Origin of the sequence: Tunturiibacter gelidiferens, assembly GCF_051013345.1 — a bacterium.
GTDB classification, from domain to species: Bacteria; Acidobacteriota; Terriglobia; order Terriglobales; family Acidobacteriaceae; genus Edaphobacter; species Edaphobacter gelidiferens_A.
This window is the reverse complement of record NZ_CP132939.1, coordinates 402,330-460,000: the sequence shown is the minus strand read 5'-3', so window position 1 is coordinate 460,000 and position 57,671 is coordinate 402,330. Positions and strand designations below refer to the sequence as shown.

At 57.4% G+C, this 57,671-nt stretch carries 47 protein-coding genes and 7 pseudogenes (1 of these 54 only partly in view); 37 read left to right on the top strand and 17 right to left on the bottom strand.

What is annotated here, in order from left to right; genetic code table 11:
• The 14 genes and pseudogenes from RBB80_RS02275 to RBB80_RS02210 all read left to right on the top strand — a co-directional run.
• Positions 1–654, top strand: partial view of a penicillin acylase family protein gene (locus tag RBB80_RS02275; protein WP_433966719.1) — the final stretch only. It extends 1,038 nt beyond the left edge of the window; only the last 654 of its 1,692 coding nucleotides appear in the window; the start codon falls outside the window, past its left edge; its stop codon occupies positions 652–654.
• A gap of 162 nt (positions 655–816) precedes the next feature.
• On the top strand, positions 817–1,464 hold the full coding sequence (locus tag RBB80_RS02270; protein WP_433966718.1) for a GntR family transcriptional regulator: 648 nt from the start codon (positions 817–819) through the stop codon (positions 1,462–1,464).
• 659 nt (positions 1,465–2,123) lie between these two features.
• A complete protein-coding gene (locus RBB80_RS02265) occupies positions 2,124–3,545 on the top strand; it encodes a carboxypeptidase regulatory-like domain-containing protein (RefSeq protein ID WP_433966717.1) in 1,422 nt (473 codons plus the stop codon).
• Entirely contained in the window at positions 3,542–5,365 is a 1,824-nt protein-coding gene (locus RBB80_RS02260) for a hypothetical protein (protein WP_433966716.1), read from the top strand. The genes RBB80_RS02265 and RBB80_RS02260 overlap by 4 nt, the downstream gene beginning before the upstream one ends.
• Positions 5,366–6,131: 766 nt before the next feature.
• On the top strand, positions 6,132–9,677 hold the full coding sequence (locus tag RBB80_RS02255; protein WP_433966715.1) for a TonB-dependent receptor domain-containing protein: 3,546 nt from the start codon (positions 6,132–6,134) through the stop codon (positions 9,675–9,677).
• Between the two features lie 352 nt (positions 9,678–10,029).
• Positions 10,030–11,489 (top strand): annotated as a pseudogene (locus RBB80_RS02250) (GH1 family beta-glucosidase).
• A gap of 43 nt (positions 11,490–11,532) precedes the next feature.
• Complete coding sequence (locus RBB80_RS02245) at positions 11,533–13,341, top strand: MutS-related protein (RefSeq protein ID WP_433966714.1); 1,809 nt, start codon at positions 11,533–11,535, stop codon at positions 13,339–13,341.
• Between the two features lie 252 nt (positions 13,342–13,593).
• A complete protein-coding gene (locus RBB80_RS02240) occupies positions 13,594–14,214 on the top strand; it encodes an electron transfer flavoprotein subunit beta/FixA family protein (RefSeq protein ID WP_433966713.1) in 621 nt (206 codons plus the stop codon).
• Complete coding sequence (locus tag RBB80_RS02235; RefSeq protein ID WP_433966712.1) at positions 14,181–14,351, top strand: hypothetical protein; 171 nt, start codon at positions 14,181–14,183, stop codon at positions 14,349–14,351. Before RBB80_RS02240 ends, RBB80_RS02235 begins: the two co-directional genes overlap by 34 nt.
• Positions 14,348–15,298 carry an electron transfer flavoprotein subunit alpha/FixB family protein gene (locus tag RBB80_RS02230; RefSeq protein ID WP_433966711.1) on the top strand — a complete coding sequence of 317 codons (951 nt, stop codon included), beginning with the start codon at positions 14,348–14,350 and terminating at the stop codon, positions 15,296–15,298. The genes RBB80_RS02235 and RBB80_RS02230 overlap by 4 nt, the downstream gene beginning before the upstream one ends.
• 157 nt (positions 15,299–15,455) lie before the next feature.
• Positions 15,456–16,640, top strand: a complete 1,185-nt coding sequence (locus tag RBB80_RS02225; RefSeq protein WP_433966710.1) for a hypothetical protein — start codon at positions 15,456–15,458, stop codon at positions 16,638–16,640.
• Positions 16,641–16,883: 243 nt separating this feature from the next.
• Positions 16,884–16,982, top strand: a pseudogene (locus RBB80_RS02220) (hypothetical protein); the annotation flags it as partial.
• A gap of 48 nt (positions 16,983–17,030) precedes the next feature.
• Positions 17,031–17,498: a hypothetical protein gene (locus RBB80_RS02215; protein ID WP_433970126.1), complete on the top strand. Its 468-nt coding sequence runs from the start codon at positions 17,031–17,033 to the stop codon at positions 17,496–17,498.
• Positions 17,425–18,015 (top strand): hypothetical protein, encoded by a 591-nt coding sequence (locus RBB80_RS02210; RefSeq protein WP_433966709.1) that lies wholly within the window; start codon positions 17,425–17,427, stop codon positions 18,013–18,015. The genes RBB80_RS02215 and RBB80_RS02210 overlap by 74 nt, the downstream gene beginning before the upstream one ends.
• Positions 18,016–18,094: 79 nt before the next feature.
• On the opposite strand, the gene RBB80_RS02205 is transcribed toward RBB80_RS02210, so the two are convergent.
• The 4 genes from RBB80_RS02205 to RBB80_RS02190 form a co-directional block, all read right to left on the bottom strand.
• A complete protein-coding gene (locus RBB80_RS02205) occupies positions 18,095–18,547 on the bottom strand; it encodes an alpha/beta hydrolase fold domain-containing protein (RefSeq protein ID WP_433966708.1) in 453 nt (150 codons plus the stop codon).
• Complete coding sequence (locus RBB80_RS02200; RefSeq protein WP_433966707.1) at positions 18,547–19,044, bottom strand: alpha/beta hydrolase; 498 nt, start codon at positions 19,042–19,044, stop codon at positions 18,547–18,549. Before RBB80_RS02200 ends, RBB80_RS02205 begins: the two co-directional genes overlap by 1 nt.
• Before the next feature lie 130 nt (positions 19,045–19,174).
• On the bottom strand, positions 19,175–19,615 hold the full coding sequence (locus tag RBB80_RS02195) for a septal ring lytic transglycosylase RlpA family protein (RefSeq protein ID WP_433966706.1): 441 nt from the start codon (positions 19,613–19,615) through the stop codon (positions 19,175–19,177).
• Between the two features lie 680 nt (positions 19,616–20,295).
• Positions 20,296–21,498 (bottom strand): lactonase family protein, encoded by a 1,203-nt coding sequence (locus RBB80_RS02190; RefSeq protein WP_433966705.1) that lies wholly within the window; start codon positions 21,496–21,498, stop codon positions 20,296–20,298.
• A gap of 108 nt (positions 21,499–21,606) precedes the next feature.
• On the opposite strand from RBB80_RS02190, the gene RBB80_RS02185 reads away from it, so the two are divergent.
• On the top strand, positions 21,607–22,353 hold the full coding sequence (locus tag RBB80_RS02185; RefSeq protein ID WP_433966704.1) for an N-acetylmannosamine-6-phosphate 2-epimerase: 747 nt from the start codon (positions 21,607–21,609) through the stop codon (positions 22,351–22,353).
• Positions 22,354–22,398: 45 nt separating this feature from the next.
• Positions 22,399–23,631, top strand: a complete 1,233-nt coding sequence (locus RBB80_RS02180; RefSeq protein WP_433966703.1) for a sugar MFS transporter — start codon at positions 22,399–22,401, stop codon at positions 23,629–23,631.
• Positions 23,632–23,667: 36 nt separating this feature from the next.
• On the opposite strand, the gene RBB80_RS02175 is transcribed toward RBB80_RS02180, so the two are convergent.
• From RBB80_RS02175 to nagA, 3 genes are all read right to left on the bottom strand, one after another.
• Positions 23,668–24,132, bottom strand: a complete 465-nt coding sequence (locus tag RBB80_RS02175) for a GntR family transcriptional regulator (RefSeq protein WP_433966702.1) — start codon at positions 24,130–24,132, stop codon at positions 23,668–23,670.
• Positions 24,129–24,443: a GntR family transcriptional regulator gene (locus RBB80_RS02170; RefSeq protein WP_433966701.1), complete on the bottom strand. Its 315-nt coding sequence runs from the start codon at positions 24,441–24,443 to the stop codon at positions 24,129–24,131. Before RBB80_RS02170 ends, RBB80_RS02175 begins: the two co-directional genes overlap by 4 nt.
• 230 nt (positions 24,444–24,673) lie before the next feature.
• Complete coding sequence (gene nagA, locus RBB80_RS02165; protein ID WP_433966700.1) at positions 24,674–25,840, bottom strand: N-acetylglucosamine-6-phosphate deacetylase; 1,167 nt, start codon at positions 25,838–25,840, stop codon at positions 24,674–24,676.
• A 577-nt stretch (positions 25,841–26,417) separates the two neighbouring features.
• On the opposite strand from nagA, the gene RBB80_RS02160 reads away from it, so the two are divergent.
• The 9 genes and pseudogenes from RBB80_RS02160 to RBB80_RS02120 form a co-directional block, all read left to right on the top strand.
• The gene (locus RBB80_RS02160; protein WP_433966699.1) at positions 26,418–27,332 is read left to right on the top strand and encodes an SIS domain-containing protein; all 915 of its coding nucleotides are present in this window, start codon (positions 26,418–26,420) and stop codon (positions 27,330–27,332) included.
• 334 nt (positions 27,333–27,666) lie between these two features.
• Positions 27,667–28,542: pseudogene (locus tag RBB80_RS02155) on the top strand (Ig-like domain repeat protein); the annotation flags it as partial.
• Positions 28,543–28,658: 116 nt separating this feature from the next.
• Positions 28,659–28,793, top strand: a pseudogene (locus tag RBB80_RS02150) (FG-GAP repeat domain-containing protein); the annotation flags it as partial.
• A gap of 36 nt (positions 28,794–28,829) precedes the next feature.
• Positions 28,830–29,156, top strand: coding sequence for an FG-GAP-like repeat-containing protein (locus RBB80_RS02145; RefSeq protein ID WP_433966698.1), 327 nt, complete (start codon positions 28,830–28,832; stop codon positions 29,154–29,156).
• A complete protein-coding gene (locus RBB80_RS02140) occupies positions 29,153–30,082 on the top strand; it encodes an Ig-like domain repeat protein (protein ID WP_433966697.1) in 930 nt (309 codons plus the stop codon). Before RBB80_RS02145 ends, RBB80_RS02140 begins: the two co-directional genes overlap by 4 nt.
• Positions 30,046–31,245 (top strand): beta strand repeat-containing protein, encoded by a 1,200-nt coding sequence (locus RBB80_RS02135; RefSeq protein WP_433966696.1) that lies wholly within the window; start codon positions 30,046–30,048, stop codon positions 31,243–31,245. Before RBB80_RS02140 ends, RBB80_RS02135 begins: the two co-directional genes overlap by 37 nt.
• Positions 31,245–32,915 carry a beta strand repeat-containing protein gene (locus tag RBB80_RS02130; RefSeq protein WP_433966695.1) on the top strand — a complete coding sequence of 557 codons (1,671 nt, stop codon included), beginning with the start codon at positions 31,245–31,247 and terminating at the stop codon, positions 32,913–32,915. Before RBB80_RS02135 ends, RBB80_RS02130 begins: the two co-directional genes overlap by 1 nt.
• A complete protein-coding gene (locus RBB80_RS02125; RefSeq protein ID WP_433966694.1) occupies positions 32,912–34,702 on the top strand; it encodes an Ig-like domain repeat protein in 1,791 nt (596 codons plus the stop codon). Before RBB80_RS02130 ends, RBB80_RS02125 begins: the two co-directional genes overlap by 4 nt.
• Before the next feature lie 198 nt (positions 34,703–34,900).
• Positions 34,901–35,296, top strand: a pseudogene (locus RBB80_RS02120) (outer membrane beta-barrel protein); the annotation flags it as partial.
• A gap of 240 nt (positions 35,297–35,536) precedes the next feature.
• Here the strand turns inward: RBB80_RS02120 and RBB80_RS02115 are convergent.
• From RBB80_RS02115 to RBB80_RS02105, 3 genes are all read right to left on the bottom strand, one after another.
• On the bottom strand, positions 35,537–35,866 hold the full coding sequence (locus RBB80_RS02115; RefSeq protein WP_433966693.1) for a hypothetical protein: 330 nt from the start codon (positions 35,864–35,866) through the stop codon (positions 35,537–35,539).
• Positions 35,851–36,810 carry an APC family permease gene (locus RBB80_RS02110; RefSeq protein WP_433966692.1) on the bottom strand — a complete coding sequence of 320 codons (960 nt, stop codon included), beginning with the start codon at positions 36,808–36,810 and terminating at the stop codon, positions 35,851–35,853. The genes RBB80_RS02115 and RBB80_RS02110 overlap by 16 nt, the downstream gene beginning before the upstream one ends.
• 121 nt (positions 36,811–36,931) lie before the next feature.
• Positions 36,932–37,627: a YggS family pyridoxal phosphate-dependent enzyme gene (locus RBB80_RS02105; RefSeq protein WP_433966691.1), complete on the bottom strand. Its 696-nt coding sequence runs from the start codon at positions 37,625–37,627 to the stop codon at positions 36,932–36,934.
• Positions 37,628–37,685: 58 nt separating this feature from the next.
• On the opposite strand from RBB80_RS02105, the gene RBB80_RS02100 reads away from it, so the two are divergent.
• Complete coding sequence (locus RBB80_RS02100) at positions 37,686–38,015, top strand: DMT family protein (protein WP_433966690.1); 330 nt, start codon at positions 37,686–37,688, stop codon at positions 38,013–38,015.
• Between the two features lie 600 nt (positions 38,016–38,615).
• Here the strand turns inward: RBB80_RS02100 and RBB80_RS02095 are convergent.
• The gene (locus RBB80_RS02095) at positions 38,616–39,185 is read right to left on the bottom strand and encodes a TetR/AcrR family transcriptional regulator (RefSeq protein ID WP_433966689.1); all 570 of its coding nucleotides are present in this window, start codon (positions 39,183–39,185) and stop codon (positions 38,616–38,618) included.
• Between the two features lie 81 nt (positions 39,186–39,266).
• On the opposite strand from RBB80_RS02095, the gene RBB80_RS02090 reads away from it, so the two are divergent.
• Positions 39,267–39,656, top strand: coding sequence for a DUF5367 family protein (locus RBB80_RS02090; RefSeq protein ID WP_433966688.1), 390 nt, complete (start codon positions 39,267–39,269; stop codon positions 39,654–39,656).
• Between the two features lie 69 nt (positions 39,657–39,725).
• Positions 39,726–40,517 (top strand): hypothetical protein, encoded by a 792-nt coding sequence (locus tag RBB80_RS02085; protein WP_433966687.1) that lies wholly within the window; start codon positions 39,726–39,728, stop codon positions 40,515–40,517.
• 89 nt (positions 40,518–40,606) lie between these two features.
• Here RBB80_RS02085 and RBB80_RS02080 read toward each other — a convergent pair whose 3' ends face one another.
• From RBB80_RS02080 to trxB, 3 genes are all read right to left on the bottom strand, one after another.
• A complete protein-coding gene (locus tag RBB80_RS02080) occupies positions 40,607–41,317 on the bottom strand; it encodes a hypothetical protein (protein WP_433966686.1) in 711 nt (236 codons plus the stop codon).
• Between the two features lie 97 nt (positions 41,318–41,414).
• Positions 41,415–42,326: a DUF3592 domain-containing protein gene (locus tag RBB80_RS02075; RefSeq protein WP_433966685.1), complete on the bottom strand. Its 912-nt coding sequence runs from the start codon at positions 42,324–42,326 to the stop codon at positions 41,415–41,417.
• Between the two features lie 46 nt (positions 42,327–42,372).
• Positions 42,373–43,326, bottom strand: coding sequence for a thioredoxin-disulfide reductase (trxB, locus tag RBB80_RS02070; RefSeq protein ID WP_433966684.1), 954 nt, complete (start codon positions 43,324–43,326; stop codon positions 42,373–42,375).
• 39 nt (positions 43,327–43,365) lie between these two features.
• Here trxB and RBB80_RS02065 point away from each other — a divergent pair, with 39 nt between their 5' ends.
• From RBB80_RS02065 to RBB80_RS02045, 5 genes are all read left to right on the top strand, one after another.
• Entirely contained in the window at positions 43,366–43,611 is a 246-nt protein-coding gene (locus RBB80_RS02065; RefSeq protein WP_433966683.1) for an allantoinase, read from the top strand.
• 90 nt (positions 43,612–43,701) lie between these two features.
• Positions 43,702–44,478 (top strand): hypothetical protein, encoded by a 777-nt coding sequence (locus RBB80_RS02060; RefSeq protein ID WP_433966682.1) that lies wholly within the window; start codon positions 43,702–43,704, stop codon positions 44,476–44,478.
• A 102-nt stretch (positions 44,479–44,580) separates the two neighbouring features.
• Positions 44,581–46,272 (top strand): hypothetical protein, encoded by a 1,692-nt coding sequence (locus tag RBB80_RS02055; RefSeq protein WP_433966681.1) that lies wholly within the window; start codon positions 44,581–44,583, stop codon positions 46,270–46,272.
• A complete protein-coding gene (locus tag RBB80_RS02050) occupies positions 46,245–47,402 on the top strand; it encodes a hypothetical protein (RefSeq protein ID WP_433966680.1) in 1,158 nt (385 codons plus the stop codon). Before RBB80_RS02055 ends, RBB80_RS02050 begins: the two co-directional genes overlap by 28 nt.
• A 151-nt stretch (positions 47,403–47,553) precedes the next feature.
• Positions 47,554–48,936, top strand: a complete 1,383-nt coding sequence (locus tag RBB80_RS02045) for an NAD(P)/FAD-dependent oxidoreductase (RefSeq protein WP_433970060.1) — start codon at positions 47,554–47,556, stop codon at positions 48,934–48,936.
• A gap of 96 nt (positions 48,937–49,032) precedes the next feature.
• On the opposite strand, the pseudogene RBB80_RS02040 reads toward RBB80_RS02045, so the two are convergent.
• Together RBB80_RS02040 and RBB80_RS02035 are read right to left on the bottom strand one after the other, a co-directional pair.
• Positions 49,033–49,901 (bottom strand): annotated as a pseudogene (locus tag RBB80_RS02040) (aldo/keto reductase).
• Positions 49,902–50,112: 211 nt separating this feature from the next.
• Positions 50,113–50,736 (bottom strand): annotated as a pseudogene (locus tag RBB80_RS02035) (MBL fold metallo-hydrolase); the annotation flags it as partial.
• Between the two features lie 376 nt (positions 50,737–51,112).
• Here RBB80_RS02035 and RBB80_RS02030 point away from each other — a divergent pair.
• Together RBB80_RS02030 and RBB80_RS02025 are read left to right on the top strand one after the other, a co-directional pair.
• Positions 51,113–51,505 carry a hypothetical protein gene (locus RBB80_RS02030; protein ID WP_433966679.1) on the top strand — a complete coding sequence of 131 codons (393 nt, stop codon included), beginning with the start codon at positions 51,113–51,115 and terminating at the stop codon, positions 51,503–51,505.
• A complete protein-coding gene (locus tag RBB80_RS02025; protein ID WP_433970058.1) occupies positions 51,424–52,041 on the top strand; it encodes a YihY/virulence factor BrkB family protein in 618 nt (205 codons plus the stop codon). Before RBB80_RS02030 ends, RBB80_RS02025 begins: the two co-directional genes overlap by 82 nt.
• A 2-nt stretch (positions 52,042–52,043) precedes the next feature.
• Here the strand turns inward: RBB80_RS02025 and RBB80_RS02020 are convergent, their stop codons facing one another.
• Positions 52,044–53,927 carry a M61 family metallopeptidase gene (locus RBB80_RS02020; RefSeq protein ID WP_433966678.1) on the bottom strand — a complete coding sequence of 628 codons (1,884 nt, stop codon included), beginning with the start codon at positions 53,925–53,927 and terminating at the stop codon, positions 52,044–52,046.
• Positions 53,928–54,052: 125 nt separating this feature from the next.
• Here RBB80_RS02020 and RBB80_RS02015 point away from each other — a divergent pair, with 125 nt between their 5' ends.
• Positions 54,053–56,104, top strand: coding sequence for a M13 family metallopeptidase (locus tag RBB80_RS02015; protein ID WP_433966677.1), 2,052 nt, complete (start codon positions 54,053–54,055; stop codon positions 56,102–56,104).
• A gap of 97 nt (positions 56,105–56,201) precedes the next feature.
• A complete protein-coding gene (locus RBB80_RS02010; protein ID WP_433966676.1) occupies positions 56,202–57,650 on the top strand; it encodes a sodium:solute symporter family protein in 1,449 nt (482 codons plus the stop codon).
• Positions 57,651–57,671 lie beyond the last annotated feature (21 nt).

The window sequence follows — 57,671 nt, the reverse complement described above, 5'->3', positions numbered from 1 at the left end:
CGAACCAATCTCCTCCGCGCCCGACTGACCGAGCAGATCGCAGCCCTGCGCACATGGGACCACCGCTGGGCCGTCGACTCAGTCCCCACCTCGCTCGCCATCTTCTGGGGCGAAGACATTCGTCGCCTCACAATCGCCGACGCCAAAAAAGCAGGCATCCCCGTCGAAGAGTACGTAGCCACCCAGGTCCCCAGCGATCAACTGCTCCAATCCCTCTCCAACGCCTCCGACAGGCTCACGTCCGACTTCGCAACCTGGAAGACTCCGTGGGGCGACATCAATCGCTTCCAGCGCCTCACCGGCGATGGCGTTGCGACTGGGAAAATCGTTCAGCCCTTCAACGACGCCCAGCCAAGCATCCCAGTCGGATTCACCTCCTCGCTCTGGGGCTCTCTCGCCTCCTTCGGCGCCCGCCCTTACCCAGGAACAAAAAAGTGGTACGGAAGCGTTGGCAACAGCTTCGTAGCCGTAGTCGAGTTCGGAGACAGGGTCCGCGCAAAGGCCGTCACTGCCGGCGGAGAGAGCGGCGACCCCGCCTCCCGTCACTTCAACGACCAGGCAAAGCGCTACACCATTGGCGACCTCCGCGATGTTTACTTTTATCCTTCAGATCTAAAAGGACACATCGAGCGCCAGTACAATCCCGGAAATTAATATTCGAATCTCTAACTCTGGTCTCAGTCCTACTTAATCGAATCAATGTCGATCGGCAGGGAAGTAAGTCAGAAAATTGACCAAAAATGAAAGAAGTCTCGATTTCAAGCCACTCATACGAGCTCCAACCTTCGGTCGTGTAGAATCCTCCAAACCACCATCATGATTAAGCTGGCTAAAATCCCAAACCTCACAGAGCTTACCTACCGGAGCATTAAGCAGAGCGTGCTGAATGGGACCTTAGGCGAACTGTCGCGGCTCACCGAAGAGTCCCTCGCCACTCAACTCGGAATCAGCAAGTCCCCGGTCCGCGAAGCGCTCAATCGATTGGAAGCAGAAGGGCTTGTTCGCATTGAAGCCCGCCGCGGGGCCTACGTCCGCCAGTTCTCCGCAAAAGAGATCCGGGATCTCTACGAACTCCGCGAGGTTCTCGAGGTCCATGCAATCGATGCAGCGACCATCACCCCGAAGTTGCTCAACGATCTGTCAGCCAGCATCAACCGGACCAAAAAGTTTCTCAAGAACGGCAACAAGCTCGAACACATCGAAGAGGACATGCGATTTCACGGCCTCATCACCGCAGCCACAGGCAACCAGGAGCTCTGCCGCGTCCTCGAAAACGTGCAGCAAAAAGCTCTTCTCTGCCGTTCCAAGTCGTACGAACTCTCAGCGACTACCGCTCCCGTAGCTCATACGAAGATCTACCAGGCCCTGAAAAAAGACTCCAAACGCGAGGCGCGACTTGCCATGCGGGACCATATTGTCTTTGTTCGCGAGCGCTTGCTCGCTACCTTCAAGACGCCGAGCTGAGCTCTCAACCCGCACATTCCAGGCCCCACTTTTCGGGGCATAAGCTCTGGGACCAACCCTCAGCGGAACGATCTCGAAATGAGCTATAAGGTCTAGCTCGCCTCCCCGTAACTTCGACGTTGTTCTGAAAATCCAGCAACTCGAACGTTTACGGCGGTGAAGAATTCCCTGTTTCCGTACTCTCAATCCCCATCTTTTTCTTCTTGAAATTCTGATTTAATCACCCCACCCTCGATCTCCCCTTCTTCACTAAGTCACTGATTCGAAAACCGTGCTGCGTGAATCTCCACTGCCCATAGGCATTTGGACAGACACCGGTCGGCCCTCGTGCTCAACTTTCTTCTTGCATGTCAGTACAGTTGTCTATACTATTTGGCCCTCAAAAGAAATGATGATTTTTCCGGTCTCAGAATCGGCCCCCGAAAGTTCTGTTTTCTCGGTATTTCGGAAGGTTCTACGACACAGCTTCATCCGAGGATGTTTACAACACAAGACGCGAAAGGTCTGAATTCGCTGCACGAAGCTGGACAACTGCAGTGACTCAACCCTAAAGCGCAAACACCAGACAGAAATCTAAGCGGACAGTCAGAGTCGCTCGAACAACACGTTCCACGGACTTCGCAACAGTCTTGAGAAAGAAATGGAATTGGAGGCCACCAATGAGAGCACGCATCGCACTATTCAGTTTCTTCATGTTTCTGGTTTGTTCCTTCGCGCACGGGCAGGACATCAGCGCTAAGATCACCGGAACCGTAACCGACGCCTCAGGCGCCGTCGTCGCCGGAGCAACCGTCACAGCTAGCGAGAGCTCTCGCGGCACCATCTATCCCACCAAAACCAACGCCGCCGGTGTCTACTACCTGTCTCCACTGCCTGTTGGGCAGTATGTGCTCAAGGTGGCAGCTTCCGGCTTTTCCTCTTCAGAGCACCAGGCCATCTCTCTCGACATAGCCCAGACAGTTCGCATCGACGTCGCACTGACCGTCGGTCAGGCCTCGCAGACCGTCGAAGTCACCAGTGCGCCACCTCTGCTGCAGACCGATGACAGCTACCTTGGGACCGTTCTTGATGCGCGCGCCAACGTCACACTGCCGCTCGCAACTCGCAACTACAACCAGCTCACCCTGCTCTCTCCCGGTGCCGTCAGTCTCAACCCCGGCTCCTTCACCGGCTCTCAGGCCAGCTTCCAGGTCGGCCGTCCCTACATCAACGGCAATCGCGAGCAGACCAACAACTACATCCTCGACGGCATGGACAACAACCAGATCGACAACAACGATGTAGCCTTCGCGCCCAGTGTCGACGCCATCCAGGAGTTCAACCTCATCTCCCAGAACGCGCCCTCGTCCTACGGCAACTACCTCGGCGGCATCATCAACGTCACTTTGAAATCCGGAACCAACCAGTTCCACGGCGACGTCTTCGAGTTCATCCGCAACGACGCCCTCAACGCCAACCAGTGGGCCAACGGCTTTACCAAAGGAAGCCCCTACGTCCCCGGTCAAAACAACAAAGACGGCTCGGGCCTCAAGCCTCTCCTGCGCTGGAACGAGTTCGGTGGAACCATCGGCGGGCCCATCGTCAAAGACAAGCTCTTCTTCTTCGTCGACTATCAGGGATCGCGCTACGATCAGCCCGCGACCTCCAATCGCTTCACCGTCATCACAGCGGCAGAGCGTCAGGGAGACTTCTCGGCACTATGCTCTGCAGGCTTCAACAGCGCCGGCATCTGCAACAATATCTCGCAGCAGCTCTACGACCCCTACTCGTCTTCGACCCCAGGCATGCGCCTGCCCTTCCTCAACAACCGCATCACCGGCCACATCAGCCCTGCTTCCGCAAAGATTCTCGCCTCTCCGCTCTATCCCGAGCCTATCTATAACTCGAGCACACTCAACCAGACCAACGTAACCCACTCCTTCACCAACAGCGACCAGGGCGACCTCAAGATCGACTGGGTTGCCAGCCAGAAGGATCACGTCTACGCTCGCTACTCGCAGCAGCACATCACCAACCCCACGACCAACAGCCAGTTGCTTACCGGTGACTCCGACAACGAGTATCCCTCTACAACGGCGTGATCGACTACGCCCACACCTTCAGTTCCACCTTCCTCAACTCCGCACGCATTGGAACCAGCTACTTCCCGGTCACCCAGGGCTTCACCAATCCAACCGGCCAGAATCTCCCCTCCGTCTTTGGCATCGCCGGAACCGCCGCAAACCAGACGTTTCTGCCCCTCATGACCTTCCAGGGCGGCAACAGCAACGGTCCAGCGATAGGAAACAACAATCTCATCTCGCAGTTCCACGACACCGTCATCCAGGCAGAAGACACCGTCACCCTCATCCGCGGCAAGCACTCGGTCAACCTCGGCTTCCAGTTCTACAACTACCGCACCAACGTCCTCTACGTCGGCAACTCCGGCCTCGCCGGCCAATTCATCTACGACGGCTCCTTCACCGGAAACCCCGCAGTTGTCGTGGCCGCACCCACCACCGCGAACCCCACCAACACCATCAGCCCCATCGGCATGGCCGAAGCCGACTTTCTCCTCGGTCTCCCGCAGAACGTCGGCCTCGGTTCCGGCGCCGGCCGCAGCCTGCGCAACAGCATCTACTCCGGATTCGTGCAGGACGACTGGCACGTCAGTTCCAACCTCACCCTCAACCTCGGTCTGCGCTATGAAGTTGTCACCGCACGCGCAGAGGCCCACGATCAGGCGACCAACTACGGCCTCTTCACAGGAGACGTGCAGATCGCCGGTCTCAACGGCAACTCCAAGGCGCTCTACAACCAGTACAACGGCCCCACCAACTACCAGCCCCGCCTGGGCTTCTCCTGGCAGCCTCCCATCGACAAAGCCATGGTCATCCGCGGAGCTTACGGCATCTCCAACTTCACCGAGAGCACCGGCACCGGCAATCTGCTGGTCCAGAACCCTCCCTTCGCGATCCCCCACAACGTCACCTACAACGGAAGCTCCGTAGCTCTCTCCGGCACCACGCTCGATCAGGGCTTCTCTACCTTCCCGTCCTCAGGGTGCACCGTCGCCGCGGCGATTGCTCAATCTCCTGCATGCTTCGCAGGCACTGGCATCCACGCCTTCGACCCCAACAACATCCGTCCAGCCGTATCCCAGCAGTACAACCTCACCATCCAGCATCAACTCGGCAACTCCTCCACCGTCCAGGTCAGCTATGTTGGCCAAAAGACCGACCACCTCATGACCATCGCCCTCATCAATCAGCAGGTCCTGCATCCGAACGGCACCACCTCACCAAGCCCCTATCTCAACCCAACCCTTCAGGGAGAGATCGGCCAGGCTCGCCTCACCGCATCCACCGGCTACTCCAACTACAACGCGCTTCAGGCCAGCTTCCAGAAGCGTCTCAGCCACGGCTTGGAGTTTCAGGCCAACTACACCTGGTCGAAGTGCCTAGGCAACTCCTCCGGCTTCTTCGCCCAATACGGCGACACCAACGCCTCGCTCACCCAGGCCGGCAACAATCACTTCTTCTTCCAGGACACCTACAACCCCGCAGCCGACTACGGCCGTTGCGATCAGAACGTCACCAACTCCTTCAACGGCTTCACCACCTATGACCTTCCCTTCGGTCGCGGCCGCACCTTCGGATCCAACCTCAACCGTGCCGCGGACCTCATCGTTGGCGGCTGGCAGGCCAACTCCATCCTTCAGTTCCACACCGGCTTCCCCATCACCGCTCAGGCGGCCAACAACTCCGGCGTCATCACCGGCTTCCCCGTGCCAACTGCGACGGCTCCCCAGTCGAAACTCCCGGCAAACGGTCGACCGATCCCCTTCATCCCGGCTACATCTGGTTTGATTCCGGGTCGGTCTCTCAACCCGGTCTGGGAACCTTCGGCAACTGTCAGGTAGGCAGCTTCACCGGCCCCGGCCTCCAGGCAGTCGACTTCAGCGTCTCCAAGACCTTTCACATCGTCGAGAGCCAGAGCCTTCAGTTCCGCGCCGAAGCCGTCAACGCACTCAACCACCCCATACTCGTCGCACCCAACTCGAGCATCGGCAGCACCTTCGGTCTCGTCAACAACGCGCAGGGAGAGCGGCAACTTCAATTCGCCTTGAAGTACATGTTCTAACCCTTTCTTCAAATTTTCCCTTGGGGAGAGCGCATCGGTACTTTGCGCTCTCCCCTCCTTTAAGGAGTAACCAGCCAGATTAACGAGTAACCAGCCAGAGTCCCGCAAAGCTCCGAAACGTCCGACCATTGTCCCCGTAAATCCGACGCGGGCCAGAAGTTGTACCCCACCGAAGAGCCAGTAAAGCCCTGTGTTTATCGAATGATCCTCATCGGCCGAGAAACTGGTACGACCAGTAACGCTGAAAAGCGTCATCAGGCTCTACAGAATCACCTCCGGTCCAAAAACTTTCTTGACAAGCAATACCCCGATCCCGCAAAATCCTCAGCCGGGGAAGATTGACGACATTTCCTCTACTCAAACGTTTGAAGTAACTGCAGTGCGAGCAGCATTTGCCCGGATACGGCGACTTCCATCAGACAAAAACGGTAAGCAGCGCGTTTTCATTGTGTTGAAGCAGTTTCAAAAGAACTCTGCCAACACAAGCAGCAGAACGTTAGGTCGACTTAAACGTTTTACAAACTCAGTACGAAGGGCAGGACAACATGATTAACGATTCAAATACCCAGATGACCCGCCTCGGCCAGTGCGGACGCAGACTATCTCGGGGATGGAGCAAGCCGGCATATCTCCTGGCACTCCTGGTCCTCTTCACCTCAGCAGCCTTCGCGCAGCTGACCACAGCCGACATCCTCGGCACCGTAACCGATGCCACCGGCGCCGTCGTTCCCAACGCCACCGTCGTCCTCACCAACAACGGGACAAACGAGAAGCGCACCACAACCTCCAACAGCTCGGGCGACTATAACTTCACGCTCCTGCCAGTAGGACACTACTCCGTCTCGGTCAAAGCCAGCGGCTTCCAGGCTGCTATCGTCAACGATCTCTCCGTAGAAGCCGGTGACCGTGCCCGTAACGACGTTCACCTCCAGGCCGGCGCAGAATCGCAAACCGTCGAAGTGACCGCAAGCACCCCTCTCCTCCAGGCTGATAGCGCCACCGTTAGCTCCACCGTGACCGCAAAGGCTGTTCAGGATCTACCCTTGAACGGCCGTAACTTCGTTCAGCTTGTGGGCCTCGTCCCCGGCGCCAACGAAGGAGCAGGCAACGGCCTCTCGAGCGGTGGCCGTCCCGACGATCGTCGTACCAACGCAGCCGGCCTCTCCGTCAACGGACAGGACGACTCCCTAAACAACTGGGTCGTTGACGGTATCGACGACAACGAACGCATCATCGGCACCATCGGTATCAAGCCGAACGTCGAAGGTATTCAGGAAATCACCGTCCAGACCAACAGCTACTCACCAGAGGCTGGTCGTACCGCCGGCGGCGTCATCAACCTCATCACCCGCTCTGGAACAAACGCATTCCACGGTTCCGTCTACGAGTACTTCCGCAACGACGTCACCGACGCCCGTAACGTCTTCGCAACCAGCGGCAAGAAACCCGAGCTCCGTCAGAATCAGTACGGCGTCAGCATCGGCGGACCGATCTTCCGAGACAGAACCTTCTTCTACTTTGACTGGGAAGGCCTCCGGAACGTCCAGGGCGTTACCGACACCGGCACGGTACCGACAATCGACGAATACAACAACATCAACAGCCTCAACGGTGGATCGCCTCAGGCTCTTTTCACCACGAACAACGGAACACTTCAGGCACATCAAGGATTGGTTACCGGCACGCCAGTGCCCATCAATCCGATTGCACTCGCCTACCTGAAGCTGTACCCGGCACCGACCAACAGCAATCTCTCAAACAACTACATCATCAGCCCGAGCAAAACCCAGGACTACAACCTTTATGACGCTCGCGTAGACCACAGGTTCAACGACAAAAACCTGTTCTTCGGTCGTTGGTCCTACAACAAGGTCACCAGCTTCACTCCTCCCAACTTTGGCACTGTAAACGGTGTCCAGGTCTCGGGCGGAAGATACAACTTCGACGGTCCTGCATCCGACTTCGCAACACAGTTTGCATTCGGCTTCACGCACATCTTCAACCCCAACCTGCTGGTCGACCTGCGGTTGGGCTACACCCGCATCAACAACCTCTCTCTTCCTCTCAACTACGGCATCGGGATCGACCAGAAACTCGGCTTCCCGGCGAGCATGACCAGCTTCAGCCCCTTTGCTGACTCTCTCACGCCCTTCGCGACTGGCCCCTTCGGCGACATCGGCGATGGTGCGTACGTTCCCCTGCAGGACATCGACAACACCTTCCAGTACTCCGGTACGCTTAGCTGGACCAAGGGCAATCACAACATTAAGGCGGGCCTCAGCCTCATTCGCCGCCAGGCTCGTAACGTCCAAAGCGCCTCCGCGGTCGGTGCGTATCAGTTCAACCTTCAGAGCGACACCTTAAACGCCAATAAAGACCAGAAAACAATTCAGGACAACCAACTGGCCTCAACTCTCCTCGGCGGCTTCAACAACCAGCAGCGTAATTTCAACATCAACGCGCCGGACTATCGCAGCTGGGAGCCAGGCGGGTTCGTTCAGGACAGCTGGAAGGTCAACCCCAAGCTGACCCTGGTCTATGGCCTTCGCTACGATGTATTCACCCCGTTCACCGAAGCTCATGACCATATCTCGAATTACGACTTCCTTGACGCGCTCAGCAACCCAGCCGCCGCCACAAGCAGCGCGTTGAAGATTGCTGGTGTCAATGGCGTCAACTCGCAGGTCAACCTCCCAACCGACCACGGTGATGTTGCTCCGCGCGTTGGTTTCTCCGCGCAGCTCACACCCCAAACCGTCCTCCGCGGTGGCTACGGAATCAGCTACTTCCCCGGCAACTACACCTCCAATGCCGACCTGAAGAACGCACCGTTTACCTCCGTATATAACCCCTCCTGCCAATCCACCATCGCAGTCCAACTCATTCAGTATGAGAATGGGGGCACGCTGCCCAAGGGCCAAAACGGGGACTGCGTCGCTCAGGGACAACCCGGGGACTTGAGCCTGGGAATACCACAACCCGCTGCACCCACAACAGCACAACTCGCCAATCTTGCTACGATCCCCGGCATCGGGTTCGTCGCGGAAGCGCCGAAGTTCAAGAACGCCATGATCCAGCAGTACAACCTGCAGGTTCAGCAGCAGTTCGGCGCCAACGTCTTCACCATCGGCTATGTCGGCAACATCGGCCAGCATCTGCCGGAATCGATCAACAACATCAACCAGGCGCTGCCATACAACCCCTTCGCTCCGTTAGGAAGCGCAACCAACCCGGTAGGCGGAGCCCGTCCGCTCGATGCAGTCTTCCATGCTGCCGGAAAGTACGCACCTGGCGGTATCAGCTATATCAACAGCGGCGGCATATCCAACTACAACGCTCTTCAAACCTCCTACCAGCGTCGCTTTACCAAGGGGCTGGCCTTTGATGCGAACTACACTTGGGGCAAAGCTCTGAGCGACATCACTGGCTTCTCCCAGCAGGGAGGCAATCAGGGATGGAGCAACGCAAATCCGTTCAATATCAGGGCCACGGAGTACGGAATTGCAGAGCTTGATATCCAAAACCGCTTCGCCCTCGGTCTCAACTACGAAGTGCAGTACGGCAAGAACTTCACAGGTGCTAAGAAAGTCGCTCTTGGCGGATGGTCGTTCAATACCATCACCGTCTGGCAGAGTGGTAAACCGTTCACGATCACAAACACAGGCTCCGGCATCGACAATCCTGATGGAAATGGTTTCAACAACCGTGCTGTTCCACAAAATAGTGGTGGCCAGGATCGCCCAAACCAGATCGGCGATGCGCGCGGCTCGAAGTCGATCCATCACTTCTTCAATACCGCAGCCTTTGTCCCTCAGCCCCTTGGAACCATTGGAACCGCGCAGCGCAATTCGCTGTTTGGTCCCAACTTCCGTCACGTAGACCTCTCGGTCTTCAAAACCTTCACCATCACCGAACGGTTTGGACTGCAGTTCCGCGCAGAGAGCTACAACATCTCGAACACGCCGAACTTCTATCTGAACAACGGACAACCGGGCGATCAGCTAGGCAACGCTAGTTTCGGATCCATCTCGCAGACGGATCCAAACTACACCGCACGGCAATACCAGTTTGCCCTCAAGGTGCTGTTCTAAACCAACGCAACACAAACACCCGTCGGCGAAGAAAAACGTCTTCGCCGGCGGGTAATTTTTGCCCTCCTGTAGCCGGCCCGAAGTCGCGCCTCGAATCATCCAAAAAATAAATCTCAAAAAGCTGTCACATTCTTCGGCCCTCAAAACACACCATCCAAAACACCACGTTCACCACGCATCGCACCACAAATTCACCATCAAAACATCTCGTCTCCGACCAGGTTTTTCCCCAACCCCCTCTAAATCCGAGTTTTTCGCCCTCCCATTTCTTTTTCGCGAACTTCGTCCACAAACGACCCGCCCGGAGACCACCTGACATGAATCGCCGAAGTTTTCTCGCCCAAACCTCTGCGTGGGCCGCAGCCGCCGCGCTCCCCAGGCTCTCTGGAGCCTCCATCCTCCCTCTCTCGACGCCTCCGCAGAGCAAAGCCCAGCCGTCGGCGAAGTCAAGTTCCCCAAAGACTTCCTCTGGGGCACAGCCACCGCCGCCTATCAGGTCGAAGGTGCCTGGAATGTCGATGGTAGAGGCGAAACCGTCTGGGACCGCTTCAGCCACTCCCTCGGCAACGTCAAGGGCGCCTACACCGGCGACGTCGCCTGCGACGACTACCATCGCTACCCCGAAGACATCGCCCTCATGAAGCAGATGAACATGCGCAGCTATCGCTACTCCATCGCATGGTCCCGCATTCAACCCACCGGCGAAGGCGCCGTGAATCAGAAGGGAATCGACTACTACAAGCGCCTCACCGACACCGTTCTCAAGGCAGGTCTCCGCCCCCTCGTCACCCTCTACCACTGGGATCTCCCCCAGCCCCTCGAAGACAAAGGCGGTTGGCCCAACCGCGACACCGCCGCCCGTTTCGCCGACTACGCAGAGCTCGCCGTCAAAGCCCTCGGCGACCGCATTCAAACCTGGGCAATCTTCAACGAGCCCTGGGTCTTCACCTATCTCGGCTACGGAAGTGGCGTCCACGCACCAGGAAAACAAGACTTCGACCTCTTCCTCAAGGCTTCACACACGGTGAACCTCGCACAAGGCGACGCCTTCCGCGCCATCAAGGCCATCGCACCAAAATCAAAGGTCGGCTCTGCCTTCAGCATGTCATCCACCACCCCGGCGACCTCCTCCCCGAAGACGCAGCCGCAGCGAAACGGTTCGACGCCTTCAACAACGTCTGGTTCCTCGAAACCGCATTGCGAGGCCGCTATCCCGAAGCCTTCGTCAACGGTGTTCCTCTCGAAACCATGGGCTTCCAAAGCGGCGACGACAAGCGTATGACCGCACCGCTCGACTACATCGGAGTCAACTATTACTTCCGCCAAATAGTCGCCAATCTCAAGACCCCAGCCCCCACCAAACCCTCCTACGATGCCATGGGCTTCGACCACTTCAACGGAAAGGAAGGCCCGCTCACCGAGATCGGTTGGGAGGTCTATCCGCGCGGCATGTATGAGATCGTGCAGCGCGTCTCGCAGGACTACAAACTCCCCATCGAGATCACCGAAAACGGCTGCTCCTACGGCGACTATCCCGACGCCTCCGGTCGCGTCGCCGACGTCCGCCGCATTCACTACTATCGCGAACACCTTCGCGAACTCGCCCGCGCGATCCACGACGGAGCCGATGTTCGCGGCTACCACTCCTGGTCCATCCTCGACAACTTCGAGTGGTCCGAGGGGTACACGCAACGCTTCGGCATGGTCTTCGTGGACTTCCCCACGCAGCGCCGCTTCATGAAGGATTCCGCAAAGTGGTACTCGCGCGTCGCCGCCACCAACACCATCGAGGCCACCCCGGCCACAACATAAACCAACCAAAAGACGGAGCGCAGAGGTAAGCGATAATACCTCTGTGCCTCCGTCCGATCTTTCTCCCTCCGAAGAGTACAAGCAGCGCCAGCAAGCCCGCGAGCAACTGGTCGCGCACTTCGAGAACCTGCATCGACGCTTCGGAAATCTCCGCCTCCTCGTAGTCGTTGCAACCCTCTTCGCCTCCTGGTTCTCTCTCCACAACGATGCCTTTTCACCATGGTGGCTTCTCGCCGGCCCCATAGCATTTATCGCAATCGCCGCCTTCCACGCAAAGACCCTACGCAGTCGCGCCTGCGCAGAACGAGCCGCAGACTTCTATCGCAAGGGTCTTGCTCGCATCGAAGACCGCTGGAACTCCTCCAGCCAGATCGGCACTGGCCAAACCGGCGAGCGTATCGACACCAGGGCGAGTCTCTACGCCACCGACCTCGACCTCTTCGGCCCTGGCAGCCTCTTCGAACTGCTCTCGTTAGCTCGCACGCGCATGGGCGAAGACACCCTCGCCACCTGGCTCCTCTCTCCAACCCCAGTCGCCGACCTAAAGCAACGCCAAGCCGCAGTCTCCGAACTTCGTACCCGCCTCGATCTTCGTGAAGAAGTAGCTATCCTTGGAGAAGATCTCAAAGTCGGTATCCACGCAGAAGCTCTCACGCGTTGGGCCGAGGCTCCCAATCAGCTAAAGCATCAGGCTCTCCGCTGGCTCTCCCTACTCCTCTCTCTCGCATCAATAGCTTCTGTCGTCTTCTGGGCGCAACGCGGAGAAAAGACTCCTTTCTTCCTCATCCTCATCCTCGCAAGCGTCATCACCGCTTCTCTTCGCAAGCAAACCGCCGAAGTCCTTCAGTCCACCGAGCACGCCCTCAAGGATCTGCAACTCCTCTCCTCCTTGTTGGCCCGTCTCGAACGCGAACAGTTCGAATCGCCGCGCCTGCAGACTCTCAGCAAGCAACTCTCCTCTCATCACCTCGCAGGCTCTCAAGCCATCGCCTGCCTCCGCACCATCGTGGAGTACATCAACGCACTCGAAAACCCAATCCTGCGCGCCCTCAACGTCCCCCTGCTCTACGGAGTCCAGGTTGCCTATGCAGCCGAAGCCTGGCGCAGCGCCCACGGAACCGCAGTGCGCTCCTGGCTGGCCACAATCGGCGAAGCCGAAGCGCTCCTCTCCCTCTCTGCCTACACCTTCGAGCATCCCGCCGACCCCTTCCCCGAGTTCGTCCAGGGCCCACCCTGCTTCAATGCCGAACAACTCGGCCACCCCCTCATCCCCGCCGCAAAGTGCGTCCGCAACAATGTCAGCGTCTGCGGCGAAACCCGCGTCCTGCTCATCAGCGGCTCCAACATGTCCGGCAAAAGCACCCTCATGCGCGCTGTCGGCATCAACACAGTCCTCGCCATGGCTGGCGCTCCCGTCCGTGCGGCGAAATTGCAACTCACTCCGCTACAAATAGGCGCAAGCATCCTCATCAACGACTCCCTCCAGGAAGGAAGCTCCCGCTTCTATGCCGAGATCACACGTCTCCGCCAGATCTGCGACCTCGCCGAAAGAAATCCCCCCGTCCTCTTCCTCCTCGACGAACTCCTCCAGGGCACAAACTCGAAAGACCGACTCATAGGAGCCGAAGGCGTCGTCCGCGGGCTGCTCGACAGCGGAGCCATCGGCCTCATCAGCACTCACGATCTAGCCCTCACCAACATCGGCGAACAGCGCGACACTCGCCTTTACAACGTGCATCTCCAGGACGAAATCAAGAACGGAAAGATGAGCTTCGACTTCAAGTTGCACGAGGGCGTCGTCACCAAAAGCAACGGCATCGAACTCATGCGCCTCATCGGACTAAAAGTTTGACTCCCATCTTCCACCGACCGAAGGGAGGACCCAAGCAGTCAACCCACCAAGACCGGTATAAAAGTCACGAAGTGACCGCCTCCCGCGCAGGGAGCCCCGTCCGGCAGGACATCGTCTTAGGGAGCGTCCCCGTACCGCGTTGACGAACTGAACACCCATTCAGTATCCTTCTCGCGTCGAACCAACGCTCTTTTCCCGAAGCGATCCTTCAAAGAGTCAACCGAACGATGCACAGGATAAGGTAGAGAACACATGCGCATACTGACATACATTCGGCAGGTCCTCGACGCCGAAGAGAGCGTGCACATCGCCAACAACGCCGTCGCGCTTGAAAATAGCAAACTCGTCATGGACACCATGGACGAGTACGGTGTCGAAGAGGCGCTGCGCCTCCGTGAGAGCGGAATCGAAGCTGAGATTATCGCCGTTGCAGTAGGCCCAGCCCGCGTGCAGGACGCCCTCCGCACCGCCCTCGCCATGGGTGCCGACCGCGCCATTCACGTCGAGACCGACGTCCGCCTCGACCCTATCGCGCTCAGCAAAGTCCTCGCCCAAATCGCCACACAAGAGCAAGCGACCCTCGTTCTCTCCGGCGGCCAGCAAGCCGACTGGGACTCGCACGCTCTCGCCGCAGCCACCGCCGAGCGCCTCAACTGGCCGCAGGTCACCTGGACCAGCGCCCTCGAACTCAAAGACACAACCCTTACCGGCAAGCACGACGCCGACGAAGGCAGCGAATCCTTCACGCTTGAACTCCCCGCCGTCGTCACCACCCAGCAGGGCCTGAATGAGCCACGCTATCCCACGCTCCCCAACATCATGAAATCGAAGAAAAAGAGATGCGCAAAGAGTCTCTCGACCAGTTCAACGTAACGCCCAAGCTGAAGTTCGTCAGCGCCGAGATTCAGGTCAAGAACCGCCTCAACAAGATCCTCGATGGCAAAGACGTCCCCGCTGCCGCCGCGCAACTCGTGGATCTTCTTCGCAACGAAGCAAGGGTGATCGCATGATTCTCGTCGTGGTCGAGTACGCCAACGGAAGAGTCAGCAAGAGCACCTGGGAGATGATCACCGCCGCCCGCGAGTCAGGCCGCGAAGCCCCCATCACCGCATTCGTTATTGGCAGCAACATAGCAGCCGTCGCCGCTGAAGTGGCAAAAGCCGTAGACCAGGTTTTAGTCGCCGACCTCCCCGCACTCGCCCAGTACGACCCCGAGTTGTGGTCGGCCGCCGTCGCCCAGATCGCCACCGAAGGCGAAGCTTCCCTGGTTCTCATCGGGGGTAGCCGCAGCGGTCGCGAGTATAGCCCGCGCGTCGCCATCAAACTCGACGCCCCGTTACTCGAAGACATCATCACCCTCAAAACCACCGGCGACACCATCACCGCACAGCGCTACACCTTCCTCGCCCGTGTCACCGAGACCATCGAGTCGACCGCGCCCATCGCCGTCGTCACCGTCAAACCCGGCGTCTTCAACCCAGCATCGCCACTCGCCCAAGCCGCTGAGCAGTTCGACGTCGACCTCAACCTTCCTGCACCGCGCCTCAAGGTCACCGACAAGACCGTCGAGCGTAGCTCTCGCGTCGGGCTCACCGAAGCCGAGATCGTCGTCTCCGGCGGCCGCGGCGTAGGCAGTGCCGAAGGCTTCACCCAGTACGTCGAAGCCCTCGCCGATCAACTCGGTGCCGCAGTCGGAGCCACCCGCGCCATCGTCGATGCAGGCTGGCGCCCCTACTCCGAGCAAGTCGGCCAGACTGGAAAAACCGTGCAGCCAAAGACCTACATCGCCATCGGCATCTCCGGCGCAGTCCAGCATCTCTCCGGCATGAACAAGAGCAAAACCATCGTCGCCATCAACCGCGACGCCGAAGCCCCCATCTTCAAAATCGCCGACTACGGCATCATCGGCGACGTGACCCAACTGGTCCCCGCCATCCTCACCGAACTGAAAAAGTAGTCACCGCGCAGTGCGTTCAACAAAAGTATTGTCCATTCTGATCGAGGCGAAGAGCCTCATTTGGCTATTGACGTTGCTGTTTTTTCCTAAGCAGCAAGTCCAGATGTAAAGTAATCACGAATCACCGAACAAAACGAACGCAAGCGGTGCCGGCCCAATGCTTCCACTCTCCCAGAAGATCGCCTTCCTTCTCTTCGCCGTCTTCACCCTCGCACTCGGCCTGCAAGGCTTCTACCGTCTCTACCTCCGCATACGTCGTGGCGCCCCGGACCCCGAAGCCCGCTTCAACAATCTCCCCCGCCGCCTCGTCTACGCCCTCACCACCACCCTCACCCAGCAGCGCACCTTCAAGAAGCGCCCAACCATCGGCCTCTTCCACTCCTTCATCTTTTACGGCTTCATCTTCTACGGACTCGTCAACTTAGTCGACGCCGCTGAAGGTTATCTTCCCCTCATCATCTCGTCGTCAAATCCCATCGGCGCAGCATACAGCTTCCTCGCCGACATCCTCAGCTTCCTCGTCCTCCTCGGCGTAGTCGCGCTGGTCATCCGCCGCTTCGCCCTCCCCAGCCGCACCGACTTCCGCTTCAACCCGCGCACCCTCCTCCACAAAGACGTCAAGCATCAAAAGATCACTCGCGACTCGCTCATCGTCTCCACCTTTATCCTCTTCCACGTCGGCAGCCGTGCCATCGGAGCCGGAGCCAAGATCGCCGCCGAAGGCCCCGACCCGCTCCAACCCTTCGCCACCCTGCTCTCCCACCTCTTCACTCTCGCCAACGCCGAAGCCTTCCGCATCTTCGGCTACTGGGGAGCACTCGCCTCCGTCCTGGCCTTCCTCGCCTACTTCCCCTACACCAAACACGTCCACATCTTCATGGCCCCGGCCAAGTACTTCGTTGCCCGCGAACCCACCTCCGGGGTCCTCCCTCTCGCAGCCCTCAACCTCGACACCGAAGACGAAACCAATCCTCAAACCATCGGCGCCGCCAAGCTCGAAGACCTCGCCTGGCCCCGCCTCCTCGACGCCTACGCCTGCATCCAGTGCAACCGCTGTCAGGACGTCTGCCCCGCCACCGCCACCGGCAAATCCCTCTCCCCCGCCGCGCTCGAGATCAACAAGCGCATGGAGCTCAACGACCTCGCCGCCCAGCAAAACCCCTTCGCCTTCACCGCCGCCCCCTTCGAAAAGAACGCCCCTAGCCGCCGCCCGCTTCTCCAATTAGCCCTCTCCCCGAAGCCGCCTGGGCCTGCACCACCTGCGGAGCCTGCATGGAGGTCTGCCCCACCCAGAACGAGCAGATGCTCGACATCATCGACATTCGCCGCAACCAGGTCATGATCGAAGGCGAGTTCCCCAGCCAACTCCAATCCGCCTTCCGCGGCATGGAGCGCGCCCAAAACCCCTGGGGGATCAACCACGAGCAGCGCCTCGCCTGGGCCGACGGCCTCAACGTCAAAACCACCGACGAAAACCCCACCCCCGACGTCCTCTACTGGGTAGGCTGCGCCGCCGGCTACGACCCCCAGGCCCAGAAGACGGCCCGCGCCTTCGTCGAGCTCCTCAATCACGCCGAGGTCAACTTTGCCGTCCTCGGAAAAAGAGTGCTGCACCGGAGACAGCGCCCGCCGCGCCGGCAACGAGTACCTCTACCGCCAGCTGGCCGACAAGAACGTCTCCACCCTAAACACCGTCCGGCCCAAGCTCATCGTAGCCAGCTGTCCCCACTGCATGAACTCCATCGGCCACGAGTACAAGCAGATCGGAGGCGACTACAAGGTGATGCACCACACTGAGTACCTCGAAACCCTCGTCTCCACCAAAAAACTCACCGCCGCGCCCAGCGAAGCGACCATCACCTACCACGACCCCTGCTACCTCGGCCGCCACAACGGAGTCTACGAAGCTCCCCGCAACCTCCTCAACATCCTCTCGAACTCCACCCCGAACTCCCCCGCAACAAGGAAAACTCCTTCTGCTGCGGAGCCGGCGGAGCCCAGTTCTGGAAAGAGGAGGAAGAAGGGAATGAGCGCATCTCCGACAACCGCTTCCGCGAAGCCCAGGAGACCCTCGCCCCCGCGGCCGGGGAAAAGTCCTCGCCGTAGGGTGCCCCTTCTGCAAGAGCATGCTCGGAAGCACACCCAACAAAGCCGACTCCGAAGACATCGCGATCAAAGACGTAGCCGAACTCCTCCTTGAAGGGGTCCGCCGCAGCAAAGGTCTCAGTATCGTCACGCCGGCAAGCGAACCCGCCACATCGGTCAACTCACAATCCACCCCCGAACCTGCGATCGCCATTCCCATCGCAGTGCCGCCTCCTGCAGTCGAAATCCATCGCGCGGAGATTCCTCCAGCCGCCACTCCATCCGTCGAGCGCAAAAAATGGCAACCGAAATCCGCCGCACCAACTCAGCCCGCGCAGAATCCCCCCATCGCGACTCCGCTCGCTAGCCAGGCTCCAATGGCCGACGCCGTTCAAACGCAGCCCACTCTCGAGCGCAAAAAGTGGCAGCCCAAAACGACAACAACTCCTCTACCGGAACCAGTACGCGACCAAACTCCCATCCCTGCGATCGCGCCAATCCAACCATCAACCGCCGCGCCTGAATCCGAATCCGCCTCTATTCAGGACGTTCAACCCCATCGTCCGAACGCAAAAAGTGGCAACCAAAATCCGCCGCCTCCATCGCCGTCCCTGAATCTGCACCCACCCTAACCGCGGAATCAGAATCTCCCCCGACTCCCACCGACGCCGCCCCGGCACGCAAAAAGTGGATCCCCAAGAAACCAACAACCTAGCCTAGCGACCCCGCCTTCACCCACTCCCCAACCCGTCGCAGCATCTCTTTCGCCTGCGGCAAAAGCGGAAACTCATTCGGCGAAGCCGCGAACCCATGGTTCATCCCCTCGGCAAACACCTCCGTCACCTCCACGCCGGCGTCTGCCATCCTCTTCGCATAGGCCTGCCCCTCATCCCGCAGCACGTCATACTCTGCCGTCACTACAAACGTCCTCGGCAGCCCAGCCAGCGAAGGAGCCAGCAACGGCGCAACCCGAAAGTCCGCCCCCTCACTCTTATCGTTCAGGTAATGATCCCAAAACCAGATCATCCCCTTCCGCGTCAGACCATACCCCTCAGCATTCTCAAGGTAGGAGGCTGTAGGCGGATCATAGTAAGCGGCAGCCGGGTAGAGCAGAATCTGGCCCGCCACTCCGTCCCTCGCCCGATCGCGCAGCAGCAAAGCCACTACCGTAGCCAGCGTCCCCCCGGCGCTGTCGCCCCCACTATCACCCTGGAACCATCCCCACCCAACTCCCCGGCATGCGCCATCACCCACTCCGTAGCAGCGATGCAATCCTCCAGCCCCGCCGGAAACTTATGCTCCGGAGCCAGCCTGAAGTCCACCGAGACCACCACCACTCCAGCCTCTTTCGCCAGCGCCCGGCAGTACGGATCATGCGTCTCCAGCGTCCCGGCCACCCATCCCCCGCCATGGAAGAACACCACCACCGGAGCCGGTTCCTCGCTGCCGGCCGAATAGATCCACACCCTCATCCGTCGCCCATCGGCTGCGATCATTCCTTCGTCCACCTGCACGGAGGCATACTCCGGCATCGGCACAAACCGCGCCATCATCTCCACCCGATGAAGTCTTGCCAACTCCGGCGTCAGTTCATGGGCCGGCGGCAGGCCCAACGCCTTCGCCTCATCCAGAAGTGTCTGCAGTACGGGATCAACCGGCATAAAGCAATACTACCCGCGCGGGCCGTTGCGAAGACACAGCCGCGCGCCCGTAAAAATCCCGCAGGAACTCTCAAGTTGAGTCAGGACCCGCCGATAATAGGGTCAGGATCGGCCGATAGGCCAAACAGCCTTAGTTTTGATAGGTCAGCAGCTCAAGCTTTACTGGGTCGATGCCCGTGCTCACCATCCGCAGCTGTCTCGCCGCAGCAAGCGACAGGTCGATCACCCGCCCAGGGAACAACGCCCCTCGGTCGGTAATCGTCACAATGACTGACCTTTGGTTCCGCAGATCGGTCACCTTGACCTTGCTACCGAACGGAAGGGTCCTGTGCGCCGCCGTCAGCTCGTTCATATCGAAGATTCGGCCGCTCGCCGTCCGCCGCCCCTGCCACATCTCGCCATACCAGCTGGCAAAACCGCTCTTTATCCTGGTTAACACCGTGGCCTTTGGTGGTCGCACCGTGGTCACGATCTCGGCCGGGGTGACATCATGCATCACCGTAGCCGGTTCCGCCGCCCTCGCCGATGCCGGGCTGGCGTTGTCCGTCGCAAAGACTGACAAAACGACCATCGCCGCCAAAGTAAAAGCGGTCCGGGCCCTTCCTAAGGTGATTGCGCTACGTTCGATTCCAGGTGTGGTTTCCATCCCTTAAGTATAAGAAATTCAAGGCTTAAAGGGTATTTTTAATGCACAAAAATGACCCTCGGTTCACCACACCCAAGCCTCCTTGTCAACCATTTTCGGGGTTGCCCGAAGGCCGAAAAAAGATGTTGAGTTTTCCCGTTTTGACAACTCCACCTTACAAAAGGGTTACACCCTCAAAATGAGGGGTAGAGCTACCCTCCCGTTTGCTCACATCGCTTTTTATTTCTTCCACCTCAAAACAGGCCCACATAACCACCTGCCAGAAGATCAAGGACATCCGGCACCCCAGATACAGTCTCCGCCAACGAAAAAAATCGATCCGTTCGAAGGCTCACCCAAAGTTCAAATAGCAGGAAGGATCTACAACTCCCCTTCACCAATAAATTCTGTCAAGCCCCGAAACGTAGAAAACCCGCGCCAATCCAGCGATTTCGCGTGGCGTATCAGTTATGCGCCAACCGTTATACTGGATATAGAGAAAGAGAAAGCCCCGGCTTCCGAGCCGGGCTCTCCTGTCTGCAACCCGTAACCCCTTTGATTGGAAATATTTGCGCGTAACCCATTTGTTATGACTATTTTACAAAAAGGATAAATCCGTAAATCATTCAAAACAAAATAGTTACGGAAAAATACCCCCGGGGGTGCCACACGGAGAGACTAGGCAAAGACCAGGCACTGCGGTCGAGAAAGAGGAAAGCTCTTCCCCCGTCCGTCAGCTTACCCGTCTTCACATCGCGAGCCAGCACCGATATATTGTCCGACTCCTGATTCGCGATCAACAGCCACCGGCCACTCGGGTCAAGCGTCAGATGGCGTGGAACCTTACCCCCGCACGGCATCCGGTCCACCAGCGTAAGCTTCCCGTCGGTCGGCGAGATCGCGAACGTGACCACAATGTCGTCAGAGCGATCGGTCGCGTACGCAAACCGCGCCTCCCGGTCGATCACGATGTCGTTTCCGGTGGTCACACCTGAAAATCCATCGGGCCTCATCACGACCTCCTGGACCGTCTCGAGCGCCCCGCGCTGCGAGTCCCAGCGCAGCACCACCACCGAAGAAGTCATCTCGGTGACGCAGTACGCCACCTTGCCGTTCGGATGAAAGCGCAGCGCCCGAGGCCCGGCCCCCGGAGCCGACTTCCAAGCCGCCGGATCATTCAGCGTGAGCTTCGCCGTCGCAGCATCCAGCCGATAGATGTGAATCTCGTCGATCCCCAGGTCGTTGACCAGCAGAAACCGGTTATCCGGCGACACCGTCACGCGATGAGCGTGCGGAGCCTCCTGGCGCCCCTTATCCGGCCCGTGCCCGCTGTACTGAAAGAACGAAACCGCGGGACTCAACTCACGACCCGCTCCAACCGCGAACGAAGCTGCGCTACCCCCGCCATAGTTCGCCGCAAACGCCGCCTTCCCAGTACGATCGAAGGCGACGTGGCAAGTGCCTCCGCCCCCCGACGCAACCTGATTGACCTTGGACAACCGCGTCTTGGTGCGGTCCAGAGTAAAAGTCGACACCGCACCGCTGTCCTTGCCCCCGAACTTATCCTGTTCATTGGCCACAAGGACGGTCTTCGCATCAGGAGCCAGCGCCAGAAACGTAGGATTCTCCGCCTCAGCCGCAAGACCAAGCGCCGCCAAATCCCCGGTCGACGCCGCAAAGGAGTACGCATAGATGCCCTTGCTGGAACCCGAGGTCTGTGTCCCAACCAGCAGCCGGGCCCCATCCTTTGCCGCCGCAAACCCCGCCCTACCCATCACCGATAACGCTGCCGAACCGGAAATAAATCCCCGCCGATTAATCTGTCTCAACCTCAGCTCCTTTTCCCTCATCCACAATAACGCGATTTGCAGATAGTCTGTTTCCTACAGCGGTTGAGAGTAACTCTCCTCTCAAAAGCTGCCTCCAAGGAAGCCAAAGTGTCTCAAGGTTCGAACTCCTCCTTCAACTCGCCATTCCATCGACTCCGCGGACGCATCATCGTCTCCTGTCAGGCCGCGGAAGGCGATCCGTTGGACGATCTCGACACGCTCACCCGCATCACGACCTCGGTCCTGCGCGGCGGAGCAGGCGGTCTCCGCGCCGAAGGCGCAGCGCGTATTGCAGCCTTCCGTGCCCTCACACAACTTCCCATCATAGGCATCATCAAGACCTACGACGCCAGCGGAGACGTCTACATAACCCCCGACTTCCACTCCGCCAAAGTCGTCAACGACGCTGGAGCCGACATCATCGCCCTCGACTGCACCGCTCGCCGCCTAACCGCCCCCGAACCCTGGCCCAAACTCATCTCTCGTATCCACTCCGAGCTCAACCGCCCTGTACTCGCAGACATCGCTTCCTTGGATGATGCTCTCGCCGCCGAGCGGGCCGGCGCCGACGCCGTCGCGACCACCCTCTACGGCTACACGGCCGAGACCGTAGGCATCCGCACTCCTTCCTGGCCCTTGCTCCAATCCCTGGTCGCACACCTGACAATACCCGTCCTCATGGAAGGCCACATAACCCACCCACCGGAGGCCCTTGAGGCCCTGAACATGGGTGCTACCGCCGTCGTCATCGGCTCCGCAATCACCCGTCCAGAGACTATTACCAATCGGTTCGTGCAGGTGACTCGACCGGCAGACGCTCAATTTTCCGACGAACAGCTTCGTAACGCAGTATAGTCATCTAGACAATGACGGACGTGTGTGTACGAACAGGGGACTAAGATGGCACTTGGAGTCGCGGGAGAGAGCTCAATCACAACGGTCGAAACTAGCAGCAAGAATTACACTGTTCCACTAATGCTGATGGTCTCTTTGTACTTTGGCATCGGTTTCATCACCGCTCTGAACGACATCCTGGTTCCACACTTCAAGGATCTCTTTCATCTCACCAACGTCACTGCACTGCTGGTCCAGTTCTGCTTCTTCGGAGCATATTTTGTCATGTCGTTGCCTTCTGGATGGATCGTCGGCAAGATCGGCTACAAATCGGGAATTGTTGTCGCACTGTCGGTGATGGGGCTCGGCCTGCTCCTCTTCCTTCCGGCCTCTGTCATCATCTTCTATCCACTCTTTCTCTTCGCTCTGTTTGTCGTGGGCAGCGGACTCGCGCTTCTCCAGGTAGCCATTAATCCTTACGTGGGTGCGTTGGGCCCTTCGGAGACCGCGTCCTCGCGGCTTAATCTGGCCGGGTTCTTCAACTCAATTGCGACCACCTCCGCGCCCCGAATTGGCGCCGCCTTCATCTTCATAGCCGCCGGCGCCTCCGCGGCGCAACTCGCCCACTCTGTGCGGAAGCCGTACCTCATCCTCTCCGCGTGCGCTTTTATGATGGCTATCATCACAGCCTTGGTGCAACTTCCCGACGTCATTGAAAAAGGCGGTTCCAAATCTGATTCTGACGGCAGCGCGTGGAGCTTCAGTCACCTGCGACTGGGTGCACTTGCCATCTTCTTCTACGTCGGAGCGGAGGTGGCGATCGGGAGCATCATGATTACCTATCTTGGACAGGCATCGATGGGGGGCTTGAGCCATGAGGTCGCCGCGCGATACGTCTCCTATTATTGGGGTCTGTCCTTGATCGGCCGCTTTGTCGGTTTCTTCGCGCTGCGCTGGATCCGAGCTCAGCGGGCGCTTGCTGTCGTCTCGCTGATTGCTGCCGCCCTGATTGCTCTCACCGTCGCAGCCCACGGACACATCGCAATGTGGGCGGTAGTCTTTTGCGGCCTTTGTAACTCGGTCATGTGGCCCTGTATCTTCCCGCTGTCCGTCAAGGGCCTGGGAAGACTCACGAGCCAGGGGTCTGGAATTCTCATCACGATGGTCGTCGGTGGGGCAGTCATCCCGGAGATTCAGGGTTTTCTCGCCGATACGCTTGGCTACCAGCACAGCTTCGCGATTGTTCTGCTTTGTTACGCTTACATTTTCTTCTTTGCAATCAGGGGCATCGCAATTTGAGCTCAGCCGATGCATCGCTCGCTCCGAGCAGCGCCGTTATTCAATAGTCGTGGTTGGTACGCGGATCGAAGCACGATACCTGTCGCCGCGATAACGGGAGCAGGCGACCTCGATTGGTGTCTCTTCGGTGGTCATGATGGTCCGCGAGATAGAAAGGATACTCGCCTTCTTTGGGATTGTCAGCAACTCGGATTCTTCGCGAGTCGCGGGCAGCGCCTCGATGACCTCATCGGCCCAGGCCACGCGCACACCGAATGTTTCGCGAAGGACGAAGTAGAGGGATTGCTTCGCGAAACTGATCTTCTCAAGACCTGGAAATTGTTTTAACAGGATATGAGATAGTTCGAGCGCCATCGGAATTCCGTCAGCGAGCCGTAGTCGACGCAACCGCATCACAGCCTCTCCCGTCTCAACCTTCAACTGCTCCGCGAGTTCTGCCGTAGCTTTTATCGCCGTTTGCTCGATTAGTTTTGAGCTGGGGGCCATACCGAGATGCTTCATATCTTCGGTAAACCCCGCAGATGCATGATGTTCTTCTCAAGTTTTGGTCGGGTGACAAACGTGCCACGCCCCTTTTGGCTAATGGCGAAGCCGCTAGTCTTTAACCCGTGTAGCGCTTGTCGGGCCGTCATTCGGCTCACCTGATAGATCCGCGCCAGTTCCTCCTCAGAAGCCAGAGGGTCCCCTGTCGAAACCTCCCCCGATTGAATCTTTTCCATCAGAGCCCGCTGGATCTGGTAGTACAACGGTATGAAGCCGCTCTTATCCAGAGGACGTACTACTGAAACAGTTTGATTTTGTGGCTTCGGCACTCTATCTCCTGAGACGTTCCGATATTATTTGTGTCTGCATGGCCACAACGACACCGGATAGGCAGGTTCAGCCGGCGTCTGAACACACGACATGTCGAACTGATTGACGTCCTTTGTCTTTTTAGTCTTATCGCGGTTCAGTTGTCTATACACACCTGTCAAACGTGTGTAACAACACATAGCGGATTCAGCGAGATATTACCTGCACCCAAGATATGAACGACTCCCCCTCATACGATCATTGATCTTCCCGACAAGAAGGTCTGTATGACCTCCGCAGAAGGCGATAGCACGGTGATGTTGGCAGCGTGACCCTCTTCGAGACTGCCCCAGCTGTCATCGATGCCCATCAGTCGAGAAGGATTTCGCGATGCGGCAGCGACAGCCGTATCCAGGCTCGCGTCGGTAAACTTGATGAAGTTCTGCACTCCGCGGTCCAGAGTCAAGACGCTGCCTGCAAGAGTGCCGTTTGAGGTGCAACGCCCGTCACGCACCTCAACCTTCATATCACCAAGCATGTATGTCCCGTCAGGCATTCCGGTGGCGCTCATCCCATCGGTCACCAGAATGATGCGGTCCTTATCCTTGGCTTTGAAGAAGAGCCTCACCATCAAGGGGTCCACATGAATGCCGTCGCATATGATCTCGGCAAACAGAGAATGCTTATCGAGTACATAGGCCGCTAGTCCTGGCTCCCGATGATCAATGGCCCGCATTGCATTGAACGTATGGGTCGCGGAACGCGCTCCAGCCACAAAGCCCGCTTCCGCTTCGCATACCCTGGCGTCGCTGTGTCCCATACTGCAACGAACGCCCAGCGCACATGCATGCGCGATCAGTTCAGTGGCTCCGGGCAACTCGGGAGCAACCGTCATAAGGCGAATCTGGCCTTCTGCTGCCTGCCAGAAACGGTCGAACAATGGGACAGTGGGCACTTGCAGCAGAGCATCCGTATGTACGCCACGTTTCAAATGAGAGAGAAACGGCCCTTCGAGATGTATTCCCAGCGGTGTAGCACCATAGTCGGCAGCCGCCGCTCTCCGCCTGATCTCAGTCGCGAGTCCCGTCAAAGAGCGTAGAGTCTCGTCTGTGGGAGACGTAACCGTGGTTGGAAAATATGCTCCCACACCGCGGCTGGAGAGATAGGCCCCAATCGCGTCTAGCGCCTCTGAGTCGGCTTCCATGACGTCGTGTCCAGCGCAACCATGAATGTGTATGTCGACATAAGCCGGAACCAGGCTGGCCTCAGGAAATGTATATGTTGCCTCCGCCAATTCATGGTCAGCTGCTGTCAGGCTCTCTATTTGGCTGATGCGCCCATCTTCTACTCTTACTAGCGGGTATTCGACCACCGCGTCTGAACTTATGAGTCTCCGCGCCGCTATCGTACTAATCATTGCCGCCCTTTCGTTGACGCCGCGCTGAACGCAAGCTCTAGTTAACCATGTTTCTGAATCTTCGAGCGGGCGTCGTGAAACCTATGAGCCGTCGATACCACGTTTCGTAAACAAACCTATCCTTGATATCGCAAATCCAGTATAGTCGTACATACAAGTTTGGCGAAGCAAAGATTCATCTTTCAACACTAGTCATCCTCGATGATGCGTCGTCAAAATAAACTTAATTCAAGCTACCGCTTCCCTCTAGCTCGCCGGTAGTGCTGAACATCTTCAACGGGTCAATCGCTCCTCAGCGCTGCCCGCCATCCCCTAACGCAGTTAACAGCAATCGGATGCCAAAGCAAATGACAGAACCGACGCTCACTCCGCAGGAGCCTGTAACATTTCCTCACGCCATGCTGCGTGAGATCTACGAGCAACCCCAAGCTCTCGCCGCGACTATTGAGCAATACGTCCCGGGCGGCGTTTCAACAGCAGAGACGTTTCAACCCGTTGTGGATGCCCTTGGGGGCGGGAGCGGCTCGTTATTGCCGCCAGCGGTTCTAGTCGACATGCGGGTCTTGCTGGTGAAATCATGCTTGAAGATCTGGCTGGAATCTCTGTCGATGTCGAATACGCGAGTGAATACACCTATCGCTCAACCCATACGCTGCATAACCCTGGCGTTGTCGTTATCTCCCAGTCCGGGGAAACGGCCGATACGCTAGCCGCTCTCCGAGAGGCCCAGGCCCGGGGACTGGCCACCGTCGCAATCACCAATAACGCTCGTTCCAGCATGGCAACGGAGGCGAGCGCCTCGATGCCAACTTTCGCCGGAGTTGAGAAGGCCATCCCCGCAACAAAAAGTTTTACCACGCAGCTCGCCGTACTCTACTCTCTCGCTCTTCACCTGGCTCGCGTTCGCGGTCGGATGACGCTCCAGACTGCTGAGGCGCACGGTCGCCAACTTCAGGAGATCCCCGGTCTTCTGCAGACCGCATTGCCGGAATGGCAGAAACAGATTGAAGCGCTGACACCTCAGCTGGCAAGCTCTCGCACGCTGCTTTACCTCGGTCGCGGCGCTCATTATGCGATCGCCAGGGAAGGAGCGCTTAAGCTTAAGGAATCCGCATATTTGAATGCCGAAGGATATCCTTCGGGCGAACTGAAACACGGTCCCAACGCTCTCGTCAGCAAGGACTCTCCGCTAATTATGATAGCCACGGCCGACGCTGGTGATCCCGATTCACTATTGCGTTACTCCAAGGTTCTTCAGTTAATGAAGGACATGCGGGCGCAGGGTGCAACAATTATCGCCCTGGCGACGAAAGGAGATCGGGAGGTCCCTCAGTGCAGCGACTCCTGCCTCTTTATTCCTGCTAGCAACGATCTGCTCTCGACCATTCTAGAGGTCGTGCCATTTCAACTGCTCGCCTACTCTCTGGCGATCAGTCGCGGCATCGATGTCGATCGGCCCAGAAATCTGGTCAAGGCTGTTATAGAGGAGTAGTTCCGGACAAGCTTCCATTGCTAATCCGACCCTTAGTCTTACACATCGGGTATAACTTCTGGCTCTAGCGTGTCTACCTTTGTCCCACTTGGGCGGAGGCGAGTCGCGTCTCATTTCATTTGGAAATTCATCCCAACCACAATTACAGCCAGAGTTAGCTTGTGCACAGGCAAACCTGCGCCGTTCCATCCGTTGATCCTCCTGACTGTACCAAGCGAGACAAGGACCAAACGAGCCAAAGCTACAGTGCAACTTTCGTGTAATAGGTAGTGCTCACTCAGGAGGTTACGGTGGGTACTAAAGTTTGGTCGAAGTAACGAGCCAAGGGGACCCTATGAAGCGCTTGTCTCACCGTTCGCCTTGTTTTTCTGTCTCGGTATTCATAAGCATCTGCCGAACACGAGCTCTTTTCCCCCTCGTGCTAATGTCAATTCTTTCCTCAGCGGCTTTTGGAACAACGCCTAACCTAACGCCAACTGTCACGACATTGGCAATCTCAGCGACTTCTGTCGCCTATCAAACACCAATTATTCTGACGGCAACCGTTACAGCAGGAAATTCGCCAATCAGTGCCGGTTTGGTGCTTTTTTGTGAGGCGACCGCAAAGTTTTGCGAAAATAACTCGGCTTTGGGGATTGCGCAACTGACCTCCCCTGCAGCAACCGCGTCCGTAAAAATCGGCAGCGGACCGATTGGAAATCACAGCTATAAAGCGGTCTTTAGAGCTAATAATATCTATGCCACTAGTGAGTCCAATACAGTCACCTACGCAGTCACAGGCACCTATGCTTCGACCCTCACTTTGGCATCTACAGGTCCCATCGGCAACTACAGTCTCACAGGAACGGTCGCTGGCTTTGGCTCGCTTAATACGGGACCCACCGGTAGTATTTCGTTTCTAGACACCAGCACAGGTAACAGTTTGCTTGGTACTGAGAACCTGGATGTATCTACGCTTTCGACAACCTTTCTTCAAAACCAGCCATTCGCCATAGGAGGCAATGGTACCACTCTGAGATCCGTGGCAATTGCGTCGGCCTATCTCGACACCGACAACAACCTAGACGTCGTCACCGGAGACGCTGCCCAAACGATCTCTGTACTTCTTGGTAATGGAAATGGAACCTTCAAGCCAAAGGTAAACTACGCCGGATGCGTCGTTGGTAAAGCGCTCCAGATTGTCCTCTCCGATTTCAACCGAGACGGCGTCACTGACATTGCCCTCGGCTGCTCCGATGGCACAAACGGTGGTCTAGTGATCATCCTCGGCAGTGGAGATGGTAAGTTTCAGACCCCCGTTTATTATCCGACGGGGATGTCGCAAGCATTGCCGTTGGAGATTTCAATGGTGATGGTCTTCTGGATATTGCGCTCTCTAATAGATCACAGCAGAATGTCACAATTTTTATTGGCGATGGGAACGGCAAGTTTCTCCCTGAGGCAGTACCTCTTCTCACTCCCGCTCTTGTCCATGGCTTGGTGGTAGCAGATTTTAACTTGGACGGTAAGGACGACGTAGCCTATGCCGTCGATACCGCAACACCCAATAGTTCGTTATCAGATCTTTACCTTGCCCTTGGAAACGGAGACGGCACATTCCAGGTCCCTACTTCTCCTATGGCGACACAGATAGGCGAATTCCTTACTGCTGGCGATACAAACGCCGACGATTTCCCAGATATTGTCTCAAGTTCGATCACGCGGCCAGGTAATGGGAACCTCATTGGCAACAGTCTCTTCGTTCTTCTGGGAGACGGGAAGGGAAACTTTCAGACCACCACTTATGTCTCTGACATTCCATCGGACCCCACCTTGCGGACGTGAATGGCGATGGAATCCCTGACATCATTGCAGGAGGCAGTACCGGCGCTCTGGTTTATCAGGGCAATGGCGATGGAACTTTTCAGAACTATCAAGAGCCCAGCATAGGTGGCTTCGCCCTCACGTACGCCGTAAATGCCGGAGACTATAACAACGACGGCAACGCTGATCTCATCGGAACAGATGCAGACACGCCCCGCGCGGCGGTTTCTCTAAGTCAAGTCCAACAAACATCTATCGCCTCTGCCCTCACCCATGTCGCGGTGTTTCCTCTCGGAAGTGGCGTTCATAACGTGGATGCGAGTTATTCTGGTGACTCCATTTACATAGGCAGCCTCTCCGCGACAGTCCCACTTACTGCCGCGCCGGTAAATACGACACTCACTTTGACGGCATCTTCAACCTCAGCTATTTTGCCTGGTCAGTCTGTAGTGTTGACCGCTGTCCTGTCTCCCTACACAGTCGGACCACCGACTACAACAACTAATACCGAGCCTATTAAGTTCTTCACCGGAACTACCTTGCTTGGTTCCGGAAAGCTTGTGAACGGAGTAGCCACCCTGACGACAACTGCGTTGCCCGTAGGAGCCGACGCCCTCACTGCCGCATTCGCTGGAGACTCAAACTACAACCCCAGTAATTCGAACACGGTAACTGCGACAGTTTCTAATGTCCTGCTGAGTTCTTCGCCAAATCCATCAACTTATTTACAATCTGTCACCTTCACCGGAACCGTAACTATTGGAAAGACCGGGACAATAACCTTCTTCGATGGCACGAAGAACATTGGCAGCGGCATTATATCGGGAGGCACCGCAACACTCACAACTTCTAGTCTTTCGGGGGTGCGCATAGCATCACAGCACAATATATTTCCAACAAATCCCCTGTCGTGGTTCAGGTCGTCAATAAGGCGACACCAACTGTAAGTGTCACAACCTCCGGGCCCAGCAACTACGGCGACACTGTTACGATCACAGCTTCGGTCCCCGCTGACGCGACTGGCACGATTGTCTTTACGAGCGGCAGTATCTCCGTTGGCTCGGGAACCATCGCCGGTGGCACAGTATCAGTAACTACGAAGCTGCTGACACCGCCAAGCGATCTCATCACCGCCACTTACAGTGGTGATGGCAACTACAACTCTGCTGTGGGAACTACTCTGCAGACTGTGGCTAAAGACAGCCCCACATCGACTCTGACTTCCTCAGTAAATCCTTCCCTACCCGGAGGTCCAGTCACATTCACAGATACGTTGTCGGCAAACCTGGCTGGTACGGTCTCATTTGCGAGCGGTTCGACCCCTCTTGGGAGTGCAACACTGGCGAACGGTGTCGCCACATTTACGACCTCGACGCTTCCTCTTGGTAATAATCTCATCACTGCGACATACGGTGGAGACGGAAATGATAATGCTTCCACCTCTACCTTGACTCAAGTCGTTGCGAAGCTGAGTCCTGCGGTGACAGTTACTACATCCGGGTCTAGCATCTACGGCCATTCCGTCGCGATCACTGCGTCCGTGCCGCTCGGTCCGACCGGCACGATCACGCTCACCAGTGGCGGCGTCACCCTGGGATCAGGCGCAGTCACCTCAACTTCCGGAACAGTGACGATATCGACCACGATATTGCCGGTAGGAAGTGATCCGATCACGGCAAACTACAGCGGAGACAATGTTAATAATCCGGCGACAGGATCGACGACGCAGACGGTAACGAAGGCAACTCCTATCGAGATGCTCTCTTCTTCGATGAATCCGTCTGCTGCAAACCAGTCAGTGGTCTTTACCGCGTCTGTTCCTTCCAATGCAACCGGTACAGTGACCTTCACTAACGGGTCGACTGTTTTGGGCACCTCAACCTTGATCAGCGGGATAGCGACGGTAAGCAGTACATCTTTGCCAATCGGTTCCAATACGATCACCGCGACCTACAACGGCGATACGAACAACAACACCGCGACGGCAACTCTGACCCAGATAGTCAATAAGGCGACTCCGACAGTGGTTGTTACTACCTCCGGATCGAGCACGTATGGAAGTCCTGTGACGATCACGGCGACAGTCCCCCTGGTACCACTGGCACGATAATGATCACCAGCGGAGGAACGACCCTGGGCTCTGGAACAGTGAATCCGACAACCGGAACTGTAACCGTCACCACAACAACTCTGCCTGTTGGCAGCGATCCCATTACTGCTTCCTATGGGGGTGATACGAATGACAACCCAGCCACTGGCAGCACCACGCAAACCGTGACCAGGGCTACTCCGACGGTAACTCTAACCTCCTCCGCCAACCCATCTGCGGTGAATCAGTCTGTGACCTTTACCGCCTCGCTTCCGTCTGGCGCAACCGGTACTGTGACCTTCACAAGTGGTTCGACTCTCCTCGGAGCCTCAACGATAACGGGCGGAGCAGCAACCATCTCTACTTCCACCCTGCCAACAGGAACCGACCCCATCACTGCCACCTACAACGGCGATATCAATTACAACTCCGCAACAGCTACCCTAAATCAGTCGGTCGGAAAAAATACACCGCCCGTGACGGTGACAACCTCTGGATCCAGCACCTACGGTGGTTCAGTCTCGATTACGACGACCGTTCCACCTGGCACAACCGGCACAATCACGATTACTAGCGGCGGCTCAACTCTTGGTTCAGGAACGGTGAATCCCACAACCGGAACGGTGACGATTACTACGACCACGCTCCCAGTAGGCAACGATCCAATTACGGCTTCCTACGGGGGCGATACAAACAACAACCCCGCCACCGGCACCACCACCCAGATTGTGACCAAGGCCTCCCCTCAAGAGACCCTTTCTTCGTCGATCAACCCATCTGCCGCTAATCAGTCCGTTGTCTTCACCGCATCTCTTCCGTCGAGCGCGGCCGGAACAGTAACCTTCACCAGCGGATCGACCGTCCTGGGCACATCCTTATTGGCGAATGGCATAGCTACAGTAAGCACTTCGACGCTTCCAATCGGTTCTGATCCGATCACTGCTACGTACAATGGCGATGCAAACAATAACTCTGCAGCCGCAACTCTGACCCAGACAGTTAACAAAGCTACTCCAACCGTCATTGTCACTACCTCTGGTTCGAGCAGCTATGGCAACCCGGTTACTATTACGACGACCGTGCCTCCTGGCACAACTGGCACAATAACGGTTACCAGTGGCGGCACGACGTTGGGGTCCGGCACAATAAATCCCACGACCGGAACCGTAACAATCACCACAACGACGCTCCCGGTAGGCAGTGATCCGATCACAGCCTCCTACGGTGGCGATACGAACGACAATCCCGCAAACGGCTCAACTACCCAAATTGTGGCAAAAGCAACTCCTACAATAAACCTCACATCTTCCAGTAACCCGTCTTCTTTGAATCAGTCTGTAACGTTCACAGCCACGCTTCCCACCGGCGTAACTGGCACCGTGATCTTCACGAGCGGGTCGACCATTCTGGGGTCGCCAGGCCTGACCAACGGCGTAGCAACAGTAACTAGTTCCACGCTTCCGAGCGGGAGTGACACAATCACCGCTACTTATGGTGGTGATGTTAGTTACAACAGCGCAGTGGCAACTCTTATTCAGTCAGTCGGTAAGACGACTCCTACGGTTATCGTTACGACTTCCGGATCGAGCACGTATGGAAGTCCCGTCGCGATCACGGCGACGGTCCCCCCTGGTACCACTGGCACGATAACAATCACCAGCGGAGGAACCCCCTGGGTTCTGGAACAGTGAATCCGACAACCGGAACTGTAACCGTCACCACAACAACTCTGCCTGTTGGCAGCGATCCCATTACTGCTTCCTATGGGGGTGATACGAATGACAACCCAGCCACTGGCAGCACCACGCAAACCGTGACCAGGGCTACTCCGACGGTAACTCTAACCTCCTCCGCCAACCCATCTGCGGTGAATCAGTCTGTGACCTTTACCGCCTCGCTTCCGTCTGGCGCAACCGGTACTGTGACCTTCACAAGTGGTTCGACTCTCCTCGGAGCCTCAACGATAACGGGCGGAGCAGCAACCATCTCTACTTCCACCCTGCCAACAGGAACCGACCCCATCACTGCCACCTACAACGGCGATATCAATTACAACTCCGCAACAGCTACCCTAAATCAGTCGGTCGGAAAAAATACACCGATCCTGCCCCCGCCCGTTGTAACGTCGTCTAACCTACCCCTCAATACACCTGAAGCTATTACCGAGACAGTCCCGACAGGTGTTACAGGCACAGTTACTTTTTCCGACGGCACAATTCCATTAGGATCAGCGATCATTGTGAATGGAGTTGCAACTCTTACGGTTCCATCGCTTCCGCTCGGAGTTGATTCCATTACTGCAGCCACCTCTGGAGACGTAAATAATAACCCGGCTACGTCGCCACCTACTCTTGTAATGGTAGGAAAGACGGCCACCGTTATAACCCTAACGTCATCGACTAATCCATCGGCAATTAGTCAAACTATAACCTTCTCGGCGGGAGTACATTCTGGGGCAACTGGTTTAGTAACCTTCTTCGACGGGCCGACCACTTTGGGCACTGGAGTGGTCAATACTTCAGGAGTCGCAACCCTTTCCACATCTACATTGACGATTGGATCTCACCCCATCACTGCGTCTTATGGGGGCGATTCCAGTTATATTCCATCTACCTCCTCGGTGTTAGTACAGGTTATCAGTAAGATCCCAACCGTCGTCACTATTACTGCAAGTACGCCTGCCCAACTTATCAAGACTGGAATTACATTCACCGCCAACGTCACCGCTTCAAGCCCAAATGCTACGGGAACAGTAGCGTTCATGGATGGCACTACCGTACTGGGAACGACTACTCTCTCGTCGAATGGAGGCGTGGCTGTGTCGCTTAGCACTAATGCGAATGCTGCTCTACTTACTTCTAATCTGGCTATGGGCTCTCATCAGATTATAGCGGTCTATTCGGGAGATGGTTCCTTTGCCCCCAGTATGTCGGCTCCCGCGAACGACGTCGTGGAAGATTTCACGAACACAAATAGCGGCCCCGCCAGCCAGAACATCTTCCCAGGTGCGACTTCAAATTATAACTTCAACCTTGCCCCTGTTAGTGTTCCAACCTTTCTCGACGATGTGACACTAACAGTCACAGGCTTACCACCAGGTTCAACCTATACTCTTACTCCATCCACGGTGGCTGCTGGCAGCGGAGTCACCGGAGTTCTTCTGAGCGTTCAAACGAGCAGCTCTCTCAGTGCACAGAACCATCCACTCCGAGACACGCCTAACAAAAGAAACGAGCTGTCGATCGCTGTCGGAATGCTGGGGCTTCTAGGACTCGGAACAATCCGAAAGTTGCGAAACAAGATGCCTCGAACTTTGGCGCTCTCGCTAATAGCACTCGGCTCGCTTCTACCAATCGCTGCACTCAGTGGCTGCGCGGGTGGGTATTTCACTCTTACTCCGACCACCTACACTGTCACCGTTACCGGTATCGAAGGTACCGTCCAACATGCAGCAACCGCCACTTTGATCGTCCAGTAGGAGAGGAATGATGCATCTTCGAAGCGTCCTGCTTCTGACACTTCTATCCGTCTTGTCCGGAGTTCTGCATGCCCAGGCTATATCAATGGGTGGAATCAACGACGAAATACCGCGGTTCGAGGTAGGTGCCAACTATAACTACTTCCACGCGAACGCGCCCCGGGTCAGTGCGGTTGCTTCTCGCTCAATGGAGGGAGTGGAACGATACTCATGAACGTAACCCCAGTGTGGTCGGCAGTGGCCGATATCGCAGTCGCCCACGCTAATAACGTGGACAACACCTCTCAAAACATCACCATAGTAAACTACCTCTTTGGCGGGCGGTACACTCGTCGAAATTCAAGTCGTTTCGTCCCTTACGGTGAAGCACTGTTTGGTGGGGCGAAGGAAGATGTTAACTTTCATTTCACGATCAACCGCAACTCGTTTGGCCTGGCGGTTGGAGGAGGCGTGAGTACCCGACTGAAGCGAAGGTTGGGCTTGACCATCGCTCAAATTGACTACGTCTATACCCAAATCCCCAACGCTAAGAACGATCGCCAAAACAACGTCCGAATCAGTACAGGTATCGTCTATAACTTTGGCTTTAAGTAGCTTGAGTTGAAGAGCATATCGACCTGGTTCCATATGGTGCTGCTTTTTATGGACCGCGAAGCGATCCAATCAATAGCTGTGTTGCCAGCGAGCAGAGCCCCGATCGCCCCTGTCTCCGGCTTATCCGTTTGCTGATAGACAACGTGTTATATCTGCCGGAAACGATTGTTCGTCGGTCAGGTCATGGGACCCATGAGTTGCGAAATATTTCAGTTGATTCAGAGGCTAGCTCTTTTCGGTCTAGTTGCGGACGTTGATGTGGCGGAACGCATACACGACGGAGCCCGCTACCAGTATCAACCCGGCTGTCCGCATCTCTCGCAGGAAGTTCGGTCGTGAGAAGAGAATGAAGACAAATCCACCCAGCGCCAGCACCACAGGCAGCGGATAGAGTGGCATCCGAAACCCTCGCGTCTTGCGCTCGTGGCGATGCTTTGGTAGCAAAGCGGCCGTTCCCTGTAGTAAGAATTGAAACAAAATGCGAATCACTACAAGAGTGGTGATGACTTCCTGCAGCCGGAAGATGCAGCACGTCAGTGTTATGCCGCCAAGGGTCAAAAGGGAATGCATTGGGACTCGATGTTTCGGGTGTACAGCTCCAAACCATGAGGGAAGTTACCATCTCGTGCAGCAGCAAAAGGAATCCGCGAATATCCGAGCAATAACGCAAACACAGATGCAAGTGCTGCCACAGCGATGAGCAGAACGATCGCTCCGGCGGCGGCATGCCCATACAGCTTCTCTATAAAGAAGGCCATAGTAAACGTACGGGCATGGCTGTCGCTGTTCTGTGCCATCTCTCGCCATGGAAGCACGCCGAGAACGCTAATGTTCATCAGCACATATAGAGTTGCGACAACACCGATTGAGCCGAGCACTGTGCGGGGGATGGTTTTTGCAGGGTCGCGGACCTCGGCGCCCAGGAAGCAGACCCCGTAATAACCCCAATAATCGTAGGCTGAGATCAGCATTCCAGCGCCGAGGCCTGCGAAGAATGCATGGTTGATGTGAAAGGCCTCAGGTGGGAAGTCGAAGGCTAGACGAGGGCTGAAGTGCGTAAATCCAACCACGATCACTAACACCAGCGTGAGACCTACAACGACTCCAAGCCAGCGTGCGATTCGACCGATGGCGAAGATGCTGCGGTGCAGAACGACCAGGGCGGCAGTGCACGCACTCATCGCGATCAGCGTCTGTCCGCTTAGTACTACTGGAACCCCAAAAAGCGATGCGGATGCAAAAGGGTGGCTCGCGTTCGGAAGAAAGAACGAGATGTATTGTGCGAATCCGATGCATCCTGAAGCGATCGAGAGTGGCGCACTGATCAGGACTTGCCATGCGTAGAGAAATGAAAACGCCCGCCCCCAGGTCTTCTCTCCGTAGAGGTGTTTCAGGTAGGCGTAGGAGCCGCCGGCCTCTGGGTAGGCGGTGCCGAGTTCGCTCCAGATCAAGCCGTCGCAGAGAGAGAGGAGGGCGCCCATCAGCCAGCCGAGTATTGCCTGCGGTCCACCCATGACTCCGACGATCAGGGGAGAGTGACGAACGGGCCTACTCCGACCATGTCGATGACGTTGAGGCCGAGTGCAGCGCTGGTGGAGAGGCCGCGATGGAGCTCGTTTGCCTTGGGCTCGGAGTTCATCCGCTAGCCACGATCCGTTTGCCGAAGAGGGCGGTTCCCACGCGGACGCAGGTGCTGCCCTCTTCAATGGCTACCTGGAAGTCGTTCGACATTCCCATTGAGAGCTGCGTCAGCTTCGGGAAGCTAGCGAGCGACTGGTCTCTCAGGCTGCGGAGGTCGCGGAAGTATGGTCTCGCCGGCTCTGCGTGCTCGGACCATGGTGGAACCGTCATCAAGCCTACAGCTTCGATCGACTGGAGCGGCGCCATCGCCGCCAGGAGAGCGGGTAATTCTGCCGGAGCGAGTCCGTGTTTCGACTCCTCGTGGCTCAGCTTCACCTCTATCAGGATCGGCAGCTTCTTCCCCACTGCTTTGGCGGCTGCGTCGAGCCGTTGCGCGATCTTCAGCGAGTCGACTGCATCGATGGCGTGGAATAGCTCGGCTGCGCGGGTGGTTTTGTTGGATTGGAGCGGGCCGATGAGGTGGAACTCCGCGTCCTTCAGTGCGGTGAGGTGCTGGGACTTTTCTTGAAACTCCTGCACCCGGTTCTCTCCGAAGAGGCGCTGTCCGGCGGCGTAGGCCTCCAGGATGACCTCGACCGGATGGACCTTGCTGACCGCCATCAGGGCGACTTCGCTGTCGGAGCGATTGGATCGGCGGCAGGCTTCGTGAATCTGTTGCTGGAGGTTTTCGAGGTTCCCGGCGATGGTCATGCTCTTTGCATCTTATCGTTCAGCTTCTGATTTGATTGCATGGAGATTGAAACGAACTATGTGGACCATTTTTTTGCTGATTGGCTCGAATATCTTTATGACCTTTGCCTGGTACGGACACCTGAAGTTCAAAGAGGTGCCGCTGTGGAAGGTGATTGTGGTGAGCTGGGGCATCGCCTTCTTCGAGTACTGCCTGCAGGTGCCGGCCAACCGGATCGGGTCAAAGAGCTTCAGCCCGGATCAGCTAAAGGTGATGCAGGAGGTGATTACGCTGACGGTCTTCGGCGTCTTTTCGACCTTTTACTTCGGCGACAAGCTGCACTGGAACCACGTTGCGGCCTTTGGCTGCCTGATCGCCGGTGCGTTTTTCATGTTCCACAAGTTCTAGTCACTTCGTGACATGTATACCCCTTCGGTTGGTCCTCCCGTTGGTCGGAAAGAAGATGACTCGCGACCATCGGAAAGCGCCTGGGCGAAGCCGGTATACATGTCACGAAGTGACCGCTGCCCGCGCAGGGCGCCCGTCCGGCAGGACACAGCTTCGATCTATGCCGTACCGAGAAGCTGCCAGGTCCGGCCTGACCCCCTCCCCCTATTACCGGGGAGTAACTCCTTTGTATAGAGTCGTTTACGGGAAGTTGTCTCTTGTAAATAATTCCATCCAAAGGACTTGCTTGCAGAATATTGTTTCTAAACGGGTTATACCGAAAAAGACAAATACAGGGATCGTTCCACTTCGGCCGGGCCAGGATGACACCCTTATTTGTCCTCTGTATCCAGTATAGAGAGTTGGGCATAACTGATACGCCACGCGATTGTTCAAGCCTGGCGGGGGTGTTTGCGTTTTGTGGGCTTGACATGGTGTTTTGCTGGCGTTTCAGTGGTGTTGCGTGGTGGGCTTTTTGCACTGGGTAAGAGCTATGGTTTGTCGGGTTCTTCGAAGAGGGATGGGTCTGGCCGAAGAGCTCCTGCAGGATTCAGGGTATTGTTAGCCGAGCTTTGAGATTTGTCGAGATTGTTTCTCAGAATCAAGTCGTTTGCAGAGACGATGGAGCATACGTCTCCCCCGCTTTGCGTCGCCTGTGATGAGATAAGCCAGAACCGCCCCCTGGAATGATTGCAGGACGTCTTCCACTACATCCTTTTCGGGGAGATAGTTCAACAACAGTTCTACCCACAACCGCTGCTGTTCGATATAGAACTCGTAAGCTCGGCTAGATCCATTCCATGCACGTCTTGAGATGTCCATGATTAGCAGCAACACACCCTTTGAGGCCGGGTCGGTCGTTCTCTTCCAGAGTTCGGACAAGACCTGTTGCAGGGAAATACCTGGGGGTAGGTTATTTGGCGCAAACTGCGCGCGAAGCCGATTCTCCAACAGCTCCATTGCACGTTCTTCAATCGAGTCTCGGCCGCCAAAATAATGGATCAGCATACGCTTGCTTACTCCGACGTCAGCGGCGAGCTGGTCCAGACTTAGGTCCAGCGTTCCCGAGCGGATGAATGCGCCAAGGCATTTCAGGATGATCTCACTATGGTCCGACGGGATTGCGCTCATGACCTTCTTTTTCGGCATGAACCATATGGTACATTTGCTGCATGTACCGAATGGTACATAGACGTTCTATGAGGAGGATTCATGAGTTTACGAAGCCGCATCATCCTGTTCGCCCTTGGACTGATCATTTGGATCGTCGGTTCGATCTACTACGCGTACCGGGGTCCTCAAGTTCTAGAGGCAACCAAACTGAATTATTGGGTTAGCTTCTTCGTGTCACCGGTTTTGACTGCAATCCTAGTAGTCTTCATTCTGAAACTCCTTCGGATCGTGCCCTCAGATTGGGCGTCGGCAGCTTTGCTCCTTGCGATTCCAGGCATGGTTGGAGAGGCCGTCGTCCTATCGCATCTTTCAACGTTTATGCCGAGGATTCAGGAATCATCGGGAGGGCGCTATGGAGCTTTTCTGTTTGCTACGTATGCTCTGGTCCTTGGAATCGCCGAGTTCATGACGTTGAAAGCTGCGACATAAGGAATCTTCTCCTGTGAACGCTGGTTTTGATAAACTCCTCGCCCCGAAGTTCGGGGATGGAGGTTTGCGATGAAAAAGCCTTTGTTTGTTTTAGGACTCGCGGCCCTGTTATCTCCTACGCTGATGGCGCAGAGCGCCTTCGATGGTACGTGGAAGGTCGACATGAGCAAAGTCGATTTTTCGAAGAAGCCTGACGTGTTCCTGCTGCAAGGCGGAATGTATGCGTGCAAGACCTGTGTTCCGCCGTTCGAGGTCAAAGCGGATGGCACAGACCAAGCTGTGACCGGGCATCCGTACTTTGACAGCGTCGCGATTAAAGTTGTGAGCGACCACGAGATCGAAGAGACGGACAAGAAAGACGGCAAGGTTGTCGGAACTTCGACCACGACGGTCTCGGCGGACGGCAAGACCGCGAGGTTTAGCTTCAGTGACAGCAGCGATACCAACGGCGGTCCTCCGGTGACGGGCAAGGGCGAAGCAACACTGGTAGCGAAGGGCCCGGCGGGGTCGAATGCGATCTCGGGTTCGTGGCGAACCACGATGATGGAAGGACTGTCGGACAATGCCACGGTCTGGACGTACAAGGTCAGCGGCGAGGAGATCACGATGACCGCTCCTACCGGCCAGAGTTATACCGCCAAGCTGGATGGCACCGAAGCGCCGATGAGCGGCGATCCGGGCGTGACGAGCGTGTCCGTGAAGATGAACGGCAAGAATACGCTGGAGGAGACGGATAAGCGCGACGGCAAGGTGATCTCAGTGTGGACGGTGACGGTGGCGCCGGACGGCAAGACCGCCAAAGCCACCAATGAGGATAAGCTGCAGAATAAGACGACCAAGTACGAAGCAACAAAACAGTAGGCTCCGGGCCGCGACTCAGGCTTCACGGAGAGTTAGAAGATCTGTCGCAGCTGTTGCCATAAGCGACAGGTCTCGGAGCTATGGGACGATCAGTCGGCGACCATGAGTTCGCCTGGCACGATGGGGCGAGTGCGGGGGAGCGTGCCTCGGTAGGCGGCGAGGCCCATGAGGAGGAGGGCAGAGGCGAAGATGGCCAGTTTTGTGAGGCTTGCTGCGCGGGTTTCCGGGAGGGTCTTCCAGAAGGCGAGGAGGAGCGCTTGTGAGATGGTTACGGCCCAGACGGAGCCGTAGAAGTATCGGCGTTCTGTGCCTTCGCCTTGGGTGGACGGCCTTACGCGTGGCAGTAGGCCTGCGGCACCGAGCAGCAGGATCGTTCCGCAGAGAGGGAAGTAGGCATAGCGGTAGATCTGCTGCATGTACCAGTGGCCGGTGGCGGCTGCGATCAGAAGCCCGCTCAGGTTGAGGAGTGCGAAGCTGAGGACTGCGTTCCAGGCGAAGGTGTAGCAGACGCGGCGGTAGAGGGATTTGGCTTGTCCTCGTCGAAGCGGAGGATGTAGGGGCGCGGCTCGGAGCCGGGAAGGCTGCCGCGCAGGGCGGCGATGCCGGTGCCGATCAGGACGGCGATCAACCATGCGAGGTTGCCGCGTCCGAAGCCGTGGGCAAAGAGAGAAGGTCAGCGGACCGGGGGCGAGGAAGAAGACCCAGATCCATATGGGCCAGTGAGCGAGGCGGTAGAGCGCGGTGTTGCGTTCGCGTATCTTCCGCTGCTGAGCATATTCGAGCTTGCCGCTGTATTGCATAGGGCTGAGTTTCGCAGAGGGGTCGGGGGCGGGTCAATCGACCGGATGATGGTCTAGCGGCCGTGTTCTTCGGTTACTTATTTGGGAGTGAGGGTGATCATGAGTGATCAACGGGCGCCGAGCTTCGCGATGCACTGTACAAGATAGCCAAAGCGGCTGAATAGAAAGCCATCCAGTGTCCGGAGAATCCTCTCCATACTGCCGCTGGAGGATTTGCTCCGTTTTCTCCATTGGGAGCATTGACAATGAACAAAAGGAAGTTGACCATCGCATACCCTCCAAATGCGTAGACCATGTAACGCATCCAGTCAGGCGAATTTTTTAAGACGACCTTCCAAAAATCCTTGCGGTTCATAGTCCCAACGAGTCTTTGGGCAACAAGCATTGCAGGCAGCCACACAACGAAGATTCCAATGTGAAGAATCCAGAAAAAGGATTCAGGGGCCACACGCTGTCCCATCACGGCGCCAAGATGGACCCACAGGCTCAATACGAGCCCGACGACGGAGAGAGCAATAAAGATTGGGAGAAGAGAGCTGATCAACGACGGTATTGACCTTGGTGGTGGCAACGACGCGGGAGGTACTGGTGTGCGGCTCTGGAGCAACAATTCGACGTCGCGTTCGAGCAAAGCGGAACGCGAAGGCTTTTCCGGGTTGTAGTGAACTGCTATTGCCTTACCTTGAAGATCGCGAACGAATTCTTCGGCCTCGTCTGCGGTGGGGATGTCGCGAGTGTAACGGCCGGAATAGCTGACGCCAGCGAAAGAGTAGGAGTAGAGGAGCTCGGCTAGATAGTGGCCACTTTTGACGGATAACGAGAAGGTAGGTTTCGAGATTTGTGCAGAGTCGATCCGGCCATCGGCAAGCGGCCAGCTCTCTCCTCTGCCACGTTGTATCCAGCGCCAAGTTGGTTTAGCTGCGCCGATCAAGACGAATGCCGCCCACACGTAAACCACCCAAGGCCATGTCGAAGGACTACTCCAGACTATCGGACCTGCAACCGTCATCGTGCGTCGGCTCTCCCGCGAAGATCGTCCCGGACAGTCTACTCGATCAACGGCCGTACTCTTCGAGGTACTTTTCGACCTCGAGCGCGGCCATGCAGCCGGAGCCGGCGGCTGTGATGGCCTGGCGGTAGCGACGGTCCTGGATGTCTCCGCAGGCGAAGACGCCGGGGATGATCTCGCCGTTCAGGGTGGTGAAGACATTGTTGCGTGTCTGGATGTAGCCTTCAGGGTCGAGGTCGAGCATGCCCCTGAAGGCTTCGGCGTTGGGGATGTGGCCGATGGCGAGGAACATGAAGGCGACGGGCAGGACGTAGGCTTGGCCGGAGACCTTGTTTTTGACGCGAAGACCTTTGACGTCCTTTTCTTCAACGCCGAGGACCTCTTCGACGACGGTACTGGAGAGGAACTGGACCTTGGGGTGAGCTATGGCGCGGTCGAGCATGATCTTGGAGGCGCGGAACTTTTCGCTGCGGTTGATGATGGTGACCTTGGAGGCGAAGCGGGTGAGGAAGAGGGCTTCTTCCATGGCGGTGTCGCCGCCGCCGATGACCGCGATCTCTTTTCCGGAGGCGAAGAAGCCGTCGCAGGTGGCGCAGGAGGTGACGCCGTGGCCGATGAGGGCCTGTTCGGAGGGGAGGTTCAACCAGCGTGCGCTGGCTCCGGAGGCGATGATGAGAGTGCGGGTGTGGATGGTCTCCTTGCCGAGGTTGAGGGCGAAGGGCCGCTTGGTGAGATCGATGGAGCTGAGGTGGGCCAGACGCAGCTCGGCTCCGAAGCGGATGGACTGCTTCTTCATGTTCTCGATGAGGTCTGGGCCCTGGACGCCCTCGGGCCAGCCGGGGAAGTTCTCAACCAGCGTGGTGATGGAGAGCTGGCCGCCAGGCTCGTGGCCTTCGAGGACGAGGGGTTTGAGGTTGGCGCGCGCTGTGTAGATGGCAGCGGTAAGTCCGGCGCAGCCTGAGCCGAGGATGACAGTGTCGTGCGTTATGTTTTCGGGCATATAAGCTCCACTAGTGTAAATGCGCCACGAACGAAAAAGATGCAAACCGGCGTTTTCGGTGCGTTTGGTGAAACAATTGAGGCTATGGCAAACCTGACCTTGGTGTATGGAATGAGGCTGTTACCTGCAGATGAGATCGCGTCGGTGGGCGAGGCGCCCGTAACCTTGAAGAACGGCAACGAGGCGCATGTGACGCTGCATGTGTTGGAAGGGAGCAGGGAGCAGATCGAGGCTCAGCTGCGAATGAGTATTGACGCGTTCTTCGACTTTTACCCGGAGATCTAACTGCCGGAGTCGGCGCAGTGTCCGAAAATAGGACAACCGTTCGTAACGTGACTCTCCTGACGAAGAACAGGGAGAGGACGGAGGGACGGGATGGCCTGCATGGCTGGAATCGCGCCAGTGGCTGGAATGGGCCGGACGCTGCGAGTTTTCGTTCGGCTGCGCGCCATTGCCATGGCCGCGCTGCTGACGGCTGGGGGAGCGTGGGGTCAGGTGGCGTCGTCTGCAGGATCGCAGACGGTTACGGACGTTCTGCACGAGATGTCGGATCGGGCGGACGTGATCTTCATGGGGCAGGTGCTGACGGTTCGTCTTCCCGGCGGTGCCGGACCGACTTCGGGGATCGTCGAGGTCGATTTTCGCGTCGATCAGGCAATTCGGGGATGCAGAGCCGGCGAACCGTACGTTTTGCGCGAGTGGGGTGGACTTTGGGCCGGAAACAGCCAGAGGTATCGCGTGGGGCAGCGGATGCTAATGCTTTTGCATGCTCCGAGCGCGGGTGGGATGAGTTCGCCGGTTGGCGGGCTTGACGGAGCGATTCCGATTCGCCAGAGCACGAGGGTGGCTGCGGTGGCGGAGAGTGCAACGGAGGGGCCTTCGTTACCGTTTGTCGATCTTCGCTGGCTGGGTGCGAGATTGGCGCGCGCGGTCTCCTACCGAAGCGGGCCGGTGCGGCCAGCGGATGCGTTTCCGCAGTCGCGGGCGACGCAGCAGCAGGTGGTTACAGCGGGTTCAACTGTCGGCGATGTGATTCTGCCTCTGGGGTATCGCAGTGCCGCAGATGCGTCGATCCCTGCGCAGCAGGCGTCGGTGGATGTGGTGCTGGGCCTGTTGAACTCGTGGCAGAAGGCGCAGCATGTCACGCCCTGACGCAAGCTCACGAACTCGTTTTCGGATACTGCAAACCCTCTGCACGCTGATGATCTGCTGGTTGGGAGGCGCCGCGACCGTTTGGGCCGGGGGCCGCGGTGGGTGACTGGGCCGCCCTACTTTACGACCTCGGGGGTTCCGGTGGTCTGGTACACGAATCAGCCGCTTTATTTCACGGACCCCGGAGATTTGAGCTCGACGGTGAACCACGCGGCTGCGGACGCTCTTGTGGCGGCTGCAGCGGCCGTGTGGAATGTTCCGACCGCGAGCCTGGTGCTGTCGCAGGGTGGCGCGTTGGATGAGCATGTCAGCGGAGCCAATGCTTTTCTAGGAGCGAATGGGCCGATCTTTCCGGCCGATGTGCAAAGCACTAACTACCTCGCCAAGCAGATCGCCGTAATCTACGACAGCGATGGGTCGGTCACCGATCTTCTGTTGGGCAATGGTGCGAGCGACCCTTCGGGATGTCGGCAGAATGGCGTGACCGAGAGCGTCGATTCGATCGTCCCGGCTGGATTCATTCAGCATGCGATTCTAATCCTCAATGGGCGGTGCACCGGGCCTGCTCCTCAGCAGCAGACGCAGTTGCAGTATCAGTTGATGCGGGCGTTTGGCCGCGTGCTCGGGCTGGGGTGGTCGCAGACCAACGACAACGTCTTTACCGACAGCCCACAACCGACTGCCAACCAGGCCCTGCACTGGCCGGTGATGCATCCGATCGACATCATCTGCAGCTCGTATACCTACCAGTGCATGCCGCAGCCGTTTACGTTGCGGCCGGATGATCTATCGGCATTGACACAGCTGTACTTCATCGCGCAAGGACAGGCGGGCCCGGGGAAGATGGATAGCCTACTGAACGCGAGTCTGGTTGAAGGACATTTGAGCTTCGCTACGGGAGAGGGGATGCAGGGAGTCAACATTGTCATACGCCGCTGGGCACAGTTCACACTTCCGGCGCAGATCGAAGATTGGTATACCACCTCTGCGGTGTCAGGTTCACTCTTTCGCCAGTCGAACGGCAACCCTGTGACTGGTCCCGACTCTTCGTTCGGCGGAAGCGAAGGGAGCCAAAATAACCAGTATGAGGGTTACTACATTCTTCAGCGGGTGCCGATGCTTCCAGGATCGTGGCAGGTATTGATTATGGAGACCGAACCCGTCAATCCTTTGTATACGGGGCAATATGCTGTGGGACCGTATGTTGCCAACACCGTCGGGCCTTCGGGATCGGACCCTGTGCAGCCCGAAGGACTTCTGGGCAGCTACACCCAGGCGTACCTTGACTTCTCACCGACGAATCCGGCGAACTCCTGCGATACTGGCGCGGACGGAACGGAGTCTGCTCCTGTGGCTGTGGCGTCGCAGGGATTGTGGTCGGGTTTGCTCTGCGGGTATGGACACTCCGCCTGGTCTTCGCTCTCGGTCAAAGCGAACCGCTCGTTTACGTTGGAGGTGACGGCGGAGGATGAGCAAGGGTTCGCGACAACGGCCAAGGCGATGCCGGTGATTGGGGTGTGGCATACGACCGATGCGCTGGGCTCTTTACCTGGAGTTGCCGGAGTGGGTGAGGCCTTTAACGGCGAGGCTAGCGGCATGACGGCGCTGACCACCTCGTTTACGCAACCGAATCAGTTACGAATTGCGATCGCCGATCAGCGTGGAGACGGACGGCCCGATTTCAACTACAGGGCGCGCGTGCTTTATGCGGATTCGCTGAGCCCTGCTACTGTGAGCGCTGCGGGGGCACAATCACCATCAGCGGAATGGGCTTTCGCACAGGAAATGCGGTGACGGTCAACGGTGTTTCCGCCACCGTTACGAGCTGGACCGCGAACACGATTGTGGCTACGGTGCCCTCGATTCACGCTCTCGGCTCAAGTACGGCGCTGGTGGCCGATGTCGCGGTGACGGATCTTTCTACGGGTGGGACGACGGTGATGACGCAGTCGCTGAGCTACGCTGCGCCGGTGCCTGTGCTCAGCCTGGTGAGTGCGCCATCGGGTCTGGTGCAGCTTGCGCAACCTGCGTCGACGCCGTTTGCCGTGAAGGTGCTGAATGGCGATGGAGCGACTCCGGTTGTGGGCGAGGCTGTCACCTTTACTGCGAGTACCGGCTTGGTGCAGTTCTCCGCTTGTGGAGCAGCAAGTTGCACCATCAGTACGGACGCGAATGGCGTGGCATCGACGCTGGTGACTCCGCTGAGTGCGGGTCCGATTACGCTGCAGGCGGCGGGAGTGGATGGCACCGCCGCTGCTTCTTTCACTGCGGCGGCGCGCGTCCAGGCCGTAACGGCGGTACAGGCGATGGAATACATTGCAGCGGGTGCGACCGTTGCGTGGACTCCAGAGGTAACCGTGAGCGATAACTTTTCCTCTACTGCAGGGGTGCCGGTTCGCTGGCAGACGACTTCTGGACCGGTCTCTGTGACGCCGGCGAGCTCTCCTGTGAACCCGCAGGGGATGGCGCAGACCCTTGCAACGGCTGGTCCGTTGGCGGCTGGGACCCAGGCGACGCTGTCTGGCTGTGCCTGGACGAACGTCTGTGCTTCGTTTACTACGGTGGGCGTCGACCTTGCAGACCTGCGCGTGATCGCGGTGAGCGGAGCTAATCAAATCGTTTCCGCGAATGGTACGATCACGCCGGTTGTCCTGCAGGTTACGGATACGGCGTCTCATCCTGTTGCCGGCGCTGTGGTGCAGATCTTCCAGACGGTCGATGCCTGGCAACCGGCGTGTCCGGACCGGGGTCGTTGTCCGATCGCGCCTGTCCTTGCCTCTTCGCAGTCTTCAGCTATCTCCGACGCGAACGGTCTGTTGACGATTGTCCCGCAGCAGATTTTGGGTGTGGCCGAGACGACAAACCTCGCCGCGGCTACGGGCACACAGGGTTTTATTTCGCTTACGTTACAAAAACAGCCCTGATTTTTTTGTACTGATTCCTTTGTTCTGAGCGGCGCTTTTCTGTAACTCCTTCGGGAGAAGACCGTCGAACGAGGCAGCAAATACCTGATAGAGCCGAACGTCATATTTTGGGCATCAGATAATGGACACAGCACACCGAGGAGCCTGAATGATGGCGCTATCAGCGGCAGCACGAAGCGTACCTGAACGAAAGCGAGTCGTGATTCTGGGTGGAGGGTTCGGCGGCGTCAATGCGGTGACGGCTCTGGGTAAACTTCCGGTCGACGTCACTCTGGTAGACCGTAGAAACTATCATCTGTTTCAGCCTTTGCTATACCAAGTTGCGCTGGCGGTGCTCTCTCCGGCCGATATTGCGCAACCTATCCGAACGCTTGTGCGCGATCACCCTAATGTCGATGTCCTGATGGATGAAGCCATCGGCTTTGATCTGGCACTGCAGCGCGTCCATCTGAAGACCGGCGTACAGCTTGAGTACGACTACCTGATTATCGCCACGGGCTCGACGCACTCTTATTTTGGCAGGGACGACTGGGCCAAGCTTGCTCCCGGTCTGAAGACCGTCGAGGACGCGACCGAGATTCGCCGACGGGTGCTGCTGGCCTTTGAACTGGCGGAGCGGCAGATGATGGAGGCCGGGACGCATCCGGCTTTGAACTTCGTCATTATCGGTGGCGGGCCGACGGGTGTGGAACTTGCGGGCGCGATCAGCGACATTGCGCGGCTTTATATGGCGCGCGATTTTCGTCATATCGATCCTTCGATGGCACAGGTCCTTATTCTTGAAGGCGGGCCGAATATACTCACTGCCTATCCGGAAGATCTGCAACAAAAGGCATTGGAACAGCTCGCCGAGCTTAAGGTGAAGGTGCGCACGGGCGCTCACGTTCGCGATGTGCAGCCTGGATATGTGATGGTCGGCGAAGAACGCATCGATGCGGTGGTCACGCTGTGGGCGGCCGGAGTGCAGGCTTCGCCGCTTGGAAAGATGCTGGGCGTGGAAACAGATAAGCGGGGTGCGGTGTTTGTCGATGGACATCTGAACCCACCGGGGCATCCTGAGATCTTTATCTGCGGGGATCTGGCACACTTCGAGCAGGACGGAGAGCAGGTACCAGGTGTGGCGCAGCCTGCGATGCAGATGGGCCGTTATGCCGCGAAACGTATCGGCAGCCTGGTTGCCGCAGGGTTGGGCAGCGATGGAAGCGGCAAGGACGAACAGTTTCGATACTTTGATAAAGGGGACATGGCTACGATCGGACGCAAGGCGGCGGTAGCCAAGATCGAGTGGCCGTTCAAGGCGCATTGGAGCGGTTTTCCGGCCTGGATGACGTGGCTGGTGGTTCACATCTTCTTCCTGATCGGCTTTCGCAATCGACTTGGTGTCTTCAGGCAGTGGGCGTGGACGTACCTGACCTTCAGCGATGGCGCGCGGCTGATTACCGGTTCGCAGGAGCTGCCGGGCTGGAATTCACAGGAGGACCACGTAGGCCCTCTTACTACCAAACCTCTGGATATCAATTCGCCGAAGACTTAGCGGGGCCATGAGTCAGCTCCTGTTTGGTGGAGGCGATCGAACAAATGAAAAGAGCCGCGTCATGGCGGCTCTTTTCGGTAAGCGAAGGGCTTGTCGTTATTTCGCGGAGTCTTCTATCTCTTTCCATGCGGCCGCGGACAAATTGACCTCAGCGGCGGCCACGTTTTCTTCCAGATGCTGTACGGACGTCGTACCTGGGATGGGCAGCATTACCGGGGAACGGTGGAGCAGCCATGCCAGTGAGAGTTGGGAGACAGTCGCATTATGCTTCTTGGCGGCGGAGTCGAGCTTGCCACCGGGCTGAGCGAGTTTGCCTGCTGCGACGGGGAACCAGGGGATAAATCCAATATTGTGTTTGGTACAGTACTCAACGACGTCTTCGTGTTGACGGTCGCCTATGTTGTACTGGTTCTGTACGGTCACAATCTCGACCACCTTGCGTGCCTGGTCGATCTCGTGAGGCTTAACTTCGCTCAAGCCGATGTGGCGGATCTTGCCCTGCTGCTGGAGGCTTTTGATCGCGCCGAGCGACTCTTCGACGGGCACCTTTGGGTCGATGCGATGCAGTTGCCATAAGTCGATCCGCTCAACTTTCAACCTTCGCAGGCTCATTTCAACCTGTTGGGTCAGGTACTCCGGGCGTCCTACAGGGAGCCACTTGTTCGGACCCTGCCTGGTCAGGCCGCCTTTGGTTGCAATGACGACACCCTTGGCGTATGGAGATAGCGCGTCACCGATAAGCTGTTCACTAACCTCGGGGCCGTAGGCATCTGCTGTGTCGATGAAATTGATGCCGAGTTCGACGACGTGTCGCAGTACTTTTTTGCACCTTCGATGTCTTTGGGGGCGCCCCAGATTCCGTCGCCGGTGATCCGCATCGCGCCATATCCCATGCGGTTGACGGGGAGGTCCCCGCCGATCGAAAACGTTCCGCTTGCTTTCGCATTCACAGTTGAAGTAGCCATACGTTATCCGATGCTGGTCGCCTGACAAAGGTGCATTGTCTCGCCCTCCGCGAGAATTTTTTAATTTCGCCTTGATGCCTAGTCGTCTGGCTTCTACTTCGAGTCTTTGAAGGGGCTCTTCCATTGGCTCCCGGCCGAGACGGAAGGTACCGTAGTGCATCGGCACCATTTGCTGTGCTCCCAGATCAACGAAGCCGCGTAGAGCCTCTTCTGGACTGGTGTGAACGGAGCGGTAGCTGTCTGGAAAGTAGGCGCCGATGGGAAGGAGGGCCACCTCTGGCTTGAGTCTCGCTCCGATCTCGCTGAAGCCATCGAAGTAGGCTGTATCGCCGGAGTGATAGACGGATTGGCCGCCGCCTTGAACGACATATCCGCCGTAGCCTCGATGGGTGTCGCGAAACATCCGCGCGCCCCAGTGCTTACAGGGGGTCATGGTTACCTGCAGGCCTTGTACTTCAATCTGCTCCCACCATGCAAGACCGTGGATTCTGGAGAAGCCCAGCCTTTCGACGAGATCCTCGACGCCGCGAGGCACGATGACCTCAGGGGTCTGGCCGGTGAGCTTCCGCGTTGCGCGAATGACGCGCCGAAGAGAGGCCATATCGAGATGATCCATGTGCGCATGGGTCAGAAGAACCGCGTTGATGGCGGGCAGCGCGTCGACCAGGACGCCGGGGCGTCGCTGCCGGCGGAGTACGATCAGGCGCTTTGAAAATACTGGATCAACGAGCAGTTTTCGTCCATGGACCTGAAGGAGAAACGACGAGTGCCCAATGAAAGTGACTCCGAGTTCGTCGGGTCTTACCAGCTCCACTGGCCGAGAGGTACCGGTCATCGGTTGTTCGTGGCTCTCGCGGACCAGCCGCCAGAGCTGCTCCATCTTTCTTACTGCGAACGGTCTGGCTCGCCACGCTCTCTGCATTTCATCTCACCAATAAATAGATGCTCGAGGGTGATCTTATGCACCAGATCCCGGTGGAAAACAATCATATTGCGGCTACCTTAGCGCTTGGAGCGGCATCTAGCTTGGCAGAACGCTCGTTTTGAACGCCTCGGTCAGTCATCGAGCGGGCTGGAGGGAGCGCCCTATCTCATCTGTCGACCCAACCCTCGATCCGGTTCGTGGTGCACGGATTCAGAGACGAATCTGGGATCTTGTGTCTCGATCTCCACTTCGTTCTCTATGGAATCTTGAAGGGATCCCTGTCGGTGTGGTCGCTAAGCATACCTGGAGATCTTTTCTCGACGACAACCTGGTAGGTCGTGCTGCGGAGCTGGGCTTTTACTTTATCTTCGCCTTGTTTCCCAGTCTGTTTACCGCGACTTCTCTGCTGGGGCTGGCAGCGCGTTCCGCGTCGCATATTTATTACTCATTGCTGAGCTATCTCTCGATCGTTATCCCGCATGATGCTATGGGGATGGTGCTGGGCACCTTCAACGAGACCACGGCTGCCGCCACGAGGGGAAGCTCACCTTTGGGCTGGCGGCGGCGGTTTGGAGCGCCTCGGTTGGGTTCTCCGCGATTCAGGATTCGCTCAATGTCGTCTACAGGGTCAAGGAGACTCGCTCTTACTTTGCCGCGAGATTCTCCGCCATCGGAGTGACCGGTATTCTGATGGGTCTGGTTACGCTGATGCTTGCTTCGCTCCTGGGAGCGGACTTCCTCGCTCGCCTCTCCTACCTGCACATCTACGACCACTTTCTGGCTGCGCTTGTAGCGGTTTTGGCACGCGGTTTTGGCTGGCTATTTGCTGCTGTTTTGCTGTCTCTATTTTTCGCAGTCATCTACTACTTTGGCCCGGATGTGAAGCGGAGCCGCTGGCACTGGCTCACTCCTGGCGCCGCGATCGGAATTGTTGGGTGGCTGATCACTTCGATTGGTCTCCGGCTCTATGTTCACTTCTTCAACAACTATTCGGTGACGTATGGTTCTCTGGGTGCGGTCATTATCCTTCTTACGTGGTTCTATTTGACGGGGCTGATGCTGTTGCTGGGGGCTGAGATCAATAGCGAAATTGAAGCCGCAGCGGCGGCGAAGCGTCTGCTCGTTCTTGAGCAAAACGACCTCGCCGCAGCGGCGGCTTCGGTTTCGCAGGCGTCAATTCCTACAATAGGATCTACTGGAAAACCTGTAGCCTGATCCTACTTCGCCGCTGGCTTCAGAATGTCATCCAGACGATCCGGTACAGAGGAGACGCGCTCCAGCATCGGATAACGCTCGCCTTCGTGATAGTCCAGCTTGACGACCTTGTAATAACCCGTGTTCAAGACGATTAGCTCGACGGATGGACCGGAGTCCTTCGCATCGTGTATGGCCGCCTTGAGCACATCGGGGGTGTAGGCACGACCGTTGACCGCGATGATCTTCATTCCCGGGCCGATGCCGCCCTTGTCGGCGACTCCGCCTTTGAGAACATCAGAGATATTACCGGCCTTGTTCGCGTGCAGGCCGATGGAGTACCAGAAGTCGAAGGACTCACTCTGCTTGTCTTCGAGCGCGCTCCAAGCGTTGGGCTTGTCGGTGTAGGTGAGTTTATAGCCTCCGTTTTCGAGGCCGCCTAGCGGGGCGTGGTAAGAGTTTGAGTCGAGGCGAGTGCGCAGGAAGGTGGCCCAGTCATTCGCGACGACGCTGTTGAGGCCCGCAACGACATCCTCGAAGGTGTAGGGAACGACCTTGGAGCTTGTGTCTCCGCCGAGGCCGTGGAACCTGGCGACGAAATCGTCGATGGTTTTTTTGCCGTTGGTCATCTTGCGGATGGTGGTGTCGACATCGAGCCAGACGAGTTCGCCCTCGTCGTAGTAGTCCACGCTGAGACGCCAGTTATCCCATCCGCCACCGGCGGCGTAGAGGATCTGCGCGGCAGTTGCGGTGTCCTGAATATCGCGCCAGGTGCGGCCGGGACGGTTGTCGTATTCGGCGGCGATGGTGGAGAGTCGCTGCTTGTATTGGTCGGGGGTCCAGATGCCGCAGCGTGCAGCGAGCACGTCGCCGAGGTACTCGGTCAAACCCTCGTATACCCAGAGCAGGTCGCCCTCCATCGGCTTCTGATAGTTGCTGGTTGCGAGGCCAGCGGGACGGCGGTATTTTCCGTTCCAGCTGTGAGTGAACTCATGCGGCAGCAGAAGGCCGGCCAAGACAAACTCGCGATCGTCCGTGAAGGTAGTTGCCATCACGCGGTCGTCGCTGGACTGATGATGCTCGAGGCCGAAGTGCGCGACCTCGTCGCTGAGAGTTACGAGGAAGTGATAGGAGCCGTAGTGACGCGACTTATAGAGAGCGCCGGTCTCGCGCACCAACTTGTCGAAGTCGGCGATGTGTTCCTTCGACAGGTTGAGCTGTTCGGGGCCGTCGGCTGCCATGTCGAGGTAGTGCTTCGGCGAAATCTCGGGAGCGAGGGGGATCTCGCGGAAGTATCGGCCGGCGAGGACTGGCGAGTCGATCAATTGCTCGAGGCTTACGGTTTTGAATGTTGATGTCTGACCTGAGCCGCCGTCTTTGTCCAACGCGGTTCCGAGGTTCCATCCGTTTGGCAGCTTTACCGATGGCGTGAACATGACTTGACTTGCGTCGCTGTCGGCAGGGTAGACCAGCAGTGTGTTCCAGCTGAGGAGAGCGAGGTTTTCGCTGGTCGATCCGCCTGCGGAGAATCCGGAGAGAGCCGACGATGCGAGGAAGTCGATCTTCATCTCAAGTTGCGTGACGCCCTGCGGTACGGTGATGTGATAGGCGAACATATCGATCTTGTCGCGCTCCCACTTTACGGGCTGGCCGTTGGCGGTGATAAAAAATCCGGCCATATTCTCGATGGGTCCGGTTGGGCCGTGCTCTCCGGGAATCCACTTGGGATAGACGACGGTGATGGGCCCGGGTGTCACCGGCATGACTTCGGTTGCGTGAAGGATCTTTCGGGGAGCATCTGTGAGATCGACATTTAGGGTGATTGGCGCGGTCTGCGCCCCTGCCACTGAAACGCTTACGGTTGCTGCCAGAGCCGCTCCGGCACACTTATTCCAAAAACCAGCCATTGTTCCGCCTTCCGCTTCCTTTTTTGTAACAGGAATCAGTCTAACGCCGGTGCACCACACCAGGGACGAATCGGACGTGCTTTGCGGGTGTTTTTACAGTTAGGATGGTGCACACAGGAGAACTCATGCCCTCGAAGCTTCCGCTCGCCCTGGCTGCTACTGCAGTCTTCCTCGCCGCGCTCCACGTTCCTGCGCAGGAGGCCGTTCAGCCGCTTCAATCGATGCCTTACTCGCCATCGCTCGATCTTTCGAGTTTGGATCGCTCTGCGGACCCTTGCCTCGACTTTTATAAGTTCTCCTGCGGTGGATGGGAGAAGAAAAACCCCATCCCTTCGGACCAGTCTGGGTGGAGCGTCTACGCCAAGCTGGGCAACGAGAATGAGCAGTTTCTCTGGGGCATCCTCGACGCGGACGCGAAGGCGACCAATCGCGACCCGGTTCAACAGAAGGTCGGTGACTACTTCGCCGCATGCATGAACACCTCGGCGATCGATGCGCTGGGTGTGAAGCCTGCACTACCGGGCCTGGCGCGGATTGATGCCCTGAAGACTCGGCCTGAGCTGATTACGGCGATCAGCTCGCTGCACCATGACTATGCAGGTAGTTTCTTCTTCGACTCCGGCACGGATCAGGATGCGGTTGATTCATCGCTGGTGATCGTGTCGCTTGGGGCGGGTGGACTTGGTCTGCCTGATCGCGACTATTACCTGAAGACGGACGACAAGAGCGTAAAGCTGCGCGAACAATATGTCGCCTACATCCAGAAGTTGCTCACGTTAGGCGGGGAGTCTGCAGAGCAGGCAAAGTTCGACGCGGATGCGACGCTTCGCATTGAGACGGCGCTCGCCAAAGCTTCGCTTACGCGGGTGGACCGGCGCGATCCGCATAAGACGTATCATATGATGACGATTAGCGAACTGGGCAAGATCGCGCCCGCCTTCGATTGGCCTCGCTACCTTGATACGCAGGGTGCGCCTGGGGTCGCAAAGGTCAATGTCTCGCAGCCAGAGTTTTTCAATGCGGTTCAAGCGGAGGTTTCGACTGAATCCGTCGATGCACTTCGCGGGTATCTGCGATTTCACTTTCTGACAGCGGCAGCGCCGTACCTCTCGCATCCTTTGGAGCAGGCGGACTTTGATTTTTATTCGACAACGCTGCGCGGCGTTCCTGCGATGCCGCCGCGCTGGAAGACTTGCACCCGTGGAGTGGATCGGGACCTGGGTGAAGCGCTGGGGCAGGAGTTCGTCAAGCGCACCTTTTCCGCCGATACCAAGGCCAAGACGCAGCTGATGACGGAGCAGATCGAGACTGCGATGAAGCAGGAGATCGAGAATCTCGATTGGATGAGCCCCGCAACCAAACAGGAGGCTCTGCGCAAGCTGCATGTGATTCGCAATAAGATTGGATACCCGAACCAGTGGCGTGACTATACGACGCTAGAGATAAAGTCAGACGACTACATTGGCAATGTCGCGCGCTCTTACCAGTTCGAAGACGCACGCCAGTGGCACAAGCTAGGTAAGCCTGTGGATCTGAATGAATGGGGGATGACGCCGCCTACCGTCAATGCCTACTTCAACCCGCAGATGAACGATATCAATTTTCCCGCCGGCGTTCTGCAACCACCGTTGTACGATACGAAGCTGGATGACGCGCCAAACTACGGCAACACCGGAGCAACCATCGGTCATGAGCTCACGCACGCCTTCGACGACGAGGGGCGGCAGTTCGATGATAAAGGGAATCTTAGCGACTGGTGGACGCCTGCGGACGCCAAGGGCTTTGAGGACCGTATTAACTGCATTCGCGATCAGTACGCACAATACATCGTTGTGGACGATATTCATATCAACTCCAAGCTGACCAGTGGCGAAGACGTGGCCGACCTGGGCGGGACGCTGCTGGCTTACATCGCCTGGAAGAAGCAGACCGCGGGACAGCAGCTGGCGAGTGCGGACGGCTTTAGTCCGGATCAGCGTTTCTTCGTCGGGATGGCGCAATGGGCGTGTGAGAATGAGCGTCCCGAGGTACTGCGGGTTCGCGCCATCACGGACCCCCACTCGCCAGGGTATGCGCGCATCAACGGCGTGGTTTCGAATATGCCTGAGTTTCAGAAGGCCTTCAGCTGCAAAGCTGGTCAGCGTATGGTGCACGCGCCGACCTGCCGGGTCTGGTGAGACGTGAGAATCTTCCTCTCGCCGACGGCTTCGTGATCTTGAATGCGAGACGAACGGTGCGGGAATCGGCTGCCAGACAGTACACTGACCTAACCTAATGAATCTCTATGCGATCGTTCTATCGGTTATTGTCGTCACCCTGCTCACGGTTTCACTGACGCGTCTTGGCAAAGTGAAGACCAAGGCTGACTACCTAGTGGCGGGCCGTTCGCTGCCCGCCTTCGTCCTGGTTTTTACGCTGTTGTCGAGCTGGATCGGCTCGGGGTCGCTGCTCGGTGGGGCGGAGAACGCTTACAAGCATGGCTTCGCGGCGCTTTGGCAAGGAGGTGGCGGCTGGGCCGGCCTTCTGCTGATCTACTTCATCGCTCCACGTGCACGGAAGTTCGCACAGTTCACCATCCCCGATCTGCTCGAGGCCCGTTATAACCAGGCGGCACGTGTGCTTGGCGTCATCGCGATTCTCTTCTGCTACACGGCTGTTACGAGCTACCAGTTTGTGGGTGGGGGCGATATTCTTCACTTGATCTTCCCGGACCTGATAGCCCCTGATTTCGGCAAATACATTATTGCTGCGTTCGTCATCGTCTTTACAGCGATTGCCGGCATGGCATCTGTCGCCTATATGGATGTTGCGATCGGCCTTCTCGCTACCTTCACGATGCTTATCGCGCTACCTATCCTGGTACATCACGCCGGGGGATGGTCTGCGGTGCATTCGAGCCTTCCAGCGACACACTTTCAGGTGCTGGGCGATCTCACATTCATTCAAGGGCTTGAGCTGTTTCTTCCCACTTGTCTTCTGCTGCTCGGGAATCAGTCGATGTATCAAAAGTTTTTCTCTGCCAAGTCGGAGAAGGACGCCACGCGTGCAGTTGTTGGCTGGATCATCGGTACAGTCGTTCTGGAGACAGTGATCGTTGCTCTCGCCGTCACCGGATCGAGTCTTTTTCCGGGTGGAGAGGTTCATTCGCGGCCCCGCGAGATTCTCGCTTACCTTGGGCTCCACGGTTTCTCTGGTTCGGCTCCGCTTCGCCTGCTGGGCGCGCTGTTGATGGGAGCCATCTTCGCGAAGATTATCTCCACAGCGAATAATTGGCTCTTTTCGCCGTCGACTAACCTCGTCAACGACATCTACCTCCGCTATATCAATCCGAAGGCCTCCAACACGAAGACTCTTGCGGTCTCTCGTTTGATGGTGGTCCTGCTCGGTCTGTGGGCGCTCTACCAGTCGCTCCACATCGAGTCGGTGCTGAAGAAGTCGCTCTACGCCTATACGATTTATGGCGCTGCTCTGACGCCGGTCATCCTGGCCACCTTCTACTGGAGACGCGCGACTGCAGCGGGTGCCGTGGCCAGTATTGCAGTGGGCACGTTCGTCACGGTCTTCTGGGATACCGGCTTTATCCACTCTCATCTTCCGGCGGTCATCAGCAAGCGCGATGCTATTCTTCCAGCGCTGCTTGCCTCTCTGCTGTGTCTGATCGCTGTCAGCCTATCGACCAACCCACCTACGGAGAAGCAACTCCAACCCTTCTCCGAAGCTTGACAGCAGTTCGGTCGCATGAAA

Excerpts from the sequence above, each read along its gene's own strand:
- trxB (WP_433966684.1), bottom strand. The coding sequence starts at position 43,326 with ATGCCCGAAAACATAACGCACGACACTGTCATCCTCGGCTCAGGCTGC.
- RBB80_RS02160 (WP_433966699.1), top strand. The coding sequence starts at position 26,418 with ATGCTTGAAGATCTGGCTGGAATCTCTGTCGATGTCGAATACGCGAGT.
- RBB80_RS02065 (WP_433966683.1), top strand. The coding sequence starts at position 43,366 with ATGCAAACCGGCGTTTTCGGTGCGTTTGGTGAAACAATTGAGGCTATG.
- RBB80_RS02195 (WP_433966706.1), bottom strand. The coding sequence starts at position 19,615 with ATGGTCGTTTTGTCAGTCTTTGCGACGGACAACGCCAGCCCGGCATCG.
- RBB80_RS02085 (WP_433966687.1), top strand. The coding sequence starts at position 39,726 with ATGAAAAAGCCTTTGTTTGTTTTAGGACTCGCGGCCCTGTTATCTCCT.
- RBB80_RS02130 (WP_433966695.1), top strand. The coding sequence starts at position 31,245 with ATGATCACCAGCGGAGGAACGACCCTGGGCTCTGGAACAGTGAATCCG.
- RBB80_RS02200 (WP_433966707.1), bottom strand. The coding sequence starts at position 19,044 with ATGCCGGTTGATCCCGTACTGCAGACACTTCTGGATGAGGCGAAGGCG.
- RBB80_RS02235 (WP_433966712.1), top strand. The coding sequence starts at position 14,181 with ATGCGCAAAGAGTCTCTCGACCAGTTCAACGTAACGCCCAAGCTGAAG.
- RBB80_RS02230 (WP_433966711.1), top strand. The coding sequence starts at position 14,348 with ATGATTCTCGTCGTGGTCGAGTACGCCAACGGAAGAGTCAGCAAGAGC.
- RBB80_RS02075 (WP_433966685.1), bottom strand. The coding sequence starts at position 42,326 with ATGACGGTTGCAGGTCCGATAGTCTGGAGTAGTCCTTCGACATGGCCT.
- RBB80_RS02080 (WP_433966686.1), bottom strand. The coding sequence starts at position 41,317 with ATGCAATACAGCGGCAAGCTCGAATATGCTCAGCAGCGGAAGATACGC.
- RBB80_RS02100 (WP_433966690.1), top strand. The coding sequence starts at position 37,686 with ATGTGGACCATTTTTTTGCTGATTGGCTCGAATATCTTTATGACCTTT.
- RBB80_RS02215 (WP_433970126.1), top strand. The coding sequence starts at position 17,031 with ATGAACTCCATCGGCCACGAGTACAAGCAGATCGGAGGCGACTACAAG.
- RBB80_RS02110 (WP_433966692.1), bottom strand. The coding sequence starts at position 36,810 with ATGGGTGGACCGCAGGCAATACTCGGCTGGCTGATGGGCGCCCTCCTC.
- RBB80_RS02115 (WP_433966693.1), bottom strand. The coding sequence starts at position 35,866 with ATGCATTCCCTTTTGACCCTTGGCGGCATAACACTGACGTGCTGCATC.
- RBB80_RS02060 (WP_433966682.1), top strand. The coding sequence starts at position 43,702 with ATGGCCTGCATGGCTGGAATCGCGCCAGTGGCTGGAATGGGCCGGACG.
- RBB80_RS02105 (WP_433966691.1), bottom strand. The coding sequence starts at position 37,627 with ATGACCATCGCCGGGAACCTCGAAAACCTCCAGCAACAGATTCACGAA.
- RBB80_RS02090 (WP_433966688.1), top strand. The coding sequence starts at position 39,267 with ATGAGTTTACGAAGCCGCATCATCCTGTTCGCCCTTGGACTGATCATT.
- RBB80_RS02270 (WP_433966718.1), top strand. The coding sequence starts at position 817 with ATGATTAAGCTGGCTAAAATCCCAAACCTCACAGAGCTTACCTACCGG.
- RBB80_RS02050 (WP_433966680.1), top strand. The coding sequence starts at position 46,245 with ATGGGCTTTCGCACAGGAAATGCGGTGACGGTCAACGGTGTTTCCGCC.
- RBB80_RS02265 (WP_433966717.1), top strand. The coding sequence starts at position 2,124 with ATGAGAGCACGCATCGCACTATTCAGTTTCTTCATGTTTCTGGTTTGT.
- RBB80_RS02045 (WP_433970060.1), top strand. The coding sequence starts at position 47,554 with ATGGCGCTATCAGCGGCAGCACGAAGCGTACCTGAACGAAAGCGAGTC.
- nagA (WP_433966700.1), bottom strand. The coding sequence starts at position 25,840 with ATGATTAGTACGATAGCGGCGCGGAGACTCATAAGTTCAGACGCGGTG.
- RBB80_RS02020 (WP_433966678.1), bottom strand. The coding sequence starts at position 53,927 with ATGGCTGGTTTTTGGAATAAGTGTGCCGGAGCGGCTCTGGCAGCAACC.
- RBB80_RS02010 (WP_433966676.1), top strand. The coding sequence starts at position 56,202 with ATGAATCTCTATGCGATCGTTCTATCGGTTATTGTCGTCACCCTGCTC.
- RBB80_RS02225 (WP_433966710.1), top strand. The coding sequence starts at position 15,456 with ATGCTTCCACTCTCCCAGAAGATCGCCTTCCTTCTCTTCGCCGTCTTC.
- RBB80_RS02015 (WP_433966677.1), top strand. The coding sequence starts at position 54,053 with ATGCCCTCGAAGCTTCCGCTCGCCCTGGCTGCTACTGCAGTCTTCCTC.
- RBB80_RS02210 (WP_433966709.1), top strand. The coding sequence starts at position 17,425 with ATGCTCGGAAGCACACCCAACAAAGCCGACTCCGAAGACATCGCGATC.
- RBB80_RS02255 (WP_433966715.1), top strand. The coding sequence starts at position 6,132 with ATGATTAACGATTCAAATACCCAGATGACCCGCCTCGGCCAGTGCGGA.
- RBB80_RS02175 (WP_433966702.1), bottom strand. The coding sequence starts at position 24,132 with ATGAAGCATCTCGGTATGGCCCCCAGCTCAAAACTAATCGAGCAAACG.
- RBB80_RS02240 (WP_433966713.1), top strand. The coding sequence starts at position 13,594 with ATGCGCATACTGACATACATTCGGCAGGTCCTCGACGCCGAAGAGAGC.
- RBB80_RS02095 (WP_433966689.1), bottom strand. The coding sequence starts at position 39,185 with ATGAGCGCAATCCCGTCGGACCATAGTGAGATCATCCTGAAATGCCTT.
- RBB80_RS02180 (WP_433966703.1), top strand. The coding sequence starts at position 22,399 with ATGGCACTTGGAGTCGCGGGAGAGAGCTCAATCACAACGGTCGAAACT.